Below are 55177 nucleotides of genomic sequence, written 5' to 3' on the forward strand. Positions count from 1 at the left end.
CCCAAGCCTACCGGCCGGCCCAAGATCGCTTCTCCGTCATTACCGGCCGGACGCAGTGGCAGTTTTCGACACCATCTTCATAAAGTGGTCCAATGCGTACTGGTGACCCCCTGCCCGCCCTGGGGGACGTCCTCGCCGCCCTCGACACCGGCCTGTGGCACTGGGACACCGCTGCCGGGCTGGTCACGGTCGACGCCGTGACGGCACGGCTGCTCGGGCTGCCCGCGGAACAGATCACCCTCACGGAGGCCCAGATCCGCGCCCGGCTGCACCCCGTCGACTGGAACGAGATCACCGGAGTGGTCCAGCTCGCCGTCGCCGAGGGCACCCTCGCCGAGGTACGGATCCGGATCATGGACGACCAGAACCGGGTCGTCCGGGTGGTGCGCAGCCGCTCCAAGCCCTCCTTCGACCGCGCCCGCAAGGCGTATGTCCTGACCGGCAGCCTCCAGGAGGTCACCGAGCCCGCGCCGGGCACGCCCGCCGGGCGCAGCGCGGTCACCGGCGACTGGCGGCGCTCCCGGGAGGCGTTCCTGCTGGACGCGGGCCGGGCGCTGGCGGAGGCGAGGTCGACCCAGGAGGTGCTGCGGGTCGCGGCCAACCTGTCGATGCCGGGCTTCTCACCGGACGGACTGGCCGTGTTCGGCGTGGAGGGCGACCGGCTCACGATCATCGGCCACCACGGGCACGAGCCCGGTTCCGACAACCCGTTCACCTACATGCCGCTGGACACGGACTACCCGGCCGCCGAGGTGGTGCGCACGGGCCGCGCGGTCTACCTCTCCTCCCCGGAGCAGTACAAGGCCCGCTACCCGCTCACCTGGCCGCTCGCCCAGCGCTTCGGACGGCAGTCCTGGGCGTTCCTGCCGCTGACCGCGTCCGGCCGCACGATGGGCGCCTGGCTGGCGGCCTTCGCCTACCCGGTCGCGTTCACCCCCGACGAGCGTTCCGTGCTGACCACGGTCGCCCGGATGCTGGCACAGGCGCTGTCCCGCGCGGGCACCGCCGAGAGCGAGCGGGAGTTGAGCGAGGGCCTGCAGCGCACGATGCTGCCGAAGCTCGGCCCGAGCATCCCGGGCATGAGCATCACCGCCCGCTACGTCCCCACCGGCGGCGGCCTGCAGGTCGGCGGCGACTGGTACGACGTGATCCCGCTGCCCTGCGGACGGTTCGCGCTGGTCATCGGGGACGTCCAGGGCCATGACGTGCGGGCCGCGGGGCTGATGGGCCAGCTGCGGATAGCTCTGCGGGCGTACGCCTCGGAGGGGCACCGCCCCGACGCCGTACTGTCCCGCGCCTCCCGCTTCCTGCACGGGATCGGCGAGACGGACCCCGCCGAACTGCGCTTCGCGACCTGCCTGTACGTCGAGGTCGACCCGGTGAGCGGAGTGCTGGAGGCCGCCCGCGCCGGGCACCCGGAACCGGTGATCCGCATGGCCGACGGAACGGTGCTGGCCCGGCCGACGGCGGGCGGACTGCCGCTGGGCATCGATCCGGACGCCGACTATCCGACCACCCGGTTCGTCCTGGAGTCCGGCGAGACGATGCTGGTCTGCACGGACGGGCTGATCGAGACCGGCGGCCACGACCTGGAGACCGGCTGGCAGCGGCTGCGCGCCCTCCTGGAGGAGCACAAGGGCACCCAGGAGGAACTGGCCGACGCCCTGGTCCAGGCGGTGCACGGCCCCTCCTCGCACCACACCACCGGCCCGCTCGCCGACCGCCGCGAGGACGACATCGCCATGATGCTGCTGTGCCGGCAGGGCGAGGGGTGCGGCTGCGGCGCGGAGACGGACACGGTACGGCCTCCCGTGCGCCGCACGATGCTGACGGTGGCGCAGGCCGAGCCCGAGCGCGTCTCGGTGGCCCGGCAGCAACTGCGCGAGCTGCTGCACGACTGGTCCTCGCCGGACCAGGTGGACTCGGCGGTGCTGCTGCTGTCGGAGATGCTCACCAACGTCCTCGTGCACACCGACACCGACGCCCTGCTGCTCGCCGAGGTCACCGACGGGCCGGACGGCCGCCGGATGCGCGTCGAGGTCACCGACTCCGGCGACGACCTGCCGCACCTGCGCAGACCGGGCGAACTGGCGTCCTCCGGACGCGGCCTGGTGCTGATCGAACTCCTCTCCCACGCCTGGGGCATCGCCCCGCGCGGCACGGGCAAGAGCATCTGGTTCGAGCTGTACGAGACGGAGGGGGCCGGTCCCCGCTGAACGGAGACGACCTGAACGGGCTCCCCTCCCGCCGTCCGCCGCAGCGTCTTCCGCATCCGGCGCCCGCCCCTCGGTGCCCTGCCCCTCTCGTTCCCGTCCGGACGACGTCCGGCCGCCGACGGACACGATCGTGTCCGTCGGCGGCCGGGATCACTGCCGGTCGCGGGCGGTCTTCGGGCACCGTCGTCGCCGAGGGCCAAACCGCCCGCGGTCAGCCGGTCAGGCCTCCTGCGGGCCCTTCTCCGACATGCCGTGCACGGCGGGGACCGTTCCGAGCCGGCCCTTCTGGAAGTCCTCGAAGGCCTGCTGGAGCTCGTCGCGGGTGTTCATCACGAACGGGCCGTAGTGGGCCATCGGCTCACGGATCGGCTTGCCGCCCAGCAGGACGACCTCCAGGTCCGGGGTGTGCGCGTCCTGCTTCTCGTCCGCGCGGACGGTCAGCGAGGAACCCGCGCCGAAGACCGCGGTCTGCCCCAGCCGGATCGGACGCCGCTCGGCACCGACCGACCCGCGCCCGGCCATGACGTACGCGAGGCCGTTGAACTCCTCCCGCCAGGGCAGGGTGATCTCCGCGCCCGGTGCCAGCGTCGCGTGCACCATCGTGATCGGCGTGTGCGTGACGCCGGGACCCTCGTGGCCGTCCAGCTCACCGGCGATGACGCGCAGCAGCGCGCCGCCGTCGGGGGAGGTGAGCAGCTGGACGCTGCCGCCCCGGATGTCCTGGTAGCGCGGCGCCATCATCTTGTCCTTGGCGGGGAGGTTCACCCACAGCTGGAGCCCGTGGAAGAGCCCGCCGGACATGACGAGCTGCTCCGGCGGCGCCTCGATGTGCAGCAGACCGCTGCCGGCCGTCATCCACTGGGTGTCGCCGTTGGTGATGGTGCCGCCACCGCCGTGGCTGTCCTGGTGGTCGAAGATCCCGTCGATGATGTAGGTGACGGTCTCGAAGCCGCGGTGCGGGTGCCAGGGCGTTCCCTTCGGTTCCCCCGGCGCGTACTCCACCTCGCCCATCTGGTCCATCATGATGAACGGGTCGAGATGGCGGTAGTTGATCCCGGCGAACGCCCGGCGCACCGGGAAGCCCTCGCCCTCGAAACCGCTCGGCGCGGTCGTGACGGTGAGTACGGGGCGTGCCACGGCGTCGGCGGACGCGGTCACGCGGGGCAGCGTCAACGGGTTCTCGACGGTCACTGCAGGCATGTCGGTACCTCCTCGGGTACGCCCACTTTAGTTGAGCGTTGAACTTCTTGCCACCCCGAACAGAGAAAACCCGGAGGGAATTCCCTCCGGGCTCGGCATCAGGAGCGGCACGGGTCAGCCGTCCGCGCGGCCATGGCTTCAGCCGTACATACGGCGCATCGCGAACTCGACCATCTGCTCCACGGCCTTCGCGTCGAACACCATCCGGTGCTCGCCCTCCATGTCGAGCACGAAGCCGTACCCCGTGGGCAGCAGGTCGATCACCTCGGCGCCGGTGATCACGAAGTACTTGGACTCCTTGCCCGCGTACCGCCGCAGCTCCTTGAGCGAGGTGAACATCGGGATCACCGGCTGCTGGGTGTTGTGCAGGGCGAGGAATCCGGGGTTGTCACCGCGCGGGCAGTAGACCTTGGAGGTGGCGAAGACCTGCTGGAAGTCCTCGGCCGCCATCTGTCCGGTGGTGAACGCGCGCACCGCGTCGGCGAGCGAGGGCGCGGACGGCTCCGGATACAGCGGCGCCTGCTGACCGTACCCGCCCTGCATCTGCTGCTGCGGCGGGACGTAACCCTGCTGTGCCCCTGCGCTCTGGTCGTAGCCGTACATGCCGCACAGACTACTGATCCGGCGGGAGGGCTGGGTCACAGATGTCCGGATCGGGGTTGCTTCTTATTACCGACGGGTAGCATCATCGGAGCTACTTGCCGGTACGTGAATCACGTGAATCAGTTGCGAGGAGTCAGTGCCTCGCCGATACCTCTCTAACGGAGCCGTCGCCATGGGGCACTACAAGTCGAATCTCCGCGACATCGAGTTCAACCTCTTCGAAGTACTCGGGCGCGACAAGCTGTACGGCACGGGTCCGTTCGACGAGATGGACGTCGACACCGCGAAGAGCATCCTCGACGAGCTGACCCGGCTCGCGGAGAACGAGCTGGCCGAGTCCTTCACGGACGCCGACCGCAACCCGCCGGTGTTCGACCCCGAGACCAGCACCGCGCCGGTCCCGGCGTCCTTCAAGAAGAGCTACCAGGCCTTCATGGACTCCGAGTACTGGCGCCTGGGCCTGCCCGAGGGCATCGGCGGCACGACGGCTCCCCCGTCGCTGATCTGGGCGTACGCGGAGCTGATCCTGGGCGCCAACCCGGCCGTGTGGATGTACTCCTCCGGTCCGGCCTTCGCCGGGATCCTGCACGACGAGGGCAACGAGACGCAGAAGAGGATCGCGCGGATCGCCGTCGAGAAGCAGTGGGGCTCCACCATGGTCCTCACCGAGCCGGACGCCGGCTCGGACGTGGGCGCGGGCCGCACCAAGGCCGTGCAGCAGGAGGACGGCTCCTGGCACATCGAGGGCGTGAAGCGGTTCATCACGTCCGGTGAGCACGACATGTCGGAGAACATCCTCCACTACGTGCTGGCCCGTCCCGAGGGCGCCGGACCCGGCACCAAGGGCCTGTCCCTCTTCCTCGTCCCGAAGTACCTCTTCGACGTCGAGACCGGCGAGCTGGGCGAGCGCAACGGCGTCTACGCCACCAACGTCGAGCACAAGATGGGCCTGAAGGCCTCCAACACCTGCGAGATGACCTTCGGCGACCGGCACCCCGCCAAGGGCTGGCTGATCGGCGACAAGCACGACGGCATCCGCCAGATGTTCCGCATCATCGAGTTCGCCCGCATGATGGTCGGCACGAAGGCGATCTCCACGCTGTCGACGGGCTACCTCAACGCGCTGGAGTACGCCAAGGAGCGCGTCCAGGGCCCCGACCTGGCGAACTTCATGGACAAGAGCGCGCCCAAGGTCACCATCACCCACCACCCCGACGTGCGCCGCTCGCTGATGACACAGAAGGCGTACGCGGAGGGCATGCGCGCCCTGGTGCTGTACACGGCGTCGGTGCAGGACGCGATCGCGGTGAAGGAGGCGGCGGGCGAGGACGCGAAGTCCGAGCACGCCCTCAACGACCTCCTCCTGCCCATCGTCAAGGGCTACGGCTCCGAGAAGGGCTACGAGCAGCTCGCCCAGTCGCTGCAGACCTTCGGCGGCTCCGGCTTCCTGCAGGAGTACCCGATCGAGCAGTACATCCGGGACTCCAAGATCGACACCCTGTACGAGGGCACCACCGCGATCCAGGGCCAGGACTTCTTCTTCCGGAAGATCGTCCGCAACCAGGGCGCCGCGCTGAACTCGCTCGCCGAGGACATCAAGAAGTTCCTGGCGCTCGGCGAGGGCGGCGAGGAGCTCGGCACGGCCCGCGAGCACCTGGCCAGGGCGGCCGTCGAGCTGGAGGCCATCGTCGGCCTGATGCTCACCGACCTCGCGGCCACCGAGCAGGACGTCAGGAACATCTACAAGGTGGGCCTGAACACCACCCGCCTGCTGATGGCCTCCGGTGACGTGATCGTCGGCTACCTGCTCCTCAAGGGCGCGGCGGTCGCCGCCGAGAAGCTCCCGACGGCCTCCGCCAAGGACAAGGCCTTCTACACCGGCAAGATCGCCGCGGCGAAGTTCTTCGCGGCCAACGTCCTGCCCGGCGTCACCCTGGCCCGCAAGGTCGCCGAAGGCGTCGAGCTGGATCTGATGGACCTGGACGAGGCGGCGTTCTAGCCCCTTCCGGGACCTCCCGGGACCCTCCCGGACCTCCCGGGACAGACCCCACGAGATCCAGCCGGACCCCGCCCGAGGGCCCGCTCCCGCACAGGGAAGCGGGCCCTCCCGCTCGTTAAGGTGAACCCCATGAGCGCACCCTCCCGCTTCGATCGCGGCCACACCGACGACCTGATGTCCTTCCTGGCGGCGAGTCCCACGCCGTACCACGCCGTGGCGAACGCCGCCGAGCGGCTGGAGAAGGCGGGCTTCCGGCAGGTCGCGGAGACGGACGCCTGGGACGGGTCGTCGGGCGGCAAGTACGTGCTGCGCGGCGGCGCGATCATCGCCTGGTACGTCCCCGAGGGCGCGGACGCGCACACCCCCTTCCGGATCGTCGGCGCCCACACCGACTCCCCCAACCTGCGCGTGAAGCCCCGGCCCGACAGCGGGGCGCACGGCTGGCGCCAGGTGGCCGTGGAGATCTACGGCGGGCCGCTGCTCAACTCCTGGCTCGACCGCGACCTGGGCCTGGCCGGCCGGCTGTCCCTGCGTGACGGCTCCACCCGCCTGGTCGACGTCGACCGTCCCCTGCTGCGGGTCCCCCAGCTCGCCATCCACCTGGACCGCTCGGTCAACGCCGACGGCCTCAAGCTCGACAAGCAGCGGCACATGCAGCCGGTGTGGGGCATGGGCGACGATGTGCGCGACGGCGACCTGATCGCCTTCCTGGCGGAGACCGCCGGGATCCCGTCCGGCGAGGTCACCGGCTGGGACCTGATGGTCCACTCCGTCGAGCCGCCCGCCTACCTGGGCCGCGACCGCGAGCTGGTGGCCGGTCCGCGCATGGACAACCTGCTCTCCGTGCACGCCGGCACGGCCGCGCTCGCCGCCGTGGCCGGCCGGGGCTCCGCCCTCTCCCACATCCCCGTCCTCGCCGCCTTCGACCACGAGGAGAACGGCTCCCAGTCCGACACCGGCGCGGACGGCCCGCTGCTCGGCGGCGTCCTGGAGCGTTCGGTGTTCGCGCGCGGAGGCTCGTACGAGGACCGGGCGCGTGCCTTCGCCGGCACCGTCTGCCTCTCCTCCGACACCGGTCACGCCGTCCACCCCAACTACGCGGAACGGCACGACCCGACGCACCACCCGCGCGTCGACGGCGGCCCCATCCTCAAGGTGAACGTCAACAACCGCTACGCCACGGACGGTTCCGGTCGGGCGGTCTTCGCGGCGGCCTGCGAGAAGGCGGACGTCCCCTTCCAGTCCTTCGTCTCCAACAACGCGATGCCGTGCGGCACCACCATCGGCCCGATCACCGCGGCCCGGCACGGCATCCGGACCGTCGACATCGGCGTGGCGATCCTGTCGATGCACAGCGCCCGCGAACTGTGCGGCGCGAAGGACCCGTTCCTGCTGGCGAACGCCCTCGTCGCGTTCCTCGACGGCTAGTCAACTGCCGTACGGCGCATGGGTGACGCCCGCCCGGGTACCCGGTTCGCACCGGAAACACCGGACAGGGAGGCGACACTCATGGGCCTCGGCGGATGCATCATCCTCATCGCCGTGGGAGCAATCCTCACGTTCGCGACCGACTGGGACATGCAGGGTGTCAACCTTGACCTGGTCGGCGTCATCTTCATGATCGTCGGTCTGATCGGCGTCGCGACCTTCAGCAGCATCGCCCGGCGCAGGCGGGTCGTGGTGCCCCCCGCCACCCCGGTCGTCGACGACACCACCCGCACCCGCGACGGGTACAGCGACGGGTACGGGGTCTGACCGGACATCTGCCACACCGAAGGGCGCGGGAGAGGAGTTCCCGCGCCCTTCTTCCTCGCCGCGCCGTCGTGGTGCGGCCGAGCAGCCCTCCGGCCGTCAGCCGAGCGCGTGCCCCGTCGTCGTGTCCACGTGGGCCGGGACCTCGTCGTGGCGGTCGCCGGTGGTGAGGGTGCCGGTGGGCTCGAAGAGGAGGATCGCGGTGGGGACGGGGGCGTAGGGCTTGTGCTCGACGCCGCGGGGGACCGTGAACACGGAGCCCTTCGGGAGGACGACGGTGCGCTCTCCGGACGGCTCACGCAGGGCGATGTGCAGTTCGCCGTCGAGGACGAGGAAGAACTCGTCGGTGTGGTCGTGCGCGTGCCAGACGTGTTCGCCCTCCACCTTGGCGACGCGTACGTCGTAGTCGTTGACGGCGGTGACGATGCGGGGGCTCCACTGCTCCGCGAAGGAGGCGAGGGCCCGGTCGAGGGAGAGGGGTTCCTGTGCCATGCCGTCAGCGTCGGTGATGCGCCGACACCGGGCCAGTGCTAGAAATCGCGCATGCCGCAAGGATCCTCTCAGCCCGCGCGCACCCACCGCGTCGCCGTGATCGTCGACGAGGGCACCAACCCGTTCGAGGTCGGCGTGGCCACCGAGCTGTTCGGGCTGCCCCGGCCCGAACTGGGAATGCCGTGCGCGCCGTACCGGGTGGCCCTGTGCACCCCCACGCCCGAAGTGCCCATGAACCACCGGTTCTTCACGATGACCGGCGTGGCGGGGCTGGACGCCGTGGACGAGGCGGACACCCTCGTCGTGCCCGGGCGGCCGGACAACGTCGTACCGCGCGGGGAGGCGGTCCTCGACGCGATCCGGCGCACCCACGCGCGGGGCGCCCGTGTCGTCAGCTTCTGCACCGGCGCCTTCGCCCTCGCCGAGGCGGGTCTGCTCGACGGGCGCCGCGCCACGACGCACTGGATGTGGGTGGACTCCTTCCGGGAGCTGCATCCGAAGGTGCTGCTGGAGCCGGACGTGCTGTTCGTGGACGACGGGGACGTCCTCACCGCCGCGGGCAGCTCCGCCGCGCTGGACCTGGGACTGCATCTGTGGCGCCGGGACCACGGGGCCGAGGTCGCCAACGCGGTCTCCCGGCGCCTGGTGTTCGCCGCGCACCGGGACGGCGGGCAGCGGCAGTTCGTGGAGCGTCCGGTCCCTCCGGTGCCGGACGAGTCGCTGGGCCCGCTGCTGGCCTGGGCTCAGGAGCACCTGGACGAGCCGCTGACGGTGGCGGACCTCGCGTCCCGCGCGGCGGTGAGCCCGGCCACCCTGCACCGGCGGTTCCGCGCGCAGCTCGGCACGACACCGCTCGCGTGGCTGACCGGTGAGCGCGTGGCGCTGGCGTGCCGGCTCATCGAGCGGGGGGAGCAGCGGCTGGACGTGGTGGCCGCGCGCAGCGGTCTGGGGACGGCGGCGAACCTGCGGGCGCGGCTGCGGCGCGAGACGGGACTCAGCCCGTCGGCCTACCGGCGGCGTTTCGGAACGCTCGGCGGGGAAGCCCTCGTGCCATGAGATTCCTTGTGCGGGACCGGATCCTCGGGATCGGGGACGACTACTGGATCGAGGACGACCACGGGAACAAGGTCTTCCTCGTCGACGGCAAGGCGATGCGGCTGCGGGACACCTTCGAGCTGAAGGACGCCGAGGGGCACGTCCTCATCGACATCCGGCAGAAGATGTTCGCCCTGCGGGACACGATGGTGATCGAACGCGGCGGGGAGCCGCTGGCGACGGTCCGGCGCAAACGGCTGTCGCTGCTGCGCAACCACTACCGGGTGGCGCTGGCGGACGGCGGCACCGAGCTGGACGTCAGCGGCCGGATCCTCGACCGGGAGTTCGCCGTCGAGTACGACGGCGAACTGCTCGCCGTGATCTCCCGGCGCCTGCTGACCGTACGGGACACCTACGCCGTCGACGTCGTGCGCGAGGACGCGGACCCGGCGCTGCTGATCGCGGTGGCGGTGTGCGTGATCCACCTGGCGGAGAAGGAGCGGGAGGAGTAGGGGGTGCCCGTGTCAGCGGCGGGGACGGTCCAGGCCCAGGACGCGGTCCTTGAGGGCCGGGAAGCGTTCGCGGGTGCCCGCCACCGTGGCCGGGTCGAAGTCGACCGTGAGGACCTCCTCGCCGGGGCCCGCCTCCGCCAGGATCTCCCCCCAGGGATCGACCACGATCGAGTGACCCGCCTGCGGAACCCCCGCGTGCGTCCCGGCCGTTCCACACGCGAGGACGAACGCCTGGTTCTCCACCGCCCGTGCCTGAGCCAGGAGCGTCCAGTGGGACCGGCGGCGCTCCGGCCAGCCCGCCGGGACGACGAGGGTCTCGGCGCCGGCGTCGACGAGACCGCGGAAGAGTTCGGGGAAACGGAGGTCGTAGCAGGTCGCCACACCGACGACGGTGTGCGGCAGACGGACGGTCACCAGTGCGTCGCCCGCCCCCATCAGCACGGCCTCGCCCTTGTCGAAGCCGAAGCGGTGGATCTTGCGGTAGGCGGCGGCCAGGTCACCGGAGGAGGAGAAGACGAGAGAGGTGTTGTAGAGGGTGCCGTCGGGGTCCCGTTCCGGGATCGATCCCGCGTGCAGCCACACGCCCGCGTCACTCGCGGCCTTGGCCATCGCCTCGAAGGTCGGTCCTTCGAGCGGTTCCGCCTCGTCGGCGAACCCCTCGTACGCGAACGCGCCCGTGGTCCACAGTTCCGGAAGCACGACGAGATCGGCCCCGGCCTGATCCCGTACCATCCCGGCGACCCGGAGCCGACGCGATTCGGTCGATTCGTCCTCGTTCACGGCGACTTGGAGCAAGGAAGCGCGCACACTACCACCGTCCTGGCATTCGGCCCGCGCACACGGGCCTACGATCGTCACACGAAAGCACTGCCGGGGTGCCTCACAGCAGCGTAACTTAGCGTCCCGAGACACCCGCCGAGTGCAGCCACCGCCCACTGGCACCGCCGCCACAACCTGCCCGTGTACCGACCGCCGAGGGGTCCCGTTTCCGTGAGCCTGCATCCCACCCTCCAGCCCTACGCCGACGCCTGGACCCACTCCATCGAGGCGATATCCGAGCTGGTGCAGCCGCTCCCGGAGGCCGACTGGAACCGGCGGACGCCGTGCCCGGGCTGGTCGGTCCGTGACATCGTCTCGCACGTCATCGGCCTGGACTCCGAGATGTACGGCGACCCCCGCCCCATCCACACGCTGCCGCGCGACCTGTTCCACGTCACCAACGACCACCAGCGGTACATGGAGATGCAGGTCGACGTGCGCCGCCACCACACGGCGCCGGAGATGACCTCCGAGCTGGAGCTCATGATCATCCGCCGCAACCGCCAGCTGCGGAACGAGAACCGCGAGCCCGGCACCACGGTGCGCGGCCCGCTCGGCACGGAGCTGACGCTGGAGGAGTCCATGCGCCGGCACGCCTTCGCCGTGTGGGCGCACGAGCAGGACCTGCGCACGGCCCTCGGCCGCCCCGGCAACCTCGACTCCCCCGGCGCGTACGTCGCCCGTGACGTGCTGCTCGCCGAGCTGCCGCGCGTGGTCGCCGAGCTCGCGCAGGCGCCGCGCAGCTCGGCCGTGGTCATCGACGTCCACGGTCCGGTGGAGTTCCTGCGCACGATCCGCGTCGACATCCAGGGCCGGGGCACCCTGGAAACGGCCCCGGCCCTCGGCCCGGCCGCCTCCCTCGCCCTCGACTGGGAGACCTACGTCCGCCTGGCCTGCGGCCGGGTGACGGCGGAAGCGGTGACGGACCGGGTGAAGACGGAGGGCGACCAGGACCTGGCGGCGGCGATCCTCCGCTACTTCGCGGTCACCCCGTAACCGCGTATCCGCGGGCAGTCGTGCCGCAGGGCGGCACGGGTGGGCGATGGGGGTCCCCCCGCTCGAGCGCAGCCGAGAGTGGGGGAGGCACCCGGCAAGCGCCGGCCGCGCGACCCACCCCCGCCCGGCAACAACACCGGGCGCCTACACAGGCACGTGCACCGAAGCCACCCGGCTCGCGACCAACCGCTCCCGCTCCGCCCGAGCCGCCCGCCTCCGCAACCGCAGAATCTGGGTGACACCCAAGACCTGCAGCACGAACACGGACGAGAAGGCGACGGCGTAGTCGTCCCCCGTCGCGTCCAGCAGCACCCCGACCGCGAACAACGTCGTCATGGAAGCCACGAAGCCCCCCATGTTCGTGATCCCCGACGCCGTCCCCTGCCGCTCGGCCGGATTCGCCGGCCGCGCGAAGTCGAACCCGATCATCGACGCCGGCCCACAGGCCCCCAGCACCGCGCACAACACCACCAGCAGCCACATCGGCGCCGTATCCGCCGGATGGACCAGTGTGGCCGCCCACACCACCGCCGTCGCCCCCACGGTCCCCAGCGCCAGCGGCAGCCGCGCCCCGTGGTGCCGGGCGATGACCTGGCCGTACACGAGCCCGAAGACCATGTTGGACAGCACGACGAGAGTGAGCAGCTCACCGGCGGTCGCCCGGGACAGCCCCTGCGCCTCCACCAGGAACGGCATGCCCCACAGCAGCAGGAACACCATCGCCGGGAACTGGGTGGTGAAGTGCACCCACAGCCCGAGCCGCGTCCCCGGCTCCCGCCAGGAGGCGGCGATCTGACGGCGTACGTAGGCGGCGCCCTGGTGCGGAACCGGCTCCGGCTCGTAGCCCTCGGGGTGGTCCTCGAGGAAGAACAGGAGCAGCACGAACACCACGACACCGGCCAGCGCGCTGCCCGCGAACGCCGCCGTCCAGCCGATGCCGTGCAGCAGCCGGGACAGGACCAGCGTGGAGACGAGGTTGCCCGCCATGCCGGCCAGCCCCGCCATCTGCGCGACCAGCGGCCCGCGCCGGGCCGGGAACCACCGGGTGCCCAGCCGCAGCACGCTGATGAACGTCATCGCGTCACCGCAGCCGAGCAGCACCCGCGAGGCGAGCGCCATGCCGTACGACGGTGAGAACGCGAAGCCCAGCTGCCCGGCCGTGAACAGCACGACGCCGATGCCCAGCACCTTCTTGGTGCCGAGCCGGTCGACCAGCAGCCCGACGGGTATCTGCATGCCCGCGTAGACCAGCAGTTGGAGGATGGAGAAGGTGGACAGGGCGGAGGCGCCCACGTCGAAGCGGTCGGCGGCGTCGAGGCCGGCCACGCCCAGCGACGTGCGGAAGATGACGGCGACGAAGTAGACCGAGACGCCGATCCCCCACACGGCGAGGGCGCGCCGCCCGCCGGGCGGGTCCCCGGGCAGCGTGCCCGGAGCCGTACGCGCGCCGCTCATCGCACCTCACCCCGGGCCAGGTGGGAGAACCAGCCGACGTGCCGGTGGACGACCCCGACGGCCGCCTCCGCGTCGCCGGAGCGCAGCGCCTGAAGAATCTCCCCGTGCTCGGCGAGGGTCTTGGCGATCCGGTCGGGGTGGGAGTGCATCACGGCGACGCCCATCCGCAGCTGGCGGTCGCGGAGCTGGTCGTAGAGGCGGGAGAGGATCTCGTTGCCGCCGCTGCGGACGATCTCGGCGTGGAAGCACCGGTCGGTGACGGACGCCGCGGCGAAGTCACCGGCGGCGGCCTGCTCCTTCTGCCGGGCGAGCAGCTCCTCGAGGCGCTCGATGAGTCCGGGCGGCGCGGGTACGGCCTTCCTGGCGGCGTGCTCCTCGACGAGCAGCCGGGTCTCGACGACGTCGGCGATCTCCTGCGCGGAGACGGGCAGGACGAGGGCGCCCTTCTTCGGGTAGAGCTTGATCAGCCCTTCGGCCTCCAGCCGCAGCAGCGCCTCGCGCACGGGGGTCCGTGAGACCCCCACGGCCTCGGCCAGCTCGCCTTCGGTGAGCAGCGTCCCGCCCTCGTAACGGCGTTCCAGGACGCCCTGTTTGACGTGGGTGTAGACGCGGTCGGTGGCGGGTGGTTGCTTCACGACGGCCATGCTCATGCGGACAGGATAGATACAACACGCACGCATGGAAGAATCCATCCACGATGCGGACTCGAGAAAGTCGGAAGTGACCCCGACTCGCGCACAACCATCCGCACGCACCGCGAGTCAGACAGGAGTGGCCCCCCTTGTGGGCCGCACCTCAACTCGGCCGCAAGGCAAGGCCATTCCAGGTAATCGGGGTATTCGACTTGAAGATCGACATCCAGGGCATCCGTCTGCGCAGAGCCGTCGGCGTCGCCGTGACCACCGGCGCCGTGCTCGCCTCCGGTGCCCTCTACGCGGCGCCCGCGCAGGCCGCCGCCGCACCCACGATCGTCGCCAAGGGCGGCTACGTGATGAACAACGCGAACGGCAAGTCGCTGTACACGAAGGCGGCGGACACGCGCCGTTCGACCGGCTCGACGACGAAGATCATGACCGCGAAGGTCGTGCTCGCGCAGAAGAACTTGAACCTGGACGCCAAGGTCACGATCCAGATGGCGTACAGCGACTACATCGTGAAGAACAACGCCTCGTCGGCGCGGCTGATCGTCGGCGACAAGGTCACCGTGCGCCAGCTGCTGTACGGGCTGATGCTGCCGTCCGGCTGCGACGCGGCGTACGCGCTGGCGGACAAGTTCGGTTCGGGCACGACGCGTTCGGCCCGTGTGAAGTCGTTCATCGGCAAGATGAACTCCGAGGCGAAGAAGCTGGGCCTGAAGAACACCCACTTCGACTCCTTCGACGGCATCGGGAAGGGCAAGAACTACTCGACGCCGCGCGATCTGACGAAGATCGCGAGCAGCGCGATGAAGAGCTCCACGTTCCGCTCGATCGTGAAGACGAAGAAGTACACGGCGAAGACGAAGACCAAGACGGGCAGCACCCGCACGATGGCGCCGTGGACCAACACCAACACGCTGCTCAGCAGCTACAGCGGCACGATCGGCGTGAAGACCGGCTCGGGCCCGGAGGCCAAGTACTGCCTGGTCTTCGCCGCGACCCGCAACGGCAAGACGGTCATCGGCACGGTCCTCGCCTCGTCGTCGTCCGCCCAGCGCGAGAAGGACGCCAAGAAGCTCCTGGGCTACGGCTTCGGCAAGATCTGACCCACACGAACACACGCACGCAGGGGCTCACCGATACCGGTGGGCCCCTTCCGCATGCGGCCGGACCTGACGAACTCGACCTCGGTCTTCGTCAGGGCGTCGGAACCTGACGGGCGCGTTCCTGGTGGCGGCGGGCCTTGAGGCGATTGCCGCAGGTCCTCATCGAGCACCAGCGGGCGGTGTTGGCGCGGCTGCGGTCGAGGAGGAAGAGGCGGCACTCGTCGTTGCCGCAGGGGCGCAGTCGACCGGGCCTGCGTTCCCGGACGTCGTACCAGGCGAGCACCAGCTCCACCGCGAGCAGCCGCTCGGGCGGCACTTCGAGACGCCACCGCAGACCCGACTCACCGACCTCGGGAACCCGGTGCACGCCGGCCAGTATGCCCTGCAGTTCCGCCTCGGGCACGGTGCCGCGGGTGGCGGTCTGGAGCACATCCCTCGCCGTCCGCAGCCGGTCGATCGCCGCTGCGTCGCCGAGGCCGCCATGCCCCTCGGCCCACCGCCGCAGCACGGCGTCATCGGCCCACAGATCCTGTGGTCGGCCGTCCACCACCGGGGTGCTGTTCAGCGCCTCCAGCAGCGCTCCCTCGTCGATCATGTCCACCCACCTCCCCACCTAACCCCATCCAAACACTTGACAGGTTACCTCGCATCCGGTCCACTGAAGGCACAGGTAACCATCAAAAGCCCTTTGGGGGGTTAGAAGTGATCGAGATCCGTCACCACTACGCCACCGTGCGCGGACACCGCGTCTTCTACCGGGAGGCCGGCCCCGCCGACGCACCGGCTCTGGTACTCCTGCACGGATTCCCCACCAGCTCGCGCATGTTCCGCCGACTGATCCCGGAACTCGCCGACCGGTTCCGCGTCATCGCCCCCGACCACCTCGGCTTCGGCCACTCCGACACCCCGCCCGCCGACACGTTCCGGTACACCTTCGACGCGCTCACCGACATCACGGAGGAACTCCTGGCCGGGCTCGGTGTCACCAGCTACGCCGTGTACGTACAGGACTACGGCGCTCCCATCGGGTGGCGGCTCGCGCTGCGCGACCCGGAGGCGGTCACCGCGGTGATCACCCAGAGCGGCAACGCCTACGAGGACGGCTTCGTCCCCGAGTTCTGGGCACCGGTGTGGGCCTACGCGAACGCCCCGGGGCCCGAGACGGAGCCGGCGGTCCGCACCGCCCTCGACCTGGACGCCATCCGCTGGCAGTACCTCCACGGGGTGGACCGCCCCGAACTGGTCGACCCCGACACCTGGACGGCCGACCACCGTGACGTCAACCGCCCCGGCAACGACCTCATACAGCTCGCCCTCGTCCGTGACTACGCCACCAACCGCCCCCTCTACCCGCGGCTGCACGCGTACTTCCGGAAGAGCCGTGTCCCGCTCCTGGCCGTATGGGGAGCCGAGGACCTCATCTTCGGCCCCGACGGCGCGCGCGCCTTCGCGCGGGACCTGCCGGACGCCGAGATCCACCTGGTGCCCGGAGGCGGCCACTTCCTGCTCGAGAGCCACCTGGAGAGCACGGTCGGCCGCATCCGGGACTTCCTGACCCGTACGCTGCCGACGGTCCGGCCGTGACGTAGCACCATGCACACTCCCGCCGGCCGGTACAGCGGTATCGATCATGTTCGCTCGCAGTCGTGAACATCCCTGAACCGGCTGGCATATTCATTCCGCCCCGCTCTACGTTCCGCAGCGGAGGTGGTTCACATGAAAGAACCCAGCAAGCGACAGAACTCTGCCGAGCAGCACGAGGCGATCGACGTCAGCGATTTCGTCTACGCGGCCACCGGTGCCCGGGTGCGGAGGCTGACCATGCCGGACGGAACGCACTGGTTCCCGGCGGTGGACGTCTGCAAGGAACTCGGCCACACCAACTCTCGGCAGGCGCTCTCAGACCATGTTCCCGACGAGCACCGAGAGTGTATCGAGACCGTAAGCAGGGCTTACGGTCTCAGCATTCCCGCAGGTAGAGAGTGGCGTCGAGACTTGCAGGTCATCTCTCTCCAAGGTCTCGTCCTCCTCGTCAACGCCTGCACCAAACCGGCCTGCGCCCCTTTCAAGCAGTGGGTCGCCGAAGTGATCGAGACCGTTCAGCGGGAGGGTTCCTACTCTCTCGACGAGGCCGAGGTGCAGTCCGCCGAACCCGGCGCCCCCATCGCCTACGCCATGCCGGAGCAGGTCGCCGAGGCCATCGTCCGGCTGGAAGCGCACAACCTTCGGTTGGACGAGGAACTCGCCGACGGGCAACGTGAATCGATCGCGTTGCAAAAGGAGACATTGGCCATGCAGAGGGAGATGCTCGCCACGCAACAGGCGACCCTCGCCGTGCAGCAGGCCACCCTCGCCGTACAACAGGCCATGGTCCGGGCGATGGAGCGCATCGCGGACCGGTTCGACACCCTCGTCCTCGAGCGTCGGCCGCCCAAGGTCCTCCCCACCGCGCAGCCCACCACCGAGTCGGTGCTGGCCGACTGGAGGCATCGGCTGTCCGTGACGGAGGACGTGTGGGCGGTGGCCGTGGTGATCGCGCCGGTGCTCGTCGAGAAGGGTGAGCTGCGCGAGCCGCTGGAGTCGATCGCCGCCCGTACGGGGCTTTCCGTGCGGCGCGTCAACGAGTGCCTCCGGCTGCTGCGCAAGCACGCCTGCATTCGCTCGCGGGGCGGGGACGAGGACGGGGCTCCGGTGTACGTGCTCCACCAGGTCTGAGCGGACCGGCACAGCAGGAGGGGCGTCGCAATCCGAAGTTGCGGCGCCCCTCCCGTGATGAACCTAGCGGTTCGTGGGCGTCACGCCCAGCTGATCAGCCGCTTCGGCTGCTCCAGGATCGCCGCCACGTCGGCCAGGACCTTGGAGCCCAGCTCGCCGTCGACCAGGCGGTGGTCGAAGGAGAGGGCCAGGGTGGTGACCTGACGGGGCTTCACCTTGCCCTTGTGGACCCACGGCTGGAGCTTGATCGCGCCGACCGCGAGGATCGCGGACTCGCCGGGGTTGAGGATCGGCGTGCCCGTGTCGACGCCGAAGACGCCGACGTTGGTGATCGTGACCGTGCCCGCCTGCATCGCGGACGGCGAGGTCTTGCCCTCGCGCGCCGTGGACACCAGTTCACCCAGGGACTCGGCCAGCTGCGGCAGCGTCTTGGCGTGGGCGTCCTTGATGTTCGGGACGATCAGACCGCGCGGGGTGGCCGCCGCGATGCCCAGGTTGACGTAGTGCTTGACCACGATCTCCTGGGCCGCCTCGTCCCAGGAGGCGTTGATCTCCGGGTTGCGCCTGATCGCGACCAGCAGGGCCTTGGCGATCAGCAGCAGGGGGTTCACGCGCAGGCCCGTGAACTCCTTGTCCTGCTTGAGCTCCTCGACCAGCTTCATCGTGCGCGTCACGTCCACCGTCACGAACTCCGTGACGTGCGGCGCCGTGAACGCCGAGCCGACCATCGCCGCCGCCGTGGCCTTGCGGACCCCCTTGATGGGGACGCGGGTCTCGCGGGCGGTGTCGTACGACACCGGGGCCGCGGGGGCGGCAACCGGTACGGCGGCAGCCGGGACGGCCTCCTGCGGAGCCGGAGGCGCCACCGCCGCGTGGACGTCCTCGCGGGTGATGATGCCGTCCGGGCCGGTCGGGGTGACCGTCGTCAGGTCGACGCCCAGGTCCTTCGCCAGCTTGCGCACCGGGGGCTTCGCCAGGGGGCGGGCGTCGCCCGCGACGGGGGCCGGGGCCGGCGCGTGCCCGTTCAGCTCCTGCTGGACCGCTGCCGCCGCCTGCCGGGCCGCGGTGTCCGGGGCCGCCTGCTTGCGGGGGCGGCGGCGCGTCGAGGACGTCGCCACGCCGTAGCCGACCAGGACCGGCTGGCGGGCCGCCGGCTGCTCCTCGGGTTCCGCGGGCTCCTCGGCGGGGGCGGGCGCCTCCTCCTGTGCCTCCGGCGCCGCGCCGCCCGCGACGTCCACCGCGATGATGGACGTGCCCACGTCGACCGTGGTGCCCTCGGGGAAGTGCAGCGCGCGGACCACACCGTCGTAGGGGATGGGCAGCTCGACGGCCGCCTTCGCCGTCTCGACCTCGCAGACCACCTGGCCGTCGGTGACCGTGTCACCCGGCTGGACGTACCACTTGAGGATCTCGGCCTCGGTGAGGCCCTCGCCCACGTCCGGCATCTTGAACTCGCGTACGGACGCGTTCGTCATCGTCGTCACGACCCTCTCCCTCAGTACGCCAGCGAGCGGTCGACGGCGTCCAGCACCCGGTCCAGGTCCGGGAGGTAGGACTCCTCCAGGCGGGCCGGCGGGTACGGGGCGTGGTAGCCGCCCACCCGCAGCACCGGGGCCTCCAGGTGGTAGAAGCAGCGCTCCGTGATCCGCGCGGCGATCTCCGCGCCGGAACCGAAGAACACCGGTGCCTCGTGGACGACGACCAGGCGGCGCGTCTTCTCCACCGACGCCTGGATCGAGTCGAAGTCGATCGGGGAGACCGAGCGCAGGTCCAGCACCTCCAGGGAGCGGCCCTCCTCGGCCGCCGCACCGGCGACCTCCTGGCAGAGCTTCACCATCGGGCCGTACGCCGCGAGGGTGAGGTCCGTGCCCTCGCGCACCACACGCGCGGTGTGCAGCGGGCCCGGAATCGCCTCGGTGTCGACCTCGGCTTTGTCCCAGTAGCGCCGCTTGGGCTCGAAGAAGATCACCGGGTCGTCGCTCTGGATGGCCTGCTGCATCATCCAGTACGCGTCCGACGCGTTCGACGGGGAGACCACCTTCAGGCCCGCCACGTGCGCGAACAGCGACTCCGGGGACTCGGAGTGGTGTTCCACCGCGCCGATGCCGCCGCCGTAGGGGATGCGCACGACGACGGGGAGCTTGACCTTGCCCAGCGAGCGGGCGTGCATCTTCGCGAGCTGCGTGACGATCTGGTCGTACGCCGGGAAGACGAAGCCGTCGAACTGGATCTCCACCACCGGCCGGTAGCCGCGCAGGGCCAGGCCGATCGCCGTACCGACGATGCCCGACTCGGCGAGCGGGGTGTCGATGACGCGGCTCTCGCCGAAGTCCTTCTGCAGCCCGTCCGTCACCCGGAACACGCCGCCGAGCTTGCCGACGTCCTCGCCCATGACGAGGACCTTGGGGTCCGTGTCCAGGGCGTGCCGCAGCGACTCGTTGATCGCCTTGGCCAGGGCCATGTTCTTGGATGTCACGGTCTCCGCCATGTCACTTACCCCCGTCCTCGTCCGCGAACGACGCCTGGTACGCGGCGAACTGCGCACGCTCCTCGTCCACGAGCGCGTGTCCGTCCGCGTACACGTTCTCGAAGATGGCGAAGTGGTCCGGGTCCGGCATGGCACGGACCGCTTCGCGCACTCGTTTGCCCAACGCCTCGCTCTCGGTCTCCAGTTCCGCGAAGAATCCCTCGTCCGCGTGGTTTGAGGCTTCGAGGTAGCGGCGAAGACGGAGGATCGGGTCCTTGGCCTCCCAGGCCAGGCGCTCCTCGTCGCCCCGGTAGCGGGTCGGGTCGTCGGAGGTGGTGTGCGCGCCCATGCGGTACGTGAACGCCTCGACCAGCGTCGGGCCCTCACCGGCGCGCGCCCGCTCCAGGGCCCACTTGGTGACGGCCAGGTTCGCCAGCACGTCGTTGCCGTCCACGCGGACGCCCGGGAAGCCGAAGCCCTGCGCGCGCTGGTACAGCGGCACCCGGGACTGCTTCTCGGTCGGCTCGGAGATCGCCCACTGGTTGTTCTGGCAGAAGAACACCACCGGGGCGTTGTAGACCGCGGAGAAGGTGAAGGCCTCGGCCACGTCGCCCTGGCTGGACGCGCCGTCGCCGAAGTAGGCGATGACCGCGCTGTCCGCGCCGTCCTTGGCGACGCCCATCGCGTAGCCCGTGGCGTGCAGGGCCTGCGAGCCGATGACGATCGTGTACAGGTGGAAGTTGTTGCCGTTCGGGTCCCAGCCGCCGTTGTTCACGCCGCGGAACATGCCGAGCAGGTTGGTCGGGTCCACCCCGCGGCACCACGCGACGCCGTGCTCGCGGTAGGTGGGGAAGACGTAGTCGTCGTCGCGCAGCGCCCGGCCGGAGCCGATCTGCGCCGCCTCCTGACCGAGCAGCGAGGCCCACAGGCCCAGCTCGCCCTGGCGCTGCAGGGAGGTGGCCTCGGCGTCGAAGCGGCGGGTGAGCACCATGTCGCGGTACAGGCCGCGCAGGTCGTCGGCGGTGACGTCGGCGACGTACTGGTCGAACTCGGCGTTCTTGACGCGCTTGCCCTCGGGCGTCAGCAGCTGGACGAGGGCGGGCTCGGCGCTCTTCCCGGCGCCGGTGGCCTTCTTGGTGGCACCGGCGGCCTTCTTGGTGGTGCTGGTGGTGCGCTTGGTGCCGGTGGTGCCGGCCTTCGTTCCGGCGCTGCGTCGCGGTGTGCGCGCGGCAGTGCTCTCCACGGTCACGTGTGCTCCTCCGTCGGTCCGGCCCCCGGGGTTGCCGGTAGGCCAGTGCGGCTCACCTGTTCTCGACCACCGGGCACGGGGTGGGTGCCACTCGGCCGGGAACAGGCGTGACAGGTGCCCCGGCGAGCGCCCTGCAAGAGGCACGTTACCCAGTGCTCCACATCTCTGTGAAACCTCTCTGACCTGCGATTTTGCTTGGATTTCCAAGTAAATCGGGGAAGGTCTCGAAGGCGCGCTGGTCACAGCCTCGCAGGAGGCCGGAGCAACGGCACGTTATCCCGGCCACCCCGGGCACGGGAAGGGTCGAGTTTCGTGTCCGGGAGTGGTACACCGCGCGGGGTGAGCAGGGGTGCGGCCGGTGCGACCGGAGCGACCGGGGGTCAGCCGGTCACACCTTCGAGGCTGCCCGTGCCGGCGTTCTCGCCGCCCGCGTCCGTGCCGCCCGCGTCCGCGCCGCCGTTCTCCGTACCGCCGTCCCCGGTGCCGCCGTTCTCCGTGCCGCCGTCCTCGGTGCCGCCGTTCTCCGTACCGCCGTCCTCGGTGCCGCCCGTCTGGGTCGGCTGCGTGGACGTCGGCGGGGCGGTCGGCTCCTCGGGCTGCGTCTCCGTGTACGTCGGCTCCTGGGGCGGCGTGTACGGCTGGTCCCAGTTCCCGCCGGATCCCGTACCCGGGTCGGTCTCGGTCTCCGTGCCCGGGTCGGTCGTCTTCTCGGTCGCCTCGTCGCTCGGGCTCTCGCTGGACTTCTCGTCCTCGGTGGTCTGCGTCACGGACGGAGACGGGTCGGTGCCGCCCCCGCCCCCGCCGTCGCCGTTGTTCAGCGCGAGCGCCACCCCCGCCGCGACGGCGATCACCGCGAGCACCGCGAGGATCCACAGCTTGCCGCGGCCGCTGCCCTGGTTGCCGTGGCCCTCGAAACCGCCGTCGTCCCCGCCGCCGTACCCGGTGGGCAGGATCGGCTGCGGGATCGCCGCCGTACCGGTGACGTCGGGGTGCGGCATCGCGGTGGTGCCCGCGAAGCCGGCCGCCGGGGTGCGCGGGCCCTCGTGCGTCTCCACCGGGCCGGTGTTCCAGGTGCCGGTGTGACCGCCCTGCTCGTAGAGCATCTGCAGCGCGTACTGGATCAGTCCGCGCATCTCCTCGGCCGTCTGGAAACGGTCGTCGGGCTCCTTGGCGAGGGAGCGCATGACCAGCCCGTCCAGCTCCGGCGGGCAGGCGTCCGAGGCCTCCGACGGGGGCGTGGGGATGTCCTGGACGTGCTGGTAGACCACCGACAGCGGCGTCTCACCGGTGAAGGGGGGCCGCAGCGCCAGCAGTTCGTACAGCAGGCAGCCGGTGGCGTACAGGTCGGACCGGTAGTCGACGGCCTTGCCGAGCGCCTGCTCCGGGGAGAGGTACTGCGGGGTGCCCATGACCATGCCGGTCTGGGTCATCGTCGTGGACGCGCCGTGCAGCGCGCGGGCGATGCCGAAGTCCATCACCTTCACGGCACCGTTGTGGGTGATGATGACGTTGGCCGGCTTGATGTCGCGGTGCACGATGCCGTGCTGGTGCGAGTAGGCGAGCGCCTCCAGGACACCGGAGACGATGATCAGCGCCTGCTCGGGGCCCGGGGCCTCGGCGTTCATCAGCAGGTCGCGGATGGTGCGGCCCTCGACGATCTCCATCACGATGTACGGGACCGACTGGCCGCCGACGACGTCCTCGCCGGAGTCGTAGACGGCGACGATGGCATGGTGGTTGAGACCGGCCACCGACTGCGCCTCGCGCGTGAAGCGCGCCTTGGACACGGGGTCCTCGGCGAGGTCGGCGCGCAGCAGCTTGACGGCGACCGTGCGGCCGAGACGTACGTCCTCGGCGGCGAACACCTCGGCCATGCCGCCCCGGCCGAGCCTGTGGGTCAGCCGGTACCGGCCGTCGCCGACGAGCCCGCCGTTGCCCCAGTTGTCCGGCGCGTCCGAGATGCCGCCGCCAGTCGCCTCGGGGTCGGACGGGCCCTGAGCGCGCTGCTGCTGTGCCATCAGTCCTCGCCGTCGTTTCTGCCCGCGGTGCGCGCGGTGTTGTTACGGTCTTCGTCGGCCACGCTACAGCCTCAGCGTGTGCCCCCGGTCCGGGACGGGCTGCCAGGACCGGCACGAGACGGACCGGCCATGAAACCCGTACTCCGTACTGTCGTGCAAATTCCGTGTACCGGTAGTACGACCGCTGTAACGCTTCCGCGACGCTTCCTTCGCGTACGGTCACGGAACGGGCACCGCGCTTGACGTGTCAGTGGCCTGGGGCAGACTTGGCCGGGAATAGCGCATGGGATCTACGACGGTTCGGCCACCGACGGCGGCGCCGGAGAGGCTACGGGGGACGCGGAACATGAGCCAGCACGGCGCACAGGGCCACAACGCGGGGCGGGCGCTCGCCGGCGGACGTTACCAACTGCGGGACCTGCTCGGCCAGGGCGGCATGGCCTCGGTCCACCTCGCCTACGACAGCGTGCTCGACCGCCAGGTCGCGATCAAGACGTTGCACACGGAACTGGGCCGGGAGCAGGCCTTCCGCGAGCGTTTCCGCCGCGAGGCCCAGTCCGTGGCGAAGCTCACGCACACCAACATCGTCTCGGTCTTCGACACCGGCGAGGACGACATGGACGGCATGACGACGCCGTACATCGTCATGGAGTACGTCGAGGGCCGCCCGCTGGGGTCCGTCCTCGACGAGGACGTGCGGCAGCAGGGCGCGATGCCCGCCGACAAGGCGCTGAAGATCACCGCGGACGTCCTGGCGGCGCTGGAGATCAGCCACGAGATGGGGCTGGTCCACCGCGACATCAAGCCGGGCAACGTGATGATGACCAAGCGCGGCGTGGTCAAGGTGATGGACTTCGGCATCGCCCGCGCCATGCAGTCCGGCGTGACGTCGATGACGCAGACCGGCATGGTCGTCGGCACCCCGCAGTACCTCTCCCCGGAGCAGGCGCTCGGCCGGGGCGTGGACGCCCGCTCCGACCTGTACTCGGTCGGCATCATGCTGTTCCAGCTGGTCACCGGGCGGCTGCCGTTCGACGCGGACTCGCCGCTGGCCATCGCGTACGCGCATGTGCAGGAGGAGCCGCCGGTCGCGTCCTCGATCAACCGTTCGCTGCCGCCGGCCGTGGACGCGCTGATCACCCGCGCGCTGAAGAAGAATCCGAACGAGCGTTTCCCCAGCGCGGAGTCCATGCGCGGGGAGTGCCTGCGGGTGGCGCAGTCCTTCCACGCGGCCCCGCCGAGCATCGTCCCCGGTGCGCAGGCGCAGAGCGGCGCGGGCGTCGGTTCCGCGGTGTTCCCGCCGGTCGACCAGGCGACCCCGGCGCCCACGGGCAATGTGCAGACGCCGTACCAGCCGACGCCCAACCCCTACGGCACTCCGGCGCCGTCACCCGCGTACGGCTATCCGCAGCAGGGCGGCTACCAGGCGCCCACCCCGTCGCCGTACGCTCCGCAGCCGGGGCCGCAGACCCCGCCGCCGTACAACATCACGCCCCAGACGTCCGGCTCGGGCGGATCGGGCGGATCGGGCGGCGGCCGGAACAAGCCGGTGGTCATCGGGTCGGTCGTCGTCTCGCTCGTCGCCGTCGGCGGTCTGATCGCGGCGCTGATGATGAACGGCGGCGAGGAGGATCCGCAGGCCGGCGGAGGCGGCAGCGCTTCGGCCTCGGCGTCGGCGACCAAGGCGGAGGGCTACCGCGGGCCCGACACGTCGAAGGTGATCGACAAGGAGGAGTGCGAGGAGCCGCAGGAGTCGTACAACGACCCCGACAAGGTCCGGCTGCCGAACTTCAAGTTCAAGTACATCGGGTCGGTCAAGGAGTGCTTCCAGGCCGCCGGCTGGAGCGACATCAAGATTCTCAACGTGGACGAGAACACCTACGGCGAGGGATCCGTCCGGGACCAGTTCCCGCCGGCGGGCACGGACGTCGACCCCGAGGACATGCCGCAGATCACGCTCAAGGTCTCGACGGGCAACCCTCCGTCCTGATCCCCGGCCGTACGCGACACGGCGGAGGGGCCCGGCATCGGATGCCGGGCCCCTCCGTGTCGTCCGGGTCGTTCTTGTCGTCCGGGTCGTTCTTGTCGTCCGTGTCGTTCTTCTCGTTCGGGCAGGGACGGTGGGGTGGTTACAGGTACGGGCCGCCCGAGCGGCCGCCCATGTGCGGGTCCTCCAAGCCGTCGCCGGCGCCGGGCGGGAGGGCGCGGCGCATCTGCTCCAGCTGGGCGCGCGCGGCCATCTGCTGGGCGAAGAGCGTGGTCTGGATGCCGTGGAACAGGCCCTCCAGCCAGCCCACCAGCTGGGCCTGCGCGATCCGCAGCTCGGCGTCGCTCGGGGTGGTCTCGTCCGTGAAGGGCAGGGAGAGCCGCTCCAGCTCCTCGACCAGCTCCGGGGCCAGGCCGTCCTCCAGTTCCTTCACCGAACTGGCGTGGATCTCCTTGAGGCGGACCCGGCTGGCCTCGTCCAGGGGAGCCGCGCGCACTTCCTCCAGCAGCTGCTTGATCATGCTGCCGATCCGCATGACCTTCGCCGGCTGCTCCACCTGCTCCGTGAGCGGGGTCTCGCGGGAGTCCTCGTCCCCGCTGCCCGCGCCGAGCGCCATGCCGTCCTGGCCGACGACCAGGATCTGCGGATTCTCCGGCGACCGTTCGTTCCTCGGCATCTCCATGCCGCCATTGTCGCGCACGGCCGGGTGCCGCTTCGGCGGTGCCCCCGGAAGCGGGGCTCTTCGGCGGGATCCACCTGACGGACGTATCCGGAATGCCGGGAGCATCCGGTGATGCGAGGCTGTTGGGCGTCCATCCGGCCCATCTTGCCGACGGTGTGACCGAGCACCGGACGGCGCGGGAGGTCACGGTCGTGACTCCATGGCTGCGTGTAGTGGGGGCGACGGTTGTTCTGGTCACGGGGGCGGCGGTGATGCCGTACGGCCCCGTCCCGGCGCCCCTCGGCGCGAGGGCGGCGTACGGGGCCGCCCCCGCCCCTTCGACCCCGTCCCCCTCATCCTCGTCGTCCTCGTCGTCGTCCACGTCGTCGCCCTCAGGGGAGCCGTCGCGGGCCGGGAACCGGCCCGGTGAGGGACGGGACCGGCCGGGACGGCACAGGGTGACCGAGGAGGAGCCGCGGGAGCGGGAGCGGGAGCGTGGACACGGCGACCGGGACGGCGCGCACGACGGGGACACCGGTGCCGTACCGCGGAAGCCGGGGCGCGCCGAGGACATGAGCGGGCGGCCGGACGCGGCCGGCGTACCACGCCCGGGGAACGACGAAGACGCGCCCCGGGCACCCGGCGGGGGCGACACCGTCCCGCGGACACCGGCGTCACAGGCGGCGGTCCCGGAGCCCTCCGCCACCTCGCGGGCGGCGGAGCCGAACGCGGTCGCCTCCACCGAGCCCGTGCTGCGCATCCTGCCGCTCGGCAGCGGTCTGGTGCTCATCGGACTCGGCTTCGGCCTCGCCTTCGTGGCCCTGCGCATGCGCCAGGGGAACGGCACGTCCTGAGCCGGGCGGCGCCTTGTCGGGAATCTCCTGACAGGCCACGCCGAACCGGGCAGGGTGGCTTCCGCAGACCTGACGACAGGGGGAGGCGCTCAGCCCGGACGACCGGAAGGCCTTCGAGAAGGCGTACGCCAAGGCCTCCGAGGCGCTGGCCGCGGCACCCGAGTGCATCGACTACGAACTGTCCCGCTGCCAGGAGGAGACCGACCGGTACGTCCTGCGCATCCGCTGGACGTCCGTCGAGGACCACCTCCAGGGCTTCCGCAAGGGGGAGCGCTTCCCCGCGTTCTTCGCCGCGATCCGGCCGTACGTCACGGCGATCGAGGAGATGCAGCACTACCTCGCCACCGGCGTCGCCGGCAGCGGCGGGGCCGGCGCGGACGAGGGGGCCGTCGCGCAGCCCGTGGACGAGGGGGCCGTCGCGCAGCCCGTAGGGGACGCCGAGCACGCCCCGGACGCTCCCGGCACTCCCACGATCCACGCGTGGCTGGGCGGCGACGCGGCCCTGAACCGCCTGACCGAGGTGTTCTACGGCCATGTCCTCGAGGACCCGGTCCTGGCCCCGGTGTTCGCCGGCATGGACGACGAGCACCCCCGTCACGTCGCGCAGTGGCTCGCCGAGGTGTTCGGCGGGCCCGAGGCGTACACCGCCGAGCGCGGCGGCCACCCGCACATGGCCTCCCGGCACCTGGGCCGCGGCATCACCGAGCGGCAGCGCCGCCGCTGGGTGGACCTCCTCCAGGACTCGGCGGACGAGGTCGGCCTGCCGGCCGACCCCGAGTTCCGCGCCGTCTTCCTCTCCTACATCGAGTAGGGCACGCGCATGGCGGTGCTGTACTCGGGCGGGAACCCGCCCCCGGTGGACGCGGCCGACGTGCCGCGCTGGAAGTGGGGGGCAGGCCCCGCCCTGGCAGCCGGCCGGCTGACCCGGCCGTCCGGGTTCAGCCCGGCGTGACCAGCAGGACCTTGCCGATGTGGCCGCTGTCCTCCACGACCCGGTGGGCGGTGGCCGCGTCCGGCATCGGGATCTCACGGTCGATGACGGGGCGGACACGGCCGTCGGCGACGAGCGGCCAGACGTGTTCGCGTACGGCCGCCACGATCGCCGCCTTCTCCTCCGGGGGCCGGGCGCGCAGCGAGGTCGCGCTGATGGCGGCGCGCTTGCCGAGGAGTGCGCCGATGTTCAGCTCCCCCTTCACACCGCCCTGCATGCCGATGATGGCGAGCCGGCCGTTGACGGCGAGGGCCTGGACGTTGCGGTCCAGGTACTTGGCGCCCATGTTGTCGAGGATCACGTCCGCGCCGGCGCCGTCGGTGGCCCGCTTCAGCTCGGCGACGAAGTCCTGCTCGCGGTAGTTGATCAGGATGTCGGCGCCGAGTTCGGCGCAGCGCTCCAGCTTCTCCGTGGTGCCCGCGGTGACGGCGACCCTCGCCCCGACGGCCTTGGCGAGCTGGATCGCCATGGTGCCGATGCCGCTGGAGCCGCCGTGCACCAGGAGGGTCTCGCCGGGACGGAGGTGGGCGACCATGAAGACGTTCGACCAGACCGTGCAGACGACCTCCGGGAGCGCCGCGGCCTGGTCGACGGTGAGCCCCTCGGGGACGGGCAGCAGCTGCCCGGCCGGGACGGCGGCCTTCTCCGCGTAGCCGCCGCCGGAGAGCAGCGCGCAGACCTCGTCGCCGACGGCCCATCCGCTCACCCCGTCACCGAGCGCGGCGATCCGTCCGGAGCATTCGAGACCGGGGTGGGGGGAGGCGCCGGGCGGGGGGTCGTAGAAGCCCTGCCGCTGGAGGATGTCGGCCCGGTTGACGGCACCGGCCACCACCTCGACCAGGACCTCGCCGGGGCCGGCCACGGGGTCGGGGACCTCGTCCCACACCAGCGCCTCGGGCCCACCGGGTTCGGGAATCGTGATCGCATACATGAGGGGGACGGTACTCCTGGGGCGCGGCGGGCCCGGCGTACCTCGTCCTACGATCCGGGTCGCCCTTTCCTCGGTCGCGGGACCGGTCCTTCCTCGGTCGTGGGACCGGTCCTTCCTCGGTCGCGGGACCGGTCTCCTCTCGGTCGTGGGACCGGTCTCTGGGAAATCCTCGTGCGGGAGCGATGAGTTTGCGTGACGGTGAAGGTCTGTCCATGCGTAGCCCGAGCACGCGGAAGGACCCGAAGCATGAGCACGCAGACGTCCGGCCTGGCGATCGAGACCGCGGGCCTGGTCAAGACCTTCGGTGAGACGCGGGCCGTGGACGGCGTCGATCTCGCCGTGCCGGCCGGCACGGTGTACGGGGTCCTCGGACCGAACGGCGCCGGCAAGACCACCACCGTGAAGATGCTCGCCACCCTCCTGCGGCCCGACGGCGGTGAGGCCCATGTCTTCGGTCACGACATCGTGCGCGAGGCCGACGAGGTGCGCGGCCGGGTGAGCCTCACCGGCCAGTACGCGTCCGTGGACGAGGACCTCACCGGCACCGAGAACCTGGTCCTGCTGGCCCGGCTCCTCGGCCACCGCAAGCCCGCCGCCCGCACCCGCGCCGCCCAGCTCCTCGAGGCCTTCGGCCTCACGGACGCGGCGGGGAAACAGGTCAAGCACTACTCCGGCGGCATGCGGCGCCGCATCGACATCGCCGCGTCCATCCTCAACACCCCCGACCTGCTGTTCCTCGACGAGCCGACGACCGGCCTGGACCCGCGCAGCCGCAACCAGGTGTGGGACATCGTGCGCGCGGTCGTCGCCCAGGGCACGACGGTGCTGCTGACCACGCAGTACCTGGACGAGGCCGACCAGCTGGCGTCCCGGATCGCCGTCATCGACCACGGCAAGGTGATCGCCGAGGGCACCAAGGGCGAGCTGAAGGCGTCCGTCGGCGCCGGATCCGTCCATCTGCGGCTGCGGGATCCCGAGCAGCGGCCGCTCGCCGCCGACCTGCTGCGCCGCGCCCTCGACGCGCGGGTGCAGCCCGAGCCCGACCCGGTGGCGCTGACCGCCCGCCTCGCCGCCGCGAGCCACGACACGGCTGCCGAGCAGGCCGCCCGCGCACTGAGCGAACTGGCCCGGGCCGGCGTCACCGTCGACAACTTCTCGCTCGGCCAGCCCAGTCTGGACGAGGTGTTCCTGGCCCTCACCGGCCACGACACGCACGAATCCGACCAGGACGACTCCCACGACCCGAAGGACGAGGTGGCGGCATGAGCACCACGACGACCACCGAGAGCACCGAACTCGCCCCGGTGCGCACCGACTCCCTCGCCGAACTGCTGGTCGCCAAGGAGCGCCCGCCGCGGCCCAGCGCCTGGTCGGCCTCGCTGACCTTCGGCTGGCGGGCGATCCTGAAGATCAAACACGTGCCGGAGCAGCTGTTCGACGTGACGGCGTTCCCGATCATGATGGTGCTGATGTACACGTACCTGTTCGGCGGGGCGCTGGCCGGGTCGCCGAAGGAGTACATCCAGTTCCTGCTGCCGGGGATCCTGGTGATGTCGGTCGTGATGATCACCATGTACACCGGTGTCTCGGTCAACACGGACATCGAGAAGGGCGTCTTCGACCGGTTCCGCAGCCTGCCGATCTGGCGGCCGTCGACGATGGTCGGTTATCTGCTCGGCGACGCCCTGCGCTACACCATCGCGTCGGTCGTGATGCTGACCGTCGGCATGATCCTCGGTTACCGCGCCGACGGCGGGGTGGCCGGAGTGCTCGCCGGGATCGCGCTGCTGGTGCTGTTCTCGTTCGCCTTCTCGTGGATCTGGACCATGTTCGGGCTGATGCTGCGCACCGAGAAGTCGGTGATGGGCGTCAGCATGATGGTGATCTTCCCGCTCACCTTCCTGTCCAACGTCTTCGTCGACCCGCGCACCATGCCGGGCTGGCTCCAGGCGTTCGTCAACAACAGCCCCGTCACCCACCTGGCGTCCGCGGTGCGCGGACTGATGGCGGGTGACTGGCCGGCCGACGAGATCGCCTGGACGCTGGGCTGGGCCGGACTGTTCGTGGCGGTCTTCGGGCCGGTCACGATGCGGCTCTACAACAGGAAGTAGACGGCAACCGCAAGGAGGCCGCCTCAGCCGCGGAACGGACGGACGTCGGGCGCGATCTGTGTGCCCGGCGTCGCCCGCACGATCGTGATCAGCCGGTCCGTCAGTTCCAGCGTCCCGACGTCCGAGTCGTCGTAGCCGAGCACCCGGTGCCCGCGTACGACGCTCACCACCAGGTCGTCGACCTCACGGGGCACCTTGCCCACCTCGGCCTTTATGACCGGCCGCTCCACGATGTCGAGCCCGGAGCCCTGCTGGATGAGGTCCTCCATGACCATGCCCGCCGAGGGGCTGAGCACGGACAGCCCGAGCAGCCGCCCGGCCGCGCTGGCGCTGGTGATGACCGCGTCGGCCCCCGACTGCTTCAGCAGCGGGGCGTTCTCCTCCTCGCGCACCGCGGCCACGATCTTCGCGCCCCGGTTGAGCTGCCGCGCCGTCAGCGTCACGAGGACCGCCGTGTCGTCGCGCTGCGTCGCGATGATGATCTGCCGGGCCCGCTGCACCTCGGCCCGCTTCAGCACCTCGCTGCGCGTGGCATCCCCTATGACACCCGCGTAACCGTCCGCCGTGGCCGCGTCGACCGCCTTCGCGCTGGGATCGACGACCACGACCTGCTCCTTCCTGAGCCCGGTCGCACAGACGGTCTTGATCGCGGACCTGCCCTTGGTGCCGAACCCGACGACGACGGTGTGATCGCGCAACGCGGACCTCCAGCGGTTCAGTCGCCACTCCTCCCGCGTGCGTTCGGTGAGGGCCTCGAGGGTGGTGCCGACCAGAATGATCAGGAACAGCACGCGCAACGGCGTGATGACGAAGATGTTGGTGAGCCGGGCGGCGTCACTGACCGGAGTGATGTCGCCGTACCCGGTGGTGGAGAGGGTGACGGTCGCGTAGTAGAACGCGTCGAGGAGATCGAGGGATCCGTCGGAGTTGTCGTTGTAGCCGTCGTGGTCGGCGTACACGATGAACGCCGTCACCACCAGCACCACCAGGGCCCACGACAGTCGTTTGGTGACCTGGCGGATCGGATGCTCCACCAGTTTCCTCGGGAGTTTCACCCGATGGGTCACCAGATGTTCGTCCGCCTGGCGAGCGATGGCGTCCTGGCCCGGAAGTTTCACGTGAAACACACCCCGATTCCTCCGGACGCCCAGGGCAGGTCGAGCAGTTCCGCCTCCTGGCCCGGCCGTGCTCCGCCGGGAGGTACGACGGCGAGCGCGTCGGCCGCCGCGATACCGCGCAGCATGGCCGGGCCGTTGTAGAGCAGCGGCAGCGCCCGGTCACCGCGCAGGGCCACCGGGACCAGCCGGGTGTCGTACGGGTGCCCCTGCACCCCGTCCCGCAGCGGCAGCGCGTACGGCTCGGGGGCGGGGCGCGCGGCGAGGGTGCGCAGCAGGGGCTCGGCGAGCGTGAGCAGGCCGGAGACGGCGGCGAGGGGGTTGCCGGGCAGGCCGACGAGGTGCTGGTTCTCCTTGGTGCGGGCCAGGAGCATGGGGTGGCCGGGGCGCACCTTGACGCCGTCCACGAGGAGTTCGGCGCCGATGCGGCGCAGCGTGGGGTGCACGTGGTCGACCGGGCCCGCGGCGGTGCCGCCGGTGGTGACGACGACATCGGCGTCGGACGCCGTGATGGCCTCGTACAGCGCCTGTTCGGTGTCGCCGACCCGGCGTACGGCGGTCACCTCCGCGCCGAGCGCGCGCAGCCAGGGCGGCAGCAGCGGGCCGAGCGCGTCCCGGATCAGCCCGTCGTGCGGCAGGCCCTCGCCGAGCAGTTCGTCACCGAGGACGAACACGTCGACGCGGGGGCGGGGGACGGCGGTGAGCGTGTCGTATCCGGCGGCGGCGGCCATGCCCAGGACGGGCGGGGTCACCGGGACACCCACGGGCAGCAGCTGGTCGCCGCTGCGGCACTCCTGGCCGCGGGGGCGGATGTCCTGGCCGTGGGTGACCGTGTGCGGCGGCCGGGTGGCGGCGGTGACGTGCAGCCGGCCCTTGTCGTCGGTGCGGCCGTGTTCGCTGCGGAGCACGGCGGTGGTGTCCGGGGGGATGCGGGCGCCGGTGGCGATGCGGACGGCCTCGCCGTCGGTGAGCGGCGGGTGCGCGGCGTGCCCGGCGAGGACGCCCTCCTCCCGTACGGACCAGGGACCGGGGCCGGAGACCGCCCAGCCGTCCATCGCGGAGGTGTCGAAGGAGGGCAGGTCGGTGAGGGCGGTGAGGGGGGCGGCGAGGGTGAGGCCCAGGGCGGAGGCGAGGGGGACGGCGACCGGGGTCAGGTAGCCGGTGCGGCCGCCGGTGCCGTGGCGCGGGGCGCGTTCGGCGATGGCGCGGGCGTCGGTCCAGGCGGTGGCGTCGTGGTGCGGATGGCGGGGGGTTTCCGTGGTTCCGCCGGGATGTTTCCTCACGAGAGCGAGCGCCTCCTCGACGTCGAGGTCGTCGGCGTTCTTGTCGGCCCGGACGGCGCGCGGGGTCATCAGGCGTCCGGGCGGGTGTCGAGGGCTTCGGGGGTGGCGTGGGGGGCTTCGGGGACTTCAGGGGTGGCGTCGGGGGTGGCGTCGGGGGTTTCCTCGTCGGCCCAGCGCAGGGCGAGTGCCGCGGCCTTGCGGGCCGCCTCGGCGACGGCCTCCCGGCCGCCGCCCGCCTGTGCGGCCGCGTAGCCGACGAGGAAGGTGGTCAACGGCGCGGCGGGCCGGGCCACCCCGTGGGCGGCGTCGCGGGCGAGGTCGAGCAGCACGCCGGTGTCGACGTCCAGGTCGATGCCCAGCTCGTCCTTGACTGCGGAGATCCATTCATCCAACACGTGTCCATGCTCCCTGATGCGTGCCCTGGCGGTGGCGATGTCGTCCCAGGTGTCGCAGTCGAAGGACGCCACCGGGTCGGAGATGCGGGTGAGGTCGAGCGAGCCGGTCAGCCGGCGCAGGGGCAGCCCGGTCAGCTCGCCGTGCCGGCCGGTGAGCGCGGCCAGTTCGCGGCGCAGGGGACCGGTCCGGTACGCGGCGACGAGCGGCTGGTCCCGGCCGTCGGAGTCGGTCAGCAGCACGCCGTCGGTGGTGGCGCCGTGGCGGAGGGGCGTCAACAGCCCCCGTACCGTGCGGCGGTCGAGGAACGGCAGGTCGGCGGAGAGGACGACGACGTGATCGGCCGTGGTGTGCCGGAGCCCGGCGGCGAGCGCGGCCAGGGGCCCGCCGCCCGGGGGGTCCTCGCGGGCCCAGATCACGGGTCGTGCGGTGGGGCGGGGGCCGGCGACGACCACCGTGGTCCGGGCGCCGGCGCAGGCCGCGAGCACCCGGTCGAGCAGCGCCCGTCCGCCCACCCGTACGCCGGGCTTGTCCGCGCCCCCGAGCCGCCGGGCGGCGCCACCGGCGAGCACGACGGCGTCGTACGCGGAGTCGGGGTCCCCGAGGGGATCTCCGGGAGGATCGCCGGAGGGGTCACCGGGAAGACCACCGGAGGGATCGCCGGAAGGACCGCCGGGTGGCTGATGCTCGGTCACCCTCCGAGTATGCGTGCCCCCGCGATCACAGGGAACGCGGGGGCACCGAGATACGGCCGGGGAGACCCGGGAGACCGGGAAGACCGGGGACTTGAAGCGGACTCACAGCGACCGCAGCAGCACCGCCGGTTGTTCGACACAGTCCGCCACGTACCGCAGGAAGCCTCCCGCGGTGCCGCCGTCGCAGACCCGGTGGTCGAAGGTGAGCGAGAGCTGCACGACCTGCCGCACCGCCAGCTCGCCCTCGTGCACCCATGGCTTGGGGACGATGCGGCCGACGCCGAGCATGGCGGCCTCGGGGTGGTTGACGATCGGTGTGGAGCCGTCGACGCCGAACACGCCGTAGTTGTTCAACGTGAAGGTGCCGCCCGTGAGTTCCGCGGGCGTCAGCGTGCCCGACCGGGCCGCCTCGGTCAGCCGGGCGAACTCGGCCGTGAGCGCCTCGGCGTCCCGCGCGTGCGCGTCCCGGACGACGGGGACGACGAGCCCCCGGTCGGTCTGCGCGGCGAAGCCGAGGTGCACGTCGTCGTACTGGACGATCTCCCTGGCCTCGGTGTCCACCGAGGAGTTGAGCTCGGGGAAGCGGGCGAGTGCGGCGGTGCAGATGCGGGCCAGCAGGGCGATGACGGATATCTTCGGTCCGCCCGCCGCGTTCATCGCCGCGCGGGTCCGCATCAGTTCGGTCGCGTCGGCGTCCACCCAGCAGGTCGCGTCGGGGATCTCGGTGCGGCTGCGGGAGAGCTTGTCGGCGACGGCCCCGCGGATGCCCTTGAGGGGGACACGGGTCACGCCCGGGGTGCCCGCGGCCGGTGCCGGCGCGCCCGCCCGGTCGGCCCGCGTGTGCGGTTCGCCGGTCGTCGCGCCCGTACGGCTCTGGGCGGCGGCGGCGCGCAGGGCGTACTCCACGTCCGCGCGGAGGATCAGGCCATCGGGGCCGGAGCCGGTCAGCTCCCGCAGGTCCAGGCCGTTCTGCCGGGCCAGCCTGCGCACCAGGGGCGAGATCACGGGGACGGGGCCGTCCGCCGCGCCCGGGGTGCGGGCCTGCGCGACGGCGGGCCGCGCGGGCCTGGGCCGTCCGTTCGCCACGGGGGCGGAAGGGGCGGAGGGGGTGGTGGACGCGGCGGGGAGCGCGGGTGTCGCGGGTGTCGCCCGCGGCGGACGGACGCGGCGGCGCCGGGCCGGGGCTTCCGCGGTGCCGTAGCCGACCAGGACGTTGCCGGAGCCCTCGGTGGCCGGGGTCCGGCCGCGCGCGTCCTCGGATTCCGCGGTGCTCGCGTCCCCGGCCGGGCGGTCGTCGGCCGGCTCGCCCACCGCCACCGTCAGCAGCGGAGCGCCGACGGGCAGTTCCGTGCCCTCCACGCCGAAGCGGGCCGTGACGACACCGCCGTAGGGGCAGGGCACGTCCACCATCGCCTTGGCCGTCTCGACCTCGACGACCGGCTGGTCCACGGCGACGACGTCACCGACCTCGACCAGCCAGCGCACGATCTCCGCCCCGGTGAGCCCCTCACCGAGGTCGGGCAGCTTGAACTCCAGCACCTGTGCCATCAGCTCTCGGCCTCCCACTGCAGACGCCCCACGGCGTCCAGGATCCGGTCCACTCCGGGCAGGTGGTGGCGCTCCAGCATCGGCGGCGGGTACGGCAGGTCGAACCCGGCCACACGCAGCACCGGCGCCTCCAGGTGGTGGAAGCAGCGCTCCGTGACCCGGGCCGCGATCTCCCCGCCCGGGCCGCCGAAGCCACCCGACTCGTGGACGACGACCGCGCGTCCCGTCCGCCGTACCGAGGCGCACACCGTCTCGTCGTCGAACGGCACCAGGGAGCGCAGATCGACGACTTCGAGGTCCCAGCCCTCGGCCCGGGCCGCCTCGGCCGCCTCCATGCAGACGGGCAGCGACGGCCCGTACGTGATGAGCGTGGCGCTCCGCCCCGAGCGCCGCACCACCGCACGGCCTATCGGTTCAACGGCCGTCGGCTCCTCGGGGTTCCAGGAGTCCTTCGACCAGTAGAGCCGCTTGGGCTCCAGGAAGACGACGGGGTCGTCGGAGGCGATGGCGGCGCGCAGCAGCCCGTAGGCGTCGGCGACGGTGGCGGGCGTGACGACGTGGAGCCCCGGAGTCGCCATGTAGTACGCCTCGGAGGAGTCGCTGTGGTGCTCGACCCCGCCGATGCCGCCGCCGTAGGGGACGCGGACGGTGAGCGGCAGGGGCAGCTTCCCGCGCGTGCGGTTGCGCATCTTCGCGACGTGCGAGACGAGCTGCTCGAACGCCGGGTAGGCGAACGCGTCGAACTGCATCTCCACGACCGGCCGCAGCCCGTACATGGCCATGCCGACGGCCGTGCCGAGGATGCCCGCCTCGGCCAGCGGCGTGTCCGTGCAGCGGTCCTCGCCGAATTCCTTCGCCAGTCCGTCGGTGACCCGGAAGACACCGCCGAGGGTGCCGACGTCCTCGCCCATGACGTGCACGGACGCGTCGGCGGCCATGGCGTCGCGCAGGGCGCGCGTGAGGGCCTGCGCCATGGTGGCCGGTTTGACGGCGACGGTGGTCATCGCTGCGCCCCTTCCGGCTCGGCCTCGGCCGCCAGCTCGGCCCGCAGCTGCTCGCGCTGCTCAAGCAGCTGGGGGGTGGGCTCGGCGTAGACGTGGGTGAAGAGGTCCATGGGGTCGAGCGCCGGGTCCTGGTTCATGCGGGCCCGCAGGTCGGCGGCCATGGTCTCGGCGTCCTGGCGGGCGGTCTCGACGCCGGTCCCGTCGAGCAGTCCGCGCCCGGTCAGCTCGTGCTCCAGCAGCGCGATCGGGTCGTGCCGCTTCCAGGTCTCCACCTCGGCGTCCCCGCGGTAGCGGGTGGCGTCGTCGGCGTTGGTGTGGGCCTCCACGCGGTACGTGACCGCCTCGACCAGGGTCGGGCCGCCGCCCGCGCGGGCGCGGCGTACGGCGTCGGCCAGGACCTCGTGCACGGCGGCGGCGTCGTTGCCGTCGACCAGGCGGCCGGGCATGCCGTAGCCGACGGCCTTGTGGGCCAGCGACGGGGCCGCGGTCTGCTTGGCGAGCGGTACGGAGATCGCGAAGCCGTTGTTCTGGACGAGGAAGACCACCGGGGCCTGCCAGACGGCGGCGAAGTTCAGCGCCTCGTGGAAGTCGCCCTCGCTGGTGCCGCCGTCGCCGACCATGGCGAGCGCGACCACGTCGTCGCCCTTGAGGCGGGCGGCGTGCGCGAGACCGACGGCGTGCGGCAGCTGGGTGGCGAGCGGGGTGCTCAGCGGCGCCACGCGGTGCTCGTGGGGGTCGTAGCCGGTGTGCCAGTCGCCGCGCAGCAGGGTGAGGGCCTCCACGGGGTCCACCCCGCGCGCGACGACGGCGAGGGTGTCGCGGTAGCTCGGGAAGAGCCAGTCGCGCTCCTCGAGGACGAGCGCGGCGGCGACCTCGCAGGCCTCCTGGCCGGTGCTGGAGGGGTAGACCGCGAGACGGCCCTGCTTGGTGAGGGCGGTGGCCTGCGCGTTGTAGCGGCGGCCCTTCACCAGCTCCGCGTACAGCCGGCGCAGCAGCTCCGGGTCGGCCCCGGCGGCCGCCTCGGTGCCGAGCACGCGGTACGGCTCCGCGTCGGGCAGCAGCGGCGCGGGGTCGGTACGGGGCTGCCAGGCGGGCGGCGGGGTCGGCCGGTAGGCCCCCCGCTGCTCCATGACCGTCATGACGGCACCTCCTCGTGGGATGTCGGAGGCACGGCGTCTGTGACGCGCCTCACCAACCGATTGTTCGGTCGTCGGCGCATTTTGGCTACGGGTGGCACCAGGCTGTGGACAAACGGTTCTCCACATCCTGAGATGGATGCAGGACGTCCACGGCGGAGAGGTGGGGGCAGGTGGCATCTGAACAAATGGCCGATGACCGGGAGGGGACCGGGCCGTTCACTCCGGCGCGGCCCCTGGACGACATCGACCAGGACATCCTGCGGATGCTCCAGGCGGACGGCCGCGCGTCCGTACGCTCGGTCGCCGAGCGGGTCCACGTCTCCCGCGCGAACGCGTACGCGCGCATCAACAGACTGGTCGAGGACGGCGTCATCCGCGGCTTCGGGGCCCGCGTCAACCATGAGCGGGCCGGTCACGGAACGTCCGCCTACATCACCCTGAAGATCGTCCAGAACACCTGGCGCACGGTCCGCGAGCAGCTCCGGCAGCTCCCGGGCGCCTCGCACATCGCGCTGGTGGGCGGCGACTTCGACGTCCTGCTGCTGGTGCACACGCCCGACAACCGGGCGCTGCGCGAGCTGGTGCTCACCCGGCTCCAGGCGATCCCCGAGGTGCTCAGCACGCGCACGCTGCTGGTGTTCGAGGAGGAGGACCTGGAGCCACAGGGGTGAACGCCCGGCCGGGCGTCCTCGCCGACGGCCGTCAGGTGGAGGCGGCCCACACCGCGCCCAGCAGAACCGCGAACACCAGCGGAAGCAGCGCGCAGCCGAGGCCCGCGCCGGCCACCGCCCTCCGCAGCCCCCGCGGGGAGCGGCGGGGCAGCACCCAGGCGAGCAGCAGCAGGCCGGACGCCCAGTAGAGGACGTTCCCGAAGGCACCGGGGCCGTCGTGGGACCGGAACCAGACGTACTCCGACGCGAGGACCGGCAGGCCGATCAGGGTGGCCGTCAAAGGCGTCCGCCACCACGCCCGGTGGGCGGGGGAGGACGGCACGTCGTTCCGGATCATGCGCCCGGTCCCTCACCACCGGCCGGCCGGCACCTCGGGCCACGTACTCGTCCCCGCCACGCGCGCGTGCTCACTCCCACCACGCGCGTACTCATCCGGCGCGCGCCGTCACCCGGCCCGGCGCAGCCCCCCGAAGGCCAGCTGGGCCACCGCGTCGGCCACCTCGCGCTCGCTCATGCCGCGCCCGTCCGGCCGGTACCACTCCACGATCGAGTTGATCATGCCGAAGACCAGCCGGGTCACCAGGCGCACCTCTATGTCCTCGCGCACGTCCCCGTCGGCCGCCGCCGCCTTCAGCAGCGCCGCCACCCGGTGGTCGAACTCGCGCCGCCGCTCCAGCGCCCACCGCTCGGTGCCCGTGTTGCCGCGCACCCGCAGCAGCAGCGTCACGTACGGCAGCTCGGCGATCAGCACCTCGACCATGCGCCGTACGACGTACTCCAGACGCTCGGCGGCGCTCCCCACGCGCGCGTGCTCCTCGTCGAGGATGGCGAAGAGCCCGTCCAGGGCCCGGCTCACCGCGCGGCGCAGCAGTTCCTCCTTGCCGGCCACGTGGTGGTAGATCGACGACTTGGAGATGCCGGCGGCCTTGGAGAGGTGCTCCATGGAGGTGCCGTCGTAGCCGCGCTCGTTGAACACCCGGACGGCGACGGACAGGAGCGTCTCCGGGGTGTACGTGTCGCGCCTGGCGGTGGTCATGAGGTGCCCTCCCGCTCGTCCGAGGCGTAGGCGTGGCGGTACAGGGCGAGGGAGGGCGCGTAGCGGCCGGACGGGTCGCACTGGTGCAGGTTGTCCAGCACGGAGCAGGCCCAGCCGCCGCCGAGCCGGCGGCTCCACTCCAGCGGCCCCAGCGGGTAGTTCACGCCGAGGCGCATCGCGGTGTCGACATCGTCCTCGGTGGCCACGCCCTTGGCGACGGCGTCGTGCGCCAGGTCGATGATCCGGGCCACCGTCCGCGCGACGATCATCCCGGGGACGTCCCCGATGACGCTGACCTTCTTGCCGAGCGCCTGGAACAGTCCGGTGGCCTCGGCGACGGTCACCGGGGAGGTGTTCGGGGCGTGGGACAGGGCGACGCGGGTGGCCGCGCGGTAGTCGAGGGCGAGGTCGAAGTAGACGACGTCGCGGAACTCCACGGAGGTCTGGCCGTCGGCGAGCACCAGCTGGCCGCCGCCGGGCAGCACCAGGCGGGTGCCGTTGTCCTCGTCCTCCTCCCGCACCTGGATGCCGGCCTCGCGGATCAGGGCGAGCAGCTCCGAGGCGGGCCCCAGATCGCCCTCGGCGACCACGTACGCGGGCGGCTCGGCGGGCTCCGCGGTGTGCGGCTCGGGGCGCTCGGCGCCGTCCCGGTGGTCGTACCAGCCCTGGCCGCTCTTGCGGCCCAGGCGGCCCGACTCGACCAGCCGGCGCTGGGCGAGCGAGGGGGTGAAGCGCACGTCCTGGAAGAAGGACCGCCACACCGAGTGCGTCACGGACTCGTTGACGTCCTGCCCGATGAGGTCGGTCAGCTCGAAGGCGCCCATCCGGAAACCGCCGGACTCGCGCAGGACCGCGTCGATGGTGGCCGGGTCGGCGCCCTGGGACTCGTACACCGCGAAGGCCTCGGCGTAGAAGGGCCGGGCGACGCGGTTGACGATGAAGCCGGGGGTGTCGGCGCAGGCGACGGGCGTCTTGCCCCAGGCGCGGGCCGTCTCGTACGCGCGCGTGGCGTACGTGACGTCGGTGGCGAACCCGGAGACGACCTCGACGAGCGGCAGCAGCGGCGCGGGGTTGAAGAAGTGCAGGCCCACGAAGCGGCCGGGGACGCGCAGGGCGCCGCCGATCGCGGTGACGGAGAGGGAGGAGGTGTTGGTGGCGAGCAGGCAGTCGTCGGAGACGATGTCCTCCAGCGCACGGAACAGCTCCTGCTTGACGTCCAGGCGCTCCAGGACGGCCTCGACGACCAGGGTGCAGTCGGCGAGCTCGCCGAGCTCGGCGGCGGGCCGCAGACGGGCGCGCGCGGCGTCCCGCTCGGCGGCGGTGAGCCGTTCCTTCTCCACCAGCCGGTCCAGTCGGGCGCCGATCGCGTCGGCCGCCTCGCGGGCCCGGCCGTCGGCGGCGTCGTACAGCCGCACGGGGTGGCCCGCGACCAGCGCGACCTGGGCGATTCCCTGGCCCATGGTGCCGGTGCCGACCACGGCCACGGGACTGCTGAGGTCGAGTGCTGTCATGTGCGCGATCCTCCCGCACGGGGTTGTCCACAGATGCGGCGGACCCCCTTGTCCCGACCGATCGTTCGGTTACTCTAACTCTGACCGCCCATTCCTGACTACGTTTCCGCACAGGTCCATGAGCTCGACGAAGAGTTCCTGAGACGAGGAGTTGGTCCCGCATGGCCGCCGAACTCACCGCGCACGAGCTGATCGCCCGGCACCGTCCCACCCTGGACCGGGCGCTGGAGGCGATCCGCACGCGCGCGTACTGGTCCCCGCACCCCGAGCACCCCAAGGCCTACGGGGAGAACGGCAGCCTGGACATGGCGGCGGGCAAGGCCGCCTTCGACGCCCTGCTCGGCACCCGCCTCGACCTCGGCCAGCCCGGCACGGACGGCTGGGTGGACGGCGAGACCTCCCCGTACGGCATCGAGCTGGGCGTGAGCTACCCGCACGCGGACCTCGACGAGCTGCTGCCCGCCATGAAGGCCGGGATGCGGGCCTGGCGGGACGCGGGCGCGGAGACCCGCGCGGTGGTCTGTCTGGAGATCCTCAAGCGGATCAGCGACCGGACGACGGAGTTCGCCCAGGCGGTCATGCACACCTCCGGCCAGGCGTTCATGATGGCGCTCCAGGCCGGCGGCCCGCACGCGCAGGACCGCGGCATGGAGGCGGTGGCCTACGCGTACGCGGAGCAGGTCCGCACGCCCGGCACCGCGGAGTGGACCAAGCCGCAGGGCAAGCGCGACCCGCTCGCGCTCACCAAGGAGTTCACGCCGGTCCCCAGGGGCATCGCACTGGTCATCGGCTGCAACACCTTCCCGACGTGGAACGGCTACCCGGGCCTGTTCGCCTCCCTGGCCACCGGCAACGCGGTCCTGGTCAAGCCGCACCCCCGCGCGGTGCTGCCGCTCGCGCTCACCGTGCAGGCGGCCCGCCAGGTGCTCACCGAGGCCGGCTTCGACCCGAACCTGGTGGCGCTCGCCGCCGAGCGGCCCGGCGAGGGCATCGCCAAGACCCTCGCCACCCGTCCCGAGATCCGGATCATCGACTACACCGGCTCCACCGAGTTCGGCGACTGGCTGGAGAACAACGCCCGCCAGGCACAGGTGTACACCGAGAAGGCCGGCGTCAACACGGTGATCGTGGAGTCGACCGGCGACTACCAGGGGATGCTGTCCAACCTGGCGTTCTCCCTGTCGCTGTACAGCGGCCAGATGTGCACCACCCCGCAGAACCTGCTGATCCCGCGCGGCGGCATCACCACCGACCAGGGCCCCAAGTCCTTCGACGAGGTCGCCGCCGACCTGGCGAAGGCGGTCGACGGCCTGCTCGGTGACGACGCGCGCGCCAACGCGCTGCTGGGCGCGATCGTCAACCCGGACGTCAAGGCCCGCCTGGAGGCCGCCGCCGGTCTCGGCGAGGTCGCCCTCGCCTCCCGTGAGATCGCCCACCCGGAGTTCCCGGGCGCGGTGGTGCGCACTCCGGTGATCGTGAAGCTCGACGGCGCCAAGCCGGACGCCGAGGCCGCCTACATGAGCGAGTGCTTCGGCCCGGTCTCCTTCGCCGTCGCGGTCGACTCGGCCGACGACGCGGCTCGGCTGCTGCGGCGCACGATCCGTGAGAAGGGCGCGATGACGGTCGGCGCGTACACGACCTCCCCGGAGGTCGAGGAACAGGTCCGGGAGGTCTGCCTGGAGGAGGCCGCCCAGCTCTCCCTGAACCTCACCGGCGGGGTGTACGTCAACCAGACGGCCGCCTTCTCCGACTTCCACGGCTCCGGCGGCAACCCGGCGGCCAACGCCGCCCTGTGCGACGGCGCGTTCGTGGCCGGCCGGTTCCGGGTGGTCGAGGTGCGCCGGGAGGCCTAGAGGGCGTGAGGTGCGCCCCCGGTGGCGCTCCAGTGGTACAGCGTCATGGCCACACTGGTCGCGAGGTTGTAGCTGGAGACCTGGGGGCGCATCGGCAGCGCCACCAGGTGGTCGGCCCGCGCGCGGAGCTCCGCCGACAGTCCGCTGCGCTCGGAGCCGAAGGCGAGCAGCGCGTCGTCCGGCAGCTTCAGCGAGCGGATGTCCGTACCCTCCGGGTCGAGCGCGAAGACCGGCCCCGGCGGCAGCTCGTCGACGGTCAGCCGCTCCACGGCGGTGGCGAAGTGCAGCCCCGCCCCGCCGCGCACGACGGTGGGGTGCCAGGGGTCGAGCGTGCCGGTGGTGACGACCCCGGTCGCCCCGAAACCGGCGGCCAGCCGGATCACCGCGCCCGCGTTGCCGAGGTTGCGCGGATTGTCCAGGACCACCACGGGGGCGGTGCGCGGGGTGCGCGCCAGCTTCCCGAGGTTGCCCGCGCGGGAGGGGCGTACGGCCAGGGCGGCCACGGCGGTGGGATGCGGGCGCGGCACGAGGGCGGCGTACGTCTCGCGGGGCACCTCGGTCAGCAGCTCCGCCAGCGTGTCCCGCACGTCCTCGGCCAGCTCCTCGGCGAGCGCGAGCGCGCCGGCCCGGTCCGCGGTGAGCGCCACCCGGACCTCGGCCCCGAAGCGCACGGCGTGCTTGAGGGCGTGGAAGCCGTCGAGCAGCACGGCGGCGCCGGCCAGGCGGTGCCAGGCGGACACGAGGCCGGCCGGGGTCTCGGGAGCGGGGTCGGTCATGGTGTGCAGCCTACGTGCGCGGGCCCGGCACCCCGCCGGGTGCCGGGGCGGCCTCCACCGGGTCCCCTCCGGCGGGGCGGTCGGCCGGGGGCCGCGGCCGCGGAATCCACGTCCCGCGCGGACGCAGCCGCCCGCACGCGCGTGCCGCGAGGCTCCCGAGGCGGCGCAGGAAGGCCGTCGGCAGGAAGACCGCGTCCGCCGCGATCATCGCCAGGGAGAAGAAGGGCAGTCCGAGCACGACGGCGATGACCGCGTGCTCCATGATCATGAAGGCCAGCAGGACGTTCTTGACCCGCCGGTTGAACAGCGTGAACGGGAAGGCGACCTGCACGACGACCGTCCCGTAGGTCATCAGCATCACCATGGTGCCGCTGGCCGACAGCAGGTCCGCGAGGGCCGGCCAGGGGGAGAAGTACTCCAGGTGCAGCGGGTAGTGGACGGCGGTGCCGTCCTGCCAGCGGGAGCCCTGGACCTTGTACCAGCCGGCCGTGGCGTAGATCAGACACGCCTCGGCCATGATCACCAGCAGCGCGCCGTTGTGCACGATGTTCGTGACGACGTCCAGCAGGATCCTCGGCTGCCCGGTCCTCGCGCCGCGTCCGACCAGCCACCACAGCGCCTGCGCGAGCCACACGGTCCACAGCAGCAACGGTATGAACCGGTCGCCGTCCGTCCGGCCCGCCAGTGTCGCCAGGAGCAGCAGGAGGCCCAGCACACCCCACAGCACCGGGCCGACCCGGTCGCGCGGCCGCTCGCCCCGCGCACGCGCCCCGGCCGCGCGGCGCGCACGCCGCGCGTCCAGGGACCAGACCTGGCCGCAGCGCGTGAACACCAGGTAGATCGACATCAGGTGCAGGACGTTGTCGCCGCCGTCCCCCATGAAGACGCTGCGGTTCTGCAGCGCCAGCACGCCCACCATGAACAGCACCGACATGGTGCGGGTGCGCCAGCCGAGCAGCAGCAGGAGGCTCCACAGCACGGCGAGCGCGTAGACGGCCTCGAACCAGACCTGGCCGTCCGACCACAGCAGCGGCGTGAAGGCGCCGTTCGTCGCGACCAGCTGATCGGCGAGGTCCCAGCTCCAGGGCCCGTCGGGGCCGTACAGCTCCTGGCGGTGGGGGAACTCGCGCAGCAGGAACAGCAGCCAGGTCAGGCTGAAGCCGATGCGGATCACGGCGGTCTGGTGGGGGCCGAGCGCGGAGTCGGTGACGCGGGCTGTCGCGCGGGACAGCGCCGACGAGAAGCGGTTCACCCCACGCCTCCCCGGGCCTCGTCCTCGGGCACCGGCCACCAGGACAGCGTGCGGTACACGGGTGTGGTGGAGATCTCCTCACCGCTCCACTCGGGCGGCGGCACCTGGACGGTCCGTGAGCGGATCTGGACGCGCTCGACGGCACCGCCCGGACCGGCCGCGTCCGCGCGGTCGAGGCGCAGCACCGTGATCCGGCGCAGATACGTCTCGGACAGCGCCCCGCGCAGGCCCACCGGCCGGTTGTCGTCGTCGTGCGTGGCGACGAAGAAGTCCCAGGCGCGGCGCAGCTCGTTCTGCTGGGTGTGGCTGGGCAGGAGGTTGCCGTCGATGGCACGGCCGTCCTGTGCGGACAGGTCGTACCAGCCGGTGGTCCGTGTCCCGCCGTCCGCCGCGCGGATCTCGGCACGCACCTGGACGGCGATGTCCTGCTGCAACGGGTTCGGCGCGAACAGCTTCCAGTTCTGCTCGAACTCCGGGTAGATCCAGTTCTCGACCGTCTCGCCGTGCTCCTTGCTGACCGTGTTCGCCGGCGCGACGTGCAGGAACGTCATGCCGAGGTGCACACAGACCACGACCGCGACGACCGCGAGCGCCGTCGCGGCGGCGATCCGGTAGCGCAGGGAGAGCGCGGCCACCCCGGTGCGGGGTCCGGCGGGCGGGCCGGCGGGGGAGTGCGGCGCGGGCGCGCCGCCCGCGGATCGCCCCGGATCGGGCGGAGGGGTCCGGGGCCCCGGCGGGTCCACCGGCGACGCGGGTCCGGGCAGGGCGGGGCGCGGGCCGGGCACGCCCTGCCCGGCGGGCCCGTGCCGGGCGTCCGAGCCCTTGTCGTACGCGTTCATCCCGCCCCGATCCACCGATCCCGGTCCGTCACCGTTTCCGCCCCGCCGCGAGGGCCCGGTACCGATCCGCCGCGTCGCACGGAACGGTACTCAGCACCGGCCCTCCGGGCACAGTCCCGCCGGGATCCCGTTCCGTGGCCGTCGCCACACCGCGGACCGAGCACCGTCGTCCACGGGCGGTCCCCGCAGGTTATCCACAGCGGTTGACACCTCGCGGCGCCCGTCTCACCATGGAATCGCACGAACCGAACGATCGGTCGGGAGCGTGCTCCGGGAAGCATCCAGTCGAGGGGGACCTCATGGCGACAGCAGCCGCCCGCGATACGGCCGGCAGCCAGGCGTACGACGCACCGGCCGGCGCCGACGACACCGCCGGTCACGAGCGCGCCTTCGACGCGGCCGTCGCCGCCGACGAGCGGATCGAGCCGCGCGACTGGATGCCGGACGCCTACCGGGCCACGCTCGTCCGGCAGATCGCCCAGCACGCGCACTCCGAGATCATCGGCATGCAGCCGGAGGCCAACTGGATCACCCGCGCGCCCTCGCTGCGCCGCAAGGCGATCCTGATGGCCAAGGTGCAGGACGAGGCGGGGCACGGCCTGTATCTGTACAGCGCCGCCGAGACCCTCGGCACCAGCCGCGAGGAGCTGCTCGACAAGCTCCACTCCGGCCGCCAGAAGTACTCCTCGATCTTCAACTACCCGACGCTGACCTGGGCGGACGTCGGCGCCATCGGCTGGCTGGTGGACGGCGCGGCGATCACCAACCAGGTGCCCCTGTGCCGCTGCTCCTACGGCCCGTACGCGCGCGCGATGGTCCGCATCTGCAAGGAGGAGTCCTTCCACCAGCGCCAGGGCTACGAGCTGCTGCTGGCCCTCAGCAAGGGCACCCCGGAGCAGCACGCGATGGCGCAGGACGCGGTGGACCGCTGGTGGTGGCCGTCGCTGATGATGTTCGGCCCGCCCGACGACGAGTCCCAGCACTCCGCACAGTCGATGGCCTGGAAGATCAAGCGCCACTCCAACGACGAGCTGCGCCAGCGCTTCGTCGACATCTGCGTCCCCCAGGCCGAGTCCCTCGGCCTGACCCTCCCCGACCCGGACCTGAAGTGGAACGAGGAGCGCGGGCACCACGACTTCGGCGCGATCGACTGGTCGGAGTTCTGGGACGTCCTCAAGGGCAACGGACCCTGCAACGAACAGCGGCTGACCCGGCGCAGGCAGGCCCACGAGGACGGCGCCTGGGTCAGGGAGGCCGCGGCGGCCCACGCGGCCAAGCACACGAACGGCGAGACAGGAGCTGCGCGAGCATGACCCACACCGACTGGCCCCTGTGGGAGGTCTTCGTGCGCTCGCGCCGCGGACTGTCCCACACCCACGCCGGCAGCCTGCACGCACCGGACGCGGAGCTGGCCCTGCGCAACGCCCGCGATCTGTACACCCGGCGCGGCGAGGGCGTCTCGATCTGGGTCGTCCCGTCGTCCGCGATCACCGCCTCCTCGCCCGACGAGAAGGACCCGTTCTTCGAACCGGCCGCCGACAAGCCCTACCGGCACCCGACGTTCTACGAGATCCCCGAGGGGGTGCGGCACCTGTGACGACGACCCCCGCCAAGGACACCGCCGACCGCACGACCGCCGCGCTCGCCCTCGGCGACGACGCGCTGGTGCTCTCCCACCGCCTGGGCGAGTGGGCCGGCCACGCCCCCGTGCTGGAGGAGGAGGTCGCCCTCGCCAACATCGCACTGGACCTGCTGGGCCAGGCCCGGGTACTGCTGTCGATGGCGGGCGACGAGGACGAGCTGGCCTATCTGCGCGAGGAGCGCGCCTTCCGCAACCTCCAGCTGGTGGAGCAGCCGAACGGCGACTTCGCCCACACCATCGCCCGCCAGCTGTACTTCTCCGCCCACCAGTACCTCCTCTACGGCGCACTGGCCGCCGGCGACGGCCCGTTCGCGCCGCTGGCCGGCAAGGCGGTCAAGGAGACCGCCTACCACCGCGACCACGCCGAACTGTGGACGCTGCGGCTCGGCGACGGCACGGAGGAGAGCCACGCGCGGATGCAGCGGGCCGTGGACGCGCTGTGGCGCCACACCGGTGAGATGTTCCAGCCCGTCGAGGGCCTGGACGTCGACTGGGCCGGCCTGGAGACGGCCTGGCTGGAGCGGATCGGCGAGGTGCTGCGCCGGGCCACGCTCACGGTGCCCGAGGGCCCGCGCACGGGAGCGTGGGCGGCCGGCGCCGGCCGTCAGGGCCTGCACACCGAGCCCTTCGGCCGGATGCTCGCCGAGATGCAGCACCTGCACCGCAGCCACCCGGGGGCGACATGGTGACCGCCCTCACCCCGCTGGAGGCCGAACTCCTGGAGCTCGCCGGTTCGGTGCCCGACCCCGAACTGCCCGTGCTGACCCTGCGCGAACTGGGCGTCGTGCGCGCGGTGCACGCACGCGGCACGGACACCGTCGAGGTCGAGCTGACCCCGACGTACACCGGCTGCCCGGCCGTCGAGGCGATGAGCCTCGACATCGAGCGGGTGCTGCGCGACCACGGAGTGCGCGAGGTCACCGTGCGCCGGGTGCTCGCACCCGCCTGGTCGACCGACGACATCACGGACGAAGGGCGCCGCAAACTGCGGGAGTTCGGCATCGCACCGCCACGCGTACGGGCGGCCGCCGGGCCGGTCGGGGTGGAGCTCGGACCGACGCGCACCCGCGCGATTCGGCCGGAGGACGAACCGGTGCCCGTCCACTGCCCGCACTGCGGCTCGGCCGAGACCGAACTGCTCAGCCGCTTCTCGTCCACCGCGTGCAAGGCACTGCGCCGCTGCCTGGCCTGCCGTGAACCGTTCGACCACTTCAAGGAGTTGTGATGGCCCGCTTCCACCGGCTCCGGGTGGCCGCGGTCGACCGGCTCACCGACGACTCCGTCGCCCTCACCCTCACCGTCCCCCCGCACCTGGCCGAGGAGTACCGGTACGTCCCCGGCCAGCACCTGGCCCTGCGGCGCGTCGCGGACGGCGAGGACATCCGGCGCACCTACTCCATCTGCTCCCCCGCACCCGACGGCGAGGCACCGAGCACGCTCCGGGTCGGCGTGCGGCTGGTCGAGGGCGGCGCCTTCTCCACGTACGCACTCAAGGAGATCGGCCTCGGCGACGAGCTGGAGGTGATGACCCCGGCCGGCCGTTTCACGCTCCCACCCGCGCCGGGCCGGTACGCGGCGATCGTCGGCGGCAGCGGCATCACACCCGTGCTGTCGATCGTCTCGACCCTCCTCGCGCGCGAGCCCGCGGCCCGGTTCTGCCTGATCCGCAGCGACCGGACGACCGCCTCGACGATGTTCCTGGAGGAGGTCGCCGACCTGAAGGACCGCTACCCCGAGCGGCTCCAGCTGGTGACGGTGCTCTCCCGGGAGGAGCAGCAGGCGGGGCTGCCGTCCGGACGGCTGGACCAGGAGCGGCTGACCGGGCTGCTGCCGGTCCTGCTGCCCGTGGAACAGGTGGACGGCTGGTTCCTGTGCGGGCCGTACGGCCTGGTCGAAGGAGCAGAGCGGGCGCTGCGCGGGCTGGGTGTGGCGCGCTCCCGCATCCACCAGGAGATCTTCCACGTGGACGCCGGTACGGCGACCGCCGCCACGGTGCCCGCCCCCGCGCACAGCACGGTCACCGCCCGGCTCGACGGACGCGGCGGGACCTGGCCCGTCCAGGACGGCGAGTCCCTGCTGGACACGGTGCTGCGCAACCGGCCCGACGCGCCCTACGCCTGCAAGGGCGGGGTGTGCGGAACCTGCCGCGCCTTCCTCGTCTCGGGCGAGGTGCGGATGGACCGCAACTTCGCGCTGGAGTCGGAGGAGACGGAGGCGGGCTATGTCCTGGCCTGCCAGTCGCACCCGGTGACGGAGCGGGTGGAACTGGACTTCGACCGGTAGGAGCGGGCGCCGGGCGTCCGCGGGAGGGGCCGCTACAGCACGTGCCCCGGCGTCCCGTCGTCGGTGACGACGGGACGTCCGGCGGCCTCCCACACCTGCATGCCGCCGTCCACGTTCACGGCGTCGACGCCCTGCTGGGCCAGATACATGGTGACCTGTGCCGACCGTCCGCCGGAACGGCAGATCACATGGACCCGGCCGTCCTGCGGCGCGGCCTCGGTCAGCTCGCCGTAGCGGGCCACGAACTCACTGAGGGGGATGTGCAGCGCCCCCGCGGCATGACCGGCCTTCCACTCGTCGTCCTCGCGGACGTCCAGCAGGAAGTCGCCGTCCTCGAGGTCCGCGACCCGGACCGTGGGCACACCAGCTCCAAAACTCATGCCCCCGACGCTACCCGACCGGGCAGGTCCCGGCTCAGGCCAGCAGCGCCGCCAGCTCCGCCTCGCGCTCGGTCACCTGGGTCCGCAGCTGCTCGGCGATCTCCTCGAGGAGCCTGTCGGGATCGTCCGGGGCGAGGCGGAGCATCGAGCCGATGGCGCCTTCCTCCAGTTCCCTGGCGACCAGCGTGAGCAGTTCCTTGCGCCGGGCGAGCCATTCGAGGCGGGCGTAGAGCTCCTCGCTCGCGCTCGGGACGCGCTTCAGCTCCGGTCCCGCGGCCCACTCCTCGGCGAGTTCGCGCAACTCGTCCTCGTTGCCGCGGGCGTAGGCGGCGTTGACGCGGGTGATGAACTCCTCGCGGCGCGCGCGTTCCTTGTCCTCCTGCGCCAGGTCCGGGTGGGCCTTGCGGGCGAGGTCGCGGTAGAGCCTGCGGGCCTCCTCGCTGGGCCGCACCCGCCGTGGGGGCCGCACCGGCTGGTCGGTGAGCATGGCGGTGGCCTCGGGGAAGAGGCCGTCGCCGTCCATCCAGCCGTTGAGCAGCTCCTCGACGCCGGGGATGGGCATCAGCCGGGCGCGCGCCTCGTCGGCCCGGCGCCGGTCCTCGGGGTCGTCGCTGCGGGCGGCCCTGGCCTCCAGGATCTGGGCGTCCAGTTCCTCGAGCCGGGCGTACACCGGGCCGAGCTTCTGTTCGTGCAGCCGGGAGAAGTTCTCGACCTCGACGCGGAAGGTCTCCACGGCGATCTCGAACTCGATCAGCGCCTGCTCGGCCGCGCGTACGGCCTGCTCCAGCCGCTCCTCGGGCCGCGCCGCACCACCACCGCCGGGGGTCCGCTCCGCGCCGGCGCCGCCACTCTGCTCACCTTCCGAGGTCGTCACCCGGACAGCGTAGGTCACCCGCCCGGCACGCCACACTCCGGCGGCACGCTCCCCGGCCGGGCACGCGCGCCTGCCCCGGACGCCCGCTCACACCCCCGTCTCCGCCGCGATCCGTCCCGACCGCACCGCGGTCACCAGGTCCGTGTGGTCCGCCTCGGTGCGGTCGGCGTAGGCGACGGCGAAGGCCGCCACCGCCTCGTCCAGTTCGTCGTTCTTGCCGCAGTAGCCGGCGATCAGGCGGGGATCGGCGCTGTGGGAGTGGGCGCGGGCCAGCAGGGCGCCGGTCATCCGGGCGTAGTCGTCGACCTGGTCGGCGGCCAGCGCGGCCGGGTCGACGCTGCCCTTGCGGTTGCGGAACTGGCGCACCTGGAAGGGACGGCCGTCGACCGTCGTCCAGCCCAGCAGGTTGTCGCTTATCACCTGCATCCGCTTCTGGCCGTGGACCACCCGCATGCCCTCGTGGACGGCCTCGGGGACGTCGAACCCGGCCGTCAGCAGATGCGGCACGAGGGCCGAGGGGCGGGCCTCCTTCACCTGGAGGACCAGGGGCTCGCCCCGGTGGTCGAGGAGCAGCACGACGTACGAGCGGGTGCCCACGCTGCCGGTGCCGACGACGCGGAACGCCACGTCGTGCACCGCGTGCCGGGCCAGCAGCGGGTGGCGGTCGGGTGGGAGCGTGCCGAGGTACTGCTCCAGCGAGGCGGCCACCGCGGCGGCCTCGCCGTCCGGTATGCGGCGCAGGACCGGCGGCGCGTCGACGAAGCGGCGTCCGCCGTCCCCGGTCGTCTCGGTGGACCTGGCCGCGAACCGGCCGCTGGTGTTCGCGCGGGCCTTCTCGGAGACCCGCTCCAGGGTGCCCAGCAGGTCGTGGGCGTCGGTGTGGGAGACCAGTTCCTCGTCCGCGATGGCGTTCCAGGCGTCCAGCGCCGGCAGCCTGGACAGCAGCCGCATCGTGCGGCGGTAGGCGCCCACGGTGTCGTGGGCCGCGGCGCGGCAGGTGTCCTCGTCGGCGCCGGCCTCGCGCCCGGCGAGCACCAGGGAGGTGGCGAGCCGCTTGAGGTCCCATTCCCAGGGGCCGTGCACCGTCTCGTCGAAGTCGTTCAGGTCGATGACCAGTCCGCCGCGCGCGTCGCCGTAGAGACCGAAGTTCGCCGCGTGGGCGTCGCCGCAGATCTGGGCGCCGATCCGGGTCATCGGCGTGCGGGCCAGGTCGTACGCCATGAGGCCCGCGGATCCGCGCAGGAAGGCGAACGGTGTCGCCGCCATCCTGCCCACCCGGATCGGTGCGAGCTCGGGCAGCCGGCCCCGGCTGGACTCCTCGACGGCGCTCAGGGCGTCGGGGCGGGAGGCGTCCAGGTCGAGGGTGGCGTGTGCCCCGCGGGGGACCTGCCCGCGCAGGGCCTTGCCCTCGTCCCTGGGGCTGCCCTCGGCGGGCCACTCGGCGAATCCCGGCACCCGCGGCAGCCGCCGCACCGGGGCCGTACCCCCGGTCCCGGTCGCACCGGCGGGCTCACGAGTCCCGGGCATCCCGGCAACAGCTTCGGTCACGGCGACCGCCTCCCCCGTACACCTACGTGCCGTACACACGCGTCGACATCGATCGTGCCGACCGTACAGCCGACGGCCGAAACGCGTCAGACCCTGTGGACAACTCCGCCGGTGTGGAGAAGTCCGGGCCCTACCCGGCTTCCGCCACCTCTGACCCCACCGGCAGCGGCCGCCCCTCGGCGAGCAGCCGCCCGGCGCGGTCCTGGGAGATGTCCAGCCGGGCCAGCACGGCCGGAACGGCCACGCCCGGCAGCATGTGGTGGAACAGCACGGTGACCCGGTGCTCCAGGTCCTGCCGCTGGCAGCGCAGCTGCGACAGGAGCTGCACTCCGGAGAAGCTCGCGACCAGCAGTTCCGCCGTCTCCGTCGGGTCGACGTGCGGCAGCAGTTCGCCTCCCGCCTTCGCCTCGGCCAGGGTCCGGGTGGTCTGGTCGATCCACATGCCGAACGCCGGGGTGCGGTCCAGTCCCAGCGCCCCTTGGTCCAGGGCCAGTCCGACGCTGGCCCGCACCAGTGGCTCGGTCCGCAGCCGCAGCGCCAGCACCAGGCCGGAGTCGACGAGTTCCTGCAGCTTGCTGGACTGGGGCGGCAGGGAGATCGCGAGCTGCTCCTCGAACACGCCGAGCGCCAGCTCCTCCTTGGAGCCGAAGTGGAAGTACAGCGCGCCCTTGGTGACCCCGGCCCGCTCCAGGATCTCCCCGATGGTCGCCGAGGTGTAGCCGCGTTCGTCGAAGACGGCCGCCGCCGCCTCCAGAATGGTCCGCCGGGTGCGGATCGCGCGCTCCTGTCGCGCCATCGGTGCCTCCTGATCTGGGTGGATCTCATGGATCTCTCGGGTCGCACCGTGCAGTCGGCGTGAAGCCGCCGTGAAGCCGCCGTGCGGCCTGTCGTGCTTGCGCGGGCGCGTGGGTTCGTCTCCGGCGGTGTGGATCACCCTTGGAAAAAAACCAACTCGTCCGTATCTTAGTGCGAACCGACCGGGGGGCCGATGACCGATCCCCGGGGTTCCTCACGCCGCAGCCGGATTCCTGGAGCGCACCATGGAGGATCAGACCGGACAGCGGGGCGCGCCCGCACACACCGTCGGCAGACCCGGTGCCCGCACCCGGGTCACGACGGAACTCGCCCACCGCCCCCGCGCGGAGGACGTCTTCCCGGTCGAATGGCTCCGGCTCTCGGACGTCCGCTTCCGCGTCACCGCCCGCTGGCCCGCCGACCACACCTTCTTCGGTCCCGTCGACGACCGCCACCAGGATCCGATGATCATCGGTGAAACGTTGCGTCAGACCTCGATGGCCCTCGCCCACGCGGAGTTCGGCGCCCCGGCCGACACCCACTTCGTCATGCGGGACCTGGACATCTCCACCGACCCGGACCGACTGCTGCTCGCGGACGCGGACGAGCCGGTCACCGTCGACGTCGTCTGCTCCGAGGTCCGCCGCCGGGGCCGGGGCCTGAACAGCATGCGCACGACGATGGAGTTCCGCCGCGCGGGACGTCTCGTCGCCCGGGGCACCGGCAGCACCGGCTGCACCTCCCCGGCCGCCTACCGCCGCCTGCGGGAACGCCAACTGACTGCCCGGATGGCCCGAATACCGCTGCCGGAACCGGTCTCGCCCGAACTGGTGGGCCGCCACCGCGCGGAGGACGTCGTCCTCGCCCCCGCGGACCGGCCCGGCTCCTGGCTGCTGCGCGCACACACCGGGCACCCGGTCCTCTTCCCGCGCCCCAACGACCACGTTCCCGGCATGGTCCTGTTCGAGGCGGCCCGCCAGGCCGCGACCGCGTCGTCGGGCCGGCTGCCCTTCCTGCCGTCCGAACTGTCCGTCTCCTTCAGCCGCTACGCCGAACTGGACAGCCCCTGCCGGCTCGACACCGAGGTGCTCGACAAGGGCGAGGACGGGGTGACGGTGCGGGTGTCGGGCACACAGGCCGGCCGGTCCGTCTTCGCCACCACCCTCACCTGCGCGCCCACAGCCCCGGTACGGTCCCTGCCGTGACCGTCGACTTCCTGATCACCGGCGCGACGGGCTTCATCGGCAGCCGGGTCGCGGCAGCGGCCCTCGAACGCCCCGAGGTCCGCGTCCGCTCGCTGTCCCGCCGTACGCCGTCCGAGCGGCCGGACTCCGGGACGGTGCCCGGTGATCTCGCCGATCCGCCCACTCTGCACGGCGGTTGCGCCGGTGTCGACGTCCTCGTCCACTGCGCCTCCCGCGTGGGCGGCGACCCGGAGTCCGTCGCCGCGGTCAACGACCTCGGTACGAAGGCCCTGGTGGAGGAGGCCGTACGAAGCGGAGTGCGCCGGATCGTGTACGTGAGCACCGCCGCCGTCCACGGCCGGGGCCCCTTCCGGGGTGTACGGCCCGGTGAGGCCCCGATCGCGCCCGTTTCCGCCACCAGCCGCACCCGCGCGGCGGCCGAACGGCATGTCCTCGACGCGGGCGGCCTGGTGCTGCGCCCGCACCTGGTGCACGGCGAGGGCGACCGCTGGGTGATCCCCGGACTGGTGGGGCTGCTGCGGGAGTTGT

The 55177-nt window shown here is 72.0% G+C and carries 55 protein-coding genes and 1 pseudogene (1 of these 56 only partly in view); 27 read left to right on the forward strand and 29 right to left on the reverse strand.

Annotation, left to right across the window (positions count from 1 at the left end; all coding sequences use genetic code 11):
* Positions 1-92: 92 nt before the first annotated feature.
* Entirely contained in the window at positions 93-2216 is a 2124-nt protein-coding gene (locus tag KUM38_RS00975) for a SpoIIE family protein phosphatase (RefSeq protein WP_217127310.1), read from the forward strand.
* A gap of 219 nt (positions 2217-2435) precedes the next feature.
* Here KUM38_RS00975 and KUM38_RS00980 read toward each other — a convergent pair whose 3' ends face one another.
* Both KUM38_RS00980 and KUM38_RS00985 read right to left on the reverse strand, forming a co-directional pair.
* Complete coding sequence (locus KUM38_RS00980; protein ID WP_217127311.1) at positions 2436-3416, reverse strand: pirin family protein; 981 nt, start codon at positions 3414-3416, stop codon at positions 2436-2438.
* Between the two features lie 138 nt (positions 3417-3554).
* On the reverse strand, positions 3555-4019 hold the full coding sequence (locus KUM38_RS00985; RefSeq protein WP_030856883.1) for an SseB family protein: 465 nt from the start codon (positions 4017-4019) through the stop codon (positions 3555-3557).
* Between the two features lie 172 nt (positions 4020-4191).
* On the opposite strand from KUM38_RS00985, the gene KUM38_RS00990 reads away from it, so the two are divergent.
* The 3 genes from KUM38_RS00990 (at position 4192) to KUM38_RS01000 (ending at position 7773) form a co-directional block, all read left to right on the forward strand.
* Positions 4192-6018, forward strand: coding sequence for an acyl-CoA dehydrogenase (locus KUM38_RS00990; protein WP_217127312.1), 1827 nt, complete (start codon positions 4192-4194; stop codon positions 6016-6018).
* Positions 6019-6147: 129 nt separating this feature from the next.
* Entirely contained in the window at positions 6148-7446 is a 1299-nt protein-coding gene (locus KUM38_RS00995; protein ID WP_217127313.1) for a M18 family aminopeptidase, read from the forward strand.
* An 81-nt stretch (positions 7447-7527) separates the two neighbouring features.
* On the forward strand, positions 7528-7773 hold the full coding sequence (locus KUM38_RS01000) for a DUF6458 family protein (protein WP_217127314.1): 246 nt from the start codon (positions 7528-7530) through the stop codon (positions 7771-7773).
* Between the two features lie 96 nt (positions 7774-7869).
* On the opposite strand, the gene KUM38_RS01005 is transcribed toward KUM38_RS01000, so the two are convergent.
* Positions 7870-8262: a cupin domain-containing protein gene (locus tag KUM38_RS01005; RefSeq protein WP_217127315.1), complete on the reverse strand. Its 393-nt coding sequence runs from the start codon at positions 8260-8262 to the stop codon at positions 7870-7872.
* Between the two features lie 51 nt (positions 8263-8313).
* Here KUM38_RS01005 and KUM38_RS01010 point away from each other — a divergent pair, with 51 nt between their 5' ends.
* Together KUM38_RS01010 and KUM38_RS01015 are read left to right on the forward strand one after the other, a co-directional pair.
* Positions 8314-9318: a GlxA family transcriptional regulator gene (locus KUM38_RS01010; protein ID WP_217127316.1), complete on the forward strand. Its 1005-nt coding sequence runs from the start codon at positions 8314-8316 to the stop codon at positions 9316-9318.
* Positions 9315-9809, forward strand: coding sequence for an LURP-one-related/scramblase family protein (locus tag KUM38_RS01015; RefSeq protein ID WP_217127317.1), 495 nt, complete (start codon positions 9315-9317; stop codon positions 9807-9809). Before KUM38_RS01010 ends, KUM38_RS01015 begins: the two co-directional genes overlap by 4 nt.
* Positions 9810-9821: 12 nt before the next feature.
* Here KUM38_RS01015 and KUM38_RS01020 read toward each other — a convergent pair whose 3' ends face one another.
* Positions 9822-10616, reverse strand: coding sequence for a carbon-nitrogen family hydrolase (locus KUM38_RS01020; protein WP_217127318.1), 795 nt, complete (start codon positions 10614-10616; stop codon positions 9822-9824).
* A 183-nt stretch (positions 10617-10799) separates the two neighbouring features.
* Between KUM38_RS01020 and KUM38_RS01025 the strand changes: the two genes are divergently transcribed.
* Complete coding sequence (locus KUM38_RS01025) at positions 10800-11624, forward strand: maleylpyruvate isomerase family mycothiol-dependent enzyme (RefSeq protein ID WP_217127319.1); 825 nt, start codon at positions 10800-10802, stop codon at positions 11622-11624.
* Positions 11625-11768: 144 nt separating this feature from the next.
* Here the strand turns inward: KUM38_RS01025 and KUM38_RS01030 are convergent, their stop codons facing one another.
* On the reverse strand, positions 11769-13079 hold the full coding sequence (locus KUM38_RS01030) for a nitrate/nitrite transporter (protein WP_217127320.1): 1311 nt from the start codon (positions 13077-13079) through the stop codon (positions 11769-11771).
* Positions 13076-13729 (reverse strand): GntR family transcriptional regulator, encoded by a 654-nt coding sequence (locus tag KUM38_RS01035; protein WP_217127321.1) that lies wholly within the window; start codon positions 13727-13729, stop codon positions 13076-13078. The genes KUM38_RS01030 and KUM38_RS01035 overlap by 4 nt, the downstream gene beginning before the upstream one ends.
* A 194-nt stretch (positions 13730-13923) precedes the next feature.
* On the opposite strand from KUM38_RS01035, the gene KUM38_RS01040 reads away from it, so the two are divergent.
* Positions 13924-14823, forward strand: coding sequence for a D-alanyl-D-alanine carboxypeptidase family protein (locus KUM38_RS01040; protein ID WP_217127322.1), 900 nt, complete (start codon positions 13924-13926; stop codon positions 14821-14823).
* A gap of 91 nt (positions 14824-14914) precedes the next feature.
* Here the strand turns inward: KUM38_RS01040 and KUM38_RS01045 are convergent, their stop codons facing one another.
* Positions 14915-15418: a CGNR zinc finger domain-containing protein gene (locus KUM38_RS01045; protein ID WP_217127323.1), complete on the reverse strand. Its 504-nt coding sequence runs from the start codon at positions 15416-15418 to the stop codon at positions 14915-14917.
* Positions 15419-15525: 107 nt separating this feature from the next.
* On the opposite strand from KUM38_RS01045, the gene KUM38_RS01050 reads away from it, so the two are divergent.
* Together KUM38_RS01050 and KUM38_RS01055 are read left to right on the forward strand one after the other, a co-directional pair.
* Complete coding sequence (locus KUM38_RS01050; protein WP_217127324.1) at positions 15526-16407, forward strand: alpha/beta fold hydrolase; 882 nt, start codon at positions 15526-15528, stop codon at positions 16405-16407.
* Positions 16408-16539: 132 nt separating this feature from the next.
* Complete coding sequence (locus tag KUM38_RS01055; protein WP_217127325.1) at positions 16540-17538, forward strand: Bro-N domain-containing protein; 999 nt, start codon at positions 16540-16542, stop codon at positions 17536-17538.
* An 80-nt stretch (positions 17539-17618) separates the two neighbouring features.
* Here KUM38_RS01055 and KUM38_RS01060 read toward each other — a convergent pair whose 3' ends face one another.
* From KUM38_RS01060 to KUM38_RS01075, 4 genes are all read right to left on the reverse strand, one after another.
* Positions 17619-19022 (reverse strand): dihydrolipoamide acetyltransferase family protein, encoded by a 1404-nt coding sequence (locus KUM38_RS01060; protein WP_217127326.1) that lies wholly within the window; start codon positions 19020-19022, stop codon positions 17619-17621.
* Between the two features lie 11 nt (positions 19023-19033).
* Positions 19034-20026 carry an alpha-ketoacid dehydrogenase subunit beta gene (locus KUM38_RS01065; RefSeq protein WP_217127327.1) on the reverse strand — a complete coding sequence of 331 codons (993 nt, stop codon included), beginning with the start codon at positions 20024-20026 and terminating at the stop codon, positions 19034-19036.
* A 1-nt stretch (position 20027) separates the two neighbouring features.
* On the reverse strand, positions 20028-21254 hold the full coding sequence (gene pdhA, locus KUM38_RS01070) for a pyruvate dehydrogenase (acetyl-transferring) E1 component subunit alpha (protein WP_217127328.1): 1227 nt from the start codon (positions 21252-21254) through the stop codon (positions 20028-20030).
* A 380-nt stretch (positions 21255-21634) separates the two neighbouring features.
* Positions 21635-23272 (reverse strand): protein kinase, encoded by a 1638-nt coding sequence (locus tag KUM38_RS01075; protein WP_217127329.1) that lies wholly within the window; start codon positions 23270-23272, stop codon positions 21635-21637.
* 346 nt (positions 23273-23618) lie between these two features.
* Between KUM38_RS01075 and KUM38_RS01080 the strand changes: the two genes are divergently transcribed.
* The gene (locus KUM38_RS01080) at positions 23619-25262 is read left to right on the forward strand and encodes a protein kinase (RefSeq protein WP_217127330.1); all 1644 of its coding nucleotides are present in this window, start codon (positions 23619-23621) and stop codon (positions 25260-25262) included.
* 139 nt (positions 25263-25401) lie between these two features.
* Here the strand turns inward: KUM38_RS01080 and KUM38_RS01085 are convergent, their stop codons facing one another.
* Positions 25402-25941, reverse strand: coding sequence for a bacterial proteasome activator family protein (locus tag KUM38_RS01085; protein ID WP_217127331.1), 540 nt, complete (start codon positions 25939-25941; stop codon positions 25402-25404).
* Between the two features lie 199 nt (positions 25942-26140).
* Here KUM38_RS01085 and KUM38_RS01090 point away from each other — a divergent pair, with 199 nt between their 5' ends.
* The 5 genes and pseudogenes from KUM38_RS01090 to KUM38_RS43210 all read left to right on the forward strand — a co-directional run bounded on the left by KUM38_RS01090 (position 26141) and on the right by KUM38_RS43210 (position 27726).
* Positions 26141-26350, forward strand: a complete 210-nt coding sequence (locus KUM38_RS01090; protein ID WP_217127332.1) for a hypothetical protein — start codon at positions 26141-26143, stop codon at positions 26348-26350.
* A gap of 28 nt (positions 26351-26378) precedes the next feature.
* Positions 26379-26774 (forward strand): hypothetical protein, encoded by a 396-nt coding sequence (locus KUM38_RS01095; RefSeq protein ID WP_217127333.1) that lies wholly within the window; start codon positions 26379-26381, stop codon positions 26772-26774.
* A gap of 145 nt (positions 26775-26919) precedes the next feature.
* Positions 26920-27006 (forward strand): annotated as a pseudogene (locus KUM38_RS43485) (antibiotic biosynthesis monooxygenase); the annotation flags it as partial.
* A 93-nt stretch (positions 27007-27099) separates the two neighbouring features.
* Entirely contained in the window at positions 27100-27585 is a 486-nt protein-coding gene (locus KUM38_RS43205) for a group II truncated hemoglobin (RefSeq protein ID WP_308408874.1), read from the forward strand.
* Positions 27586-27594: 9 nt separating this feature from the next.
* A complete protein-coding gene (locus tag KUM38_RS43210) occupies positions 27595-27726 on the forward strand; it encodes a hypothetical protein (RefSeq protein WP_308408875.1) in 132 nt (43 codons plus the stop codon).
* Here KUM38_RS43210 and KUM38_RS01105 read toward each other — a convergent pair.
* Entirely contained in the window at positions 27713-28696 is a 984-nt protein-coding gene (locus KUM38_RS01105) for an NAD(P)H-quinone oxidoreductase (RefSeq protein ID WP_217127334.1), read from the reverse strand. The two genes, KUM38_RS43210 and KUM38_RS01105, sit on opposite strands and share 14 nt — an antisense overlap.
* A gap of 246 nt (positions 28697-28942) precedes the next feature.
* On the opposite strand from KUM38_RS01105, the gene KUM38_RS01110 reads away from it, so the two are divergent.
* Together KUM38_RS01110 and KUM38_RS01115 are read left to right on the forward strand one after the other, a co-directional pair.
* Positions 28943-29962: an ATP-binding cassette domain-containing protein gene (locus KUM38_RS01110; protein ID WP_217127335.1), complete on the forward strand. Its 1020-nt coding sequence runs from the start codon at positions 28943-28945 to the stop codon at positions 29960-29962.
* A complete protein-coding gene (locus tag KUM38_RS01115) occupies positions 29959-30807 on the forward strand; it encodes an ABC transporter permease (protein ID WP_217127336.1) in 849 nt (282 codons plus the stop codon). The genes KUM38_RS01110 and KUM38_RS01115 overlap by 4 nt, the downstream gene beginning before the upstream one ends.
* Before the next feature lie 23 nt (positions 30808-30830).
* Here the strand turns inward: KUM38_RS01115 and KUM38_RS01120 are convergent, their stop codons facing one another.
* The 6 genes from KUM38_RS01120 to pdhA (KUM38_RS01145) all read right to left on the reverse strand — a co-directional run bounded on the left by KUM38_RS01120 (position 30831) and on the right by pdhA (KUM38_RS01145) (position 37984).
* Positions 30831-31925, reverse strand: coding sequence for a TrkA family potassium uptake protein (locus tag KUM38_RS01120; protein WP_217127337.1), 1095 nt, complete (start codon positions 31923-31925; stop codon positions 30831-30833).
* Positions 31922-33274, reverse strand: a complete 1353-nt coding sequence (locus tag KUM38_RS01125) for a molybdopterin molybdotransferase MoeA (protein WP_217127338.1) — start codon at positions 33272-33274, stop codon at positions 31922-31924. Before KUM38_RS01125 ends, KUM38_RS01120 begins: the two co-directional genes overlap by 4 nt.
* Positions 33274-34293 (reverse strand): NTP transferase domain-containing protein, encoded by a 1020-nt coding sequence (locus KUM38_RS01130; RefSeq protein ID WP_374227022.1) that lies wholly within the window; start codon positions 34291-34293, stop codon positions 33274-33276. Before KUM38_RS01130 ends, KUM38_RS01125 begins: the two co-directional genes overlap by 1 nt.
* Before the next feature lie 102 nt (positions 34294-34395).
* Positions 34396-35841, reverse strand: coding sequence for a dihydrolipoamide acetyltransferase family protein (locus tag KUM38_RS01135; RefSeq protein WP_217127339.1), 1446 nt, complete (start codon positions 35839-35841; stop codon positions 34396-34398).
* Positions 35841-36845 carry an alpha-ketoacid dehydrogenase subunit beta gene (locus KUM38_RS01140; RefSeq protein ID WP_217127340.1) on the reverse strand — a complete coding sequence of 335 codons (1005 nt, stop codon included), beginning with the start codon at positions 36843-36845 and terminating at the stop codon, positions 35841-35843. Before KUM38_RS01140 ends, KUM38_RS01135 begins: the two co-directional genes overlap by 1 nt.
* Positions 36842-37984 carry a pyruvate dehydrogenase (acetyl-transferring) E1 component subunit alpha gene (pdhA, locus tag KUM38_RS01145; RefSeq protein WP_217127341.1) on the reverse strand — a complete coding sequence of 381 codons (1143 nt, stop codon included), beginning with the start codon at positions 37982-37984 and terminating at the stop codon, positions 36842-36844. The genes KUM38_RS01140 and pdhA (KUM38_RS01145) overlap by 4 nt, the downstream gene beginning before the upstream one ends.
* A 185-nt stretch (positions 37985-38169) precedes the next feature.
* Between pdhA (KUM38_RS01145) and KUM38_RS01150 the strand changes: the two genes are divergently transcribed.
* Positions 38170-38655: an Lrp/AsnC family transcriptional regulator gene (locus KUM38_RS01150; protein ID WP_217127375.1), complete on the forward strand. Its 486-nt coding sequence runs from the start codon at positions 38170-38172 to the stop codon at positions 38653-38655.
* A gap of 31 nt (positions 38656-38686) precedes the next feature.
* Here the strand turns inward: KUM38_RS01150 and KUM38_RS01155 are convergent, their stop codons facing one another.
* From KUM38_RS01155 to KUM38_RS01165, 3 genes are all read right to left on the reverse strand, one after another.
* Positions 38687-38992, reverse strand: coding sequence for a hypothetical protein (locus tag KUM38_RS01155; protein WP_217127342.1), 306 nt, complete (start codon positions 38990-38992; stop codon positions 38687-38689).
* A 108-nt stretch (positions 38993-39100) separates the two neighbouring features.
* A complete protein-coding gene (locus tag KUM38_RS01160; protein WP_217127343.1) occupies positions 39101-39691 on the reverse strand; it encodes a TetR/AcrR family transcriptional regulator in 591 nt (196 codons plus the stop codon).
* Positions 39688-41202, reverse strand: coding sequence for a 3-hydroxyacyl-CoA dehydrogenase (locus KUM38_RS01165; protein ID WP_217127344.1), 1515 nt, complete (start codon positions 41200-41202; stop codon positions 39688-39690). Before KUM38_RS01165 ends, KUM38_RS01160 begins: the two co-directional genes overlap by 4 nt.
* A gap of 161 nt (positions 41203-41363) precedes the next feature.
* On the opposite strand from KUM38_RS01165, the gene paaN reads away from it, so the two are divergent.
* Complete coding sequence (gene paaN / locus KUM38_RS01170) at positions 41364-43055, forward strand: phenylacetic acid degradation protein PaaN (protein WP_217127345.1); 1692 nt, start codon at positions 41364-41366, stop codon at positions 43053-43055.
* On the opposite strand, the gene KUM38_RS01175 is transcribed toward paaN, so the two are convergent.
* From KUM38_RS01175 to KUM38_RS01185, 3 genes are read right to left on the reverse strand one after another with little or no spacing between them, the layout of a single operon-like run.
* Positions 43052-43831 carry an RNA methyltransferase gene (locus KUM38_RS01175; protein ID WP_217127346.1) on the reverse strand — a complete coding sequence of 260 codons (780 nt, stop codon included), beginning with the start codon at positions 43829-43831 and terminating at the stop codon, positions 43052-43054. The two genes, paaN and KUM38_RS01175, sit on opposite strands and share 4 nt — an antisense overlap.
* 10 nt (positions 43832-43841) lie before the next feature.
* Complete coding sequence (locus KUM38_RS01180; RefSeq protein ID WP_217127347.1) at positions 43842-45083, reverse strand: HTTM domain-containing protein; 1242 nt, start codon at positions 45081-45083, stop codon at positions 43842-43844.
* On the reverse strand, positions 45080-45922 hold the full coding sequence (locus KUM38_RS01185) for a DUF5819 family protein (RefSeq protein ID WP_217127348.1): 843 nt from the start codon (positions 45920-45922) through the stop codon (positions 45080-45082). The genes KUM38_RS01180 and KUM38_RS01185 overlap by 4 nt, the downstream gene beginning before the upstream one ends.
* Positions 45923-46221: 299 nt before the next feature.
* On the opposite strand from KUM38_RS01185, the gene paaA reads away from it, so the two are divergent.
* From paaA to paaE, 5 genes are read left to right on the forward strand one after another with little or no spacing between them, the layout of a single operon-like run.
* Positions 46222-47235 (forward strand): 1,2-phenylacetyl-CoA epoxidase subunit PaaA, encoded by a 1014-nt coding sequence (paaA, locus tag KUM38_RS01190; RefSeq protein ID WP_217127349.1) that lies wholly within the window; start codon positions 46222-46224, stop codon positions 47233-47235.
* The gene (paaB, locus tag KUM38_RS01195) at positions 47232-47519 is read left to right on the forward strand and encodes a 1,2-phenylacetyl-CoA epoxidase subunit PaaB (protein ID WP_030215302.1); all 288 of its coding nucleotides are present in this window, start codon (positions 47232-47234) and stop codon (positions 47517-47519) included. Before paaA ends, paaB begins: the two co-directional genes overlap by 4 nt.
* Positions 47516-48253, forward strand: a complete 738-nt coding sequence (gene paaC, locus KUM38_RS01200) for a 1,2-phenylacetyl-CoA epoxidase subunit PaaC (protein ID WP_217127350.1) — start codon at positions 47516-47518, stop codon at positions 48251-48253. Before paaB ends, paaC begins: the two co-directional genes overlap by 4 nt.
* Entirely contained in the window at positions 48247-48789 is a 543-nt protein-coding gene (paaD, locus tag KUM38_RS01205; RefSeq protein ID WP_217127351.1) for a 1,2-phenylacetyl-CoA epoxidase subunit PaaD, read from the forward strand. Before paaC ends, paaD begins: the two co-directional genes overlap by 7 nt.
* The gene (paaE, locus tag KUM38_RS01210) at positions 48789-49847 is read left to right on the forward strand and encodes a 1,2-phenylacetyl-CoA epoxidase subunit PaaE (protein WP_217127352.1); all 1059 of its coding nucleotides are present in this window, start codon (positions 48789-48791) and stop codon (positions 49845-49847) included. The genes paaD and paaE overlap by 1 nt, the downstream gene beginning before the upstream one ends.
* A gap of 32 nt (positions 49848-49879) precedes the next feature.
* Here paaE and KUM38_RS01215 read toward each other — a convergent pair whose 3' ends face one another.
* From KUM38_RS01215 to KUM38_RS01230, 4 genes are all read right to left on the reverse strand, one after another.
* Positions 49880-50209 carry a rhodanese-like domain-containing protein gene (locus KUM38_RS01215; protein WP_217127376.1) on the reverse strand — a complete coding sequence of 110 codons (330 nt, stop codon included), beginning with the start codon at positions 50207-50209 and terminating at the stop codon, positions 49880-49882.
* A gap of 52 nt (positions 50210-50261) precedes the next feature.
* The gene (locus tag KUM38_RS01220; protein WP_217127353.1) at positions 50262-51101 is read right to left on the reverse strand and encodes a J domain-containing protein; all 840 of its coding nucleotides are present in this window, start codon (positions 51099-51101) and stop codon (positions 50262-50264) included.
* 87 nt (positions 51102-51188) lie between these two features.
* Positions 51189-52628: a DUF2252 domain-containing protein gene (locus KUM38_RS01225; RefSeq protein ID WP_217127377.1), complete on the reverse strand. Its 1440-nt coding sequence runs from the start codon at positions 52626-52628 to the stop codon at positions 51189-51191.
* Positions 52629-52779: 151 nt separating this feature from the next.
* Entirely contained in the window at positions 52780-53445 is a 666-nt protein-coding gene (locus KUM38_RS01230) for a ScbR family autoregulator-binding transcription factor (RefSeq protein WP_217127354.1), read from the reverse strand.
* 244 nt (positions 53446-53689) lie between these two features.
* On the opposite strand from KUM38_RS01230, the gene KUM38_RS01235 reads away from it, so the two are divergent.
* Positions 53690-54649: a ScbA/BarX family gamma-butyrolactone biosynthesis protein gene (locus tag KUM38_RS01235; RefSeq protein WP_217127355.1), complete on the forward strand. Its 960-nt coding sequence runs from the start codon at positions 53690-53692 to the stop codon at positions 54647-54649.
* A protein-coding gene (locus tag KUM38_RS01240; protein ID WP_217127356.1) for an NAD(P)-dependent oxidoreductase crosses the window boundary here: on the forward strand, positions 54646-55177 show its 5' portion. Its footprint extends 395 nt past the window's final position; 532 of the gene's 927 nt are visible here — the first part of the coding sequence; the start codon lies at positions 54646-54648; its stop codon lies off the right edge, out of view. Before KUM38_RS01235 ends, KUM38_RS01240 begins: the two co-directional genes overlap by 4 nt.

Source organism: Streptomyces sp. AC558_RSS880 (genome assembly GCF_019049255.1).
Lineage (GTDB): Bacteria > Actinomycetota > Actinomycetes > Streptomycetales > Streptomycetaceae > Streptomyces.

Bases quoted from the DNA above. Each gene is read 5' to 3' on its own strand.
- paaA (WP_217127349.1), top strand. From the start codon at position 46,222: ATGGCGACAGCAGCCGCCCGCGATACGGCCGGCAGCCAGGCGTACGAC.
- KUM38_RS01155 (WP_217127342.1), bottom strand. From the start codon at position 38,992: ATGATCCGGAACGACGTGCCGTCCTCCCCCGCCCACCGGGCGTGGTGG.
- KUM38_RS01125 (WP_217127338.1), bottom strand. From the start codon at position 33,274: ATGACCCCGCGCGCCGTCCGGGCCGACAAGAACGCCGACGACCTCGAC.
- KUM38_RS01065 (WP_217127327.1), bottom strand. From the start codon at position 20,026: ATGGCGGAGACCGTGACATCCAAGAACATGGCCCTGGCCAAGGCGATC.
- KUM38_RS01185 (WP_217127348.1), bottom strand. From the start codon at position 45,922: ATGAACGCGTACGACAAGGGCTCGGACGCCCGGCACGGGCCCGCCGGG.
- pdhA (WP_217127341.1), bottom strand. From the start codon at position 37,984: ATGACGGTCATGGAGCAGCGGGGGGCCTACCGGCCGACCCCGCCGCCC.
- KUM38_RS01015 (WP_217127317.1), top strand. From the start codon at position 9,315: ATGAGATTCCTTGTGCGGGACCGGATCCTCGGGATCGGGGACGACTAC.
- KUM38_RS01090 (WP_217127332.1), top strand. From the start codon at position 26,141: ATGGCTGCGTGTAGTGGGGGCGACGGTTGTTCTGGTCACGGGGGCGGC.
- KUM38_RS01030 (WP_217127320.1), bottom strand. From the start codon at position 13,079: ATGAGCGGCGCGCGTACGGCTCCGGGCACGCTGCCCGGGGACCCGCCC.
- KUM38_RS01010 (WP_217127316.1), top strand. From the start codon at position 8,314: ATGCCGCAAGGATCCTCTCAGCCCGCGCGCACCCACCGCGTCGCCGTG.
- KUM38_RS01235 (WP_217127355.1), top strand. From the start codon at position 53,690: ATGGAGGATCAGACCGGACAGCGGGGCGCGCCCGCACACACCGTCGGC.
- KUM38_RS01175 (WP_217127346.1), bottom strand. From the start codon at position 43,831: ATGACCGACCCCGCTCCCGAGACCCCGGCCGGCCTCGTGTCCGCCTGG.
- paaD (WP_217127351.1), top strand. From the start codon at position 48,247: ATGGTGACCGCCCTCACCCCGCTGGAGGCCGAACTCCTGGAGCTCGCC.
- KUM38_RS00990 (WP_217127312.1), top strand. From the start codon at position 4,192: ATGGGGCACTACAAGTCGAATCTCCGCGACATCGAGTTCAACCTCTTC.
- KUM38_RS01055 (WP_217127325.1), top strand. From the start codon at position 16,540: ATGAAAGAACCCAGCAAGCGACAGAACTCTGCCGAGCAGCACGAGGCG.
- paaN (WP_217127345.1), top strand. From the start codon at position 41,364: ATGGCCGCCGAACTCACCGCGCACGAGCTGATCGCCCGGCACCGTCCC.
- KUM38_RS01140 (WP_217127340.1), bottom strand. From the start codon at position 36,845: ATGACCACCGTCGCCGTCAAACCGGCCACCATGGCGCAGGCCCTCACG.
- KUM38_RS43205 (WP_308408874.1), top strand. From the start codon at position 27,100: ATGCAGCACTACCTCGCCACCGGCGTCGCCGGCAGCGGCGGGGCCGGC.
- KUM38_RS01080 (WP_217127330.1), top strand. From the start codon at position 23,619: ATGAGCCAGCACGGCGCACAGGGCCACAACGCGGGGCGGGCGCTCGCC.
- KUM38_RS01135 (WP_217127339.1), bottom strand. From the start codon at position 35,841: ATGGCACAGGTGCTGGAGTTCAAGCTGCCCGACCTCGGTGAGGGGCTC.
- KUM38_RS01115 (WP_217127336.1), top strand. From the start codon at position 29,959: ATGAGCACCACGACGACCACCGAGAGCACCGAACTCGCCCCGGTGCGC.
- KUM38_RS01160 (WP_217127343.1), bottom strand. From the start codon at position 39,691: ATGACCACCGCCAGGCGCGACACGTACACCCCGGAGACGCTCCTGTCC.
- KUM38_RS01165 (WP_217127344.1), bottom strand. From the start codon at position 41,202: ATGACAGCACTCGACCTCAGCAGTCCCGTGGCCGTGGTCGGCACCGGC.
- KUM38_RS01075 (WP_217127329.1), bottom strand. From the start codon at position 23,272: ATGGCACAGCAGCAGCGCGCTCAGGGCCCGTCCGACCCCGAGGCGACT.
- KUM38_RS01000 (WP_217127314.1), top strand. From the start codon at position 7,528: ATGGGCCTCGGCGGATGCATCATCCTCATCGCCGTGGGAGCAATCCTC.
- paaB (WP_030215302.1), top strand. From the start codon at position 47,232: ATGACCCACACCGACTGGCCCCTGTGGGAGGTCTTCGTGCGCTCGCGC.
- KUM38_RS00985 (WP_030856883.1), bottom strand. From the start codon at position 4,019: ATGTACGGCTACGACCAGAGCGCAGGGGCACAGCAGGGTTACGTCCCG.
- KUM38_RS00980 (WP_217127311.1), bottom strand. From the start codon at position 3,416: ATGCCTGCAGTGACCGTCGAGAACCCGTTGACGCTGCCCCGCGTGACC.
- KUM38_RS01225 (WP_217127377.1), bottom strand. From the start codon at position 52,628: ATGCCCGGGACTCGTGAGCCCGCCGGTGCGACCGGGACCGGGGGTACG.
- KUM38_RS01110 (WP_217127335.1), top strand. From the start codon at position 28,943: ATGAGCACGCAGACGTCCGGCCTGGCGATCGAGACCGCGGGCCTGGTC.
- paaE (WP_217127352.1), top strand. From the start codon at position 48,789: ATGGCCCGCTTCCACCGGCTCCGGGTGGCCGCGGTCGACCGGCTCACC.
- KUM38_RS01085 (WP_217127331.1), bottom strand. From the start codon at position 25,941: ATGGAGATGCCGAGGAACGAACGGTCGCCGGAGAATCCGCAGATCCTG.
- KUM38_RS01150 (WP_217127375.1), top strand. From the start codon at position 38,170: ATGGCCGATGACCGGGAGGGGACCGGGCCGTTCACTCCGGCGCGGCCC.
- KUM38_RS01105 (WP_217127334.1), bottom strand. From the start codon at position 28,696: ATGTATGCGATCACGATTCCCGAACCCGGTGGGCCCGAGGCGCTGGTG.
- KUM38_RS01005 (WP_217127315.1), bottom strand. From the start codon at position 8,262: ATGGCACAGGAACCCCTCTCCCTCGACCGGGCCCTCGCCTCCTTCGCG.
- KUM38_RS01035 (WP_217127321.1), bottom strand. From the start codon at position 13,729: ATGAGCATGGCCGTCGTGAAGCAACCACCCGCCACCGACCGCGTCTAC.
- KUM38_RS01045 (WP_217127323.1), bottom strand. From the start codon at position 15,418: ATGATCGACGAGGGAGCGCTGCTGGAGGCGCTGAACAGCACCCCGGTG.
- KUM38_RS00995 (WP_217127313.1), top strand. From the start codon at position 6,148: ATGAGCGCACCCTCCCGCTTCGATCGCGGCCACACCGACGACCTGATG.
- KUM38_RS00975 (WP_217127310.1), top strand. From the start codon at position 93: ATGCGTACTGGTGACCCCCTGCCCGCCCTGGGGGACGTCCTCGCCGCC.
- KUM38_RS01230 (WP_217127354.1), bottom strand. From the start codon at position 53,445: ATGGCGCGACAGGAGCGCGCGATCCGCACCCGGCGGACCATTCTGGAG.
- KUM38_RS43210 (WP_308408875.1), top strand. From the start codon at position 27,595: ATGGCGGTGCTGTACTCGGGCGGGAACCCGCCCCCGGTGGACGCGGCC.